At 29.8% G+C, this 44,354-nt stretch carries 31 protein-coding genes, 10 tRNA genes and 1 other annotated feature; of the genes, 1 reads left to right on the top strand and 40 read right to left on the bottom strand.

Annotated features, from left to right (window positions below):
- Positions 1-104: 104 nt before the first annotated feature.
- The 17 genes from tnpA to KGF52_RS08770 all read right to left on the bottom strand — a co-directional run bounded on the left by tnpA (position 105) and on the right by KGF52_RS08770 (position 19,945).
- The gene (tnpA, locus tag KGF52_RS08850) at positions 105-497 is read right to left on the bottom strand and encodes an IS200/IS605 family transposase (RefSeq protein WP_227839853.1); all 393 of its coding nucleotides are present in this window, start codon (positions 495-497) and stop codon (positions 105-107) included.
- Between the two features lie 362 nt (positions 498-859).
- The gene (gene proS / locus KGF52_RS08845; protein ID WP_227839851.1) at positions 860-2,305 is read right to left on the bottom strand and encodes a proline--tRNA ligase; all 1,446 of its coding nucleotides are present in this window, start codon (positions 2,303-2,305) and stop codon (positions 860-862) included.
- Positions 2,306-2,428: 123 nt separating this feature from the next.
- Positions 2,429-4,144 (bottom strand): proline--tRNA ligase, encoded by a 1,716-nt coding sequence (locus KGF52_RS08840; RefSeq protein WP_227839850.1) that lies wholly within the window; start codon positions 4,142-4,144, stop codon positions 2,429-2,431.
- Positions 4,145-4,207: 63 nt separating this feature from the next.
- Positions 4,208-4,416 (bottom strand) — a binding site (T-box leader).
- A gap of 94 nt (positions 4,417-4,510) precedes the next feature.
- Positions 4,511-4,996 carry a 2-C-methyl-D-erythritol 2,4-cyclodiphosphate synthase gene (ispF, locus tag KGF52_RS08835; RefSeq protein WP_227839849.1) on the bottom strand — a complete coding sequence of 162 codons (486 nt, stop codon included), beginning with the start codon at positions 4,994-4,996 and terminating at the stop codon, positions 4,511-4,513.
- The gene (ispD, locus tag KGF52_RS08830) at positions 4,993-5,706 is read right to left on the bottom strand and encodes a 2-C-methyl-D-erythritol 4-phosphate cytidylyltransferase (RefSeq protein WP_227839848.1); all 714 of its coding nucleotides are present in this window, start codon (positions 5,704-5,706) and stop codon (positions 4,993-4,995) included. The genes ispF and ispD overlap by 4 nt, the downstream gene beginning before the upstream one ends.
- A 277-nt stretch (positions 5,707-5,983) precedes the next feature.
- Positions 5,984-6,916, bottom strand: coding sequence for a lipoate--protein ligase family protein (locus tag KGF52_RS08825; protein ID WP_227839847.1), 933 nt, complete (start codon positions 6,914-6,916; stop codon positions 5,984-5,986).
- Between the two features lie 178 nt (positions 6,917-7,094).
- Entirely contained in the window at positions 7,095-7,745 is a 651-nt protein-coding gene (locus tag KGF52_RS08820; protein ID WP_227830176.1) for a class II aldolase/adducin family protein, read from the bottom strand.
- A gap of 175 nt (positions 7,746-7,920) precedes the next feature.
- A complete protein-coding gene (locus KGF52_RS08815; RefSeq protein ID WP_227839846.1) occupies positions 7,921-8,394 on the bottom strand; it encodes a hypothetical protein in 474 nt (157 codons plus the stop codon).
- Between the two features lie 29 nt (positions 8,395-8,423).
- Positions 8,424-9,779 carry a PTS galactitol transporter subunit IIC gene (locus KGF52_RS08810; protein WP_227839845.1) on the bottom strand — a complete coding sequence of 452 codons (1,356 nt, stop codon included), beginning with the start codon at positions 9,777-9,779 and terminating at the stop codon, positions 8,424-8,426.
- 77 nt (positions 9,780-9,856) lie between these two features.
- Positions 9,857-10,159: a PTS sugar transporter subunit IIB gene (locus KGF52_RS08805; RefSeq protein WP_255646305.1), complete on the bottom strand. Its 303-nt coding sequence runs from the start codon at positions 10,157-10,159 to the stop codon at positions 9,857-9,859.
- An 81-nt stretch (positions 10,160-10,240) separates the two neighbouring features.
- On the bottom strand, positions 10,241-10,705 hold the full coding sequence (locus tag KGF52_RS08800; RefSeq protein ID WP_227830179.1) for a PTS sugar transporter subunit IIA: 465 nt from the start codon (positions 10,703-10,705) through the stop codon (positions 10,241-10,243).
- A complete protein-coding gene (locus KGF52_RS08795; protein ID WP_227839843.1) occupies positions 10,683-13,631 on the bottom strand; it encodes a sigma 54-interacting transcriptional regulator in 2,949 nt (982 codons plus the stop codon). The genes KGF52_RS08800 and KGF52_RS08795 overlap by 23 nt, the downstream gene beginning before the upstream one ends.
- Before the next feature lie 390 nt (positions 13,632-14,021).
- The gene (lpdA, locus tag KGF52_RS08790; protein ID WP_227839842.1) at positions 14,022-15,752 is read right to left on the bottom strand and encodes a dihydrolipoyl dehydrogenase; all 1,731 of its coding nucleotides are present in this window, start codon (positions 15,750-15,752) and stop codon (positions 14,022-14,024) included.
- Positions 15,753-15,921: 169 nt separating this feature from the next.
- Positions 15,922-16,968 (bottom strand): 2-oxo acid dehydrogenase subunit E2, encoded by a 1,047-nt coding sequence (locus tag KGF52_RS08785; RefSeq protein WP_227839841.1) that lies wholly within the window; start codon positions 16,966-16,968, stop codon positions 15,922-15,924.
- 12 nt (positions 16,969-16,980) lie between these two features.
- Positions 16,981-17,967 (bottom strand): alpha-ketoacid dehydrogenase subunit beta, encoded by a 987-nt coding sequence (locus KGF52_RS08780; protein WP_227830183.1) that lies wholly within the window; start codon positions 17,965-17,967, stop codon positions 16,981-16,983.
- Between the two features lie 24 nt (positions 17,968-17,991).
- A complete protein-coding gene (locus KGF52_RS08775; protein WP_227830184.1) occupies positions 17,992-18,954 on the bottom strand; it encodes a thiamine pyrophosphate-dependent dehydrogenase E1 component subunit alpha in 963 nt (320 codons plus the stop codon).
- A gap of 37 nt (positions 18,955-18,991) precedes the next feature.
- Complete coding sequence (locus KGF52_RS08770) at positions 18,992-19,945, bottom strand: sugar-binding transcriptional regulator (RefSeq protein WP_227830185.1); 954 nt, start codon at positions 19,943-19,945, stop codon at positions 18,992-18,994.
- A 414-nt stretch (positions 19,946-20,359) separates the two neighbouring features.
- Between KGF52_RS08770 and KGF52_RS08765 the strand changes: the two genes are divergently transcribed.
- Positions 20,360-21,190, top strand: a complete 831-nt coding sequence (locus tag KGF52_RS08765; protein WP_227839840.1) for a MerR family transcriptional regulator — start codon at positions 20,360-20,362, stop codon at positions 21,188-21,190.
- Here the strand turns inward: KGF52_RS08765 and KGF52_RS08760 are convergent.
- From KGF52_RS08760 to KGF52_RS08650, 23 genes are all read right to left on the bottom strand, one after another.
- Positions 21,173-22,384: an MFS transporter gene (locus tag KGF52_RS08760; protein WP_227839839.1), complete on the bottom strand. Its 1,212-nt coding sequence runs from the start codon at positions 22,382-22,384 to the stop codon at positions 21,173-21,175. The two genes, KGF52_RS08765 and KGF52_RS08760, sit on opposite strands and share 18 nt — an antisense overlap.
- Positions 22,385-22,396: 12 nt before the next feature.
- Positions 22,397-25,825: an excinuclease ABC subunit UvrA gene (gene uvrA / locus KGF52_RS08755; RefSeq protein ID WP_227839838.1), complete on the bottom strand. Its 3,429-nt coding sequence runs from the start codon at positions 25,823-25,825 to the stop codon at positions 22,397-22,399.
- A 227-nt stretch (positions 25,826-26,052) separates the two neighbouring features.
- Positions 26,053-28,230, bottom strand: a complete 2,178-nt coding sequence (locus KGF52_RS08750; RefSeq protein WP_227830189.1) for a hypothetical protein — start codon at positions 28,228-28,230, stop codon at positions 26,053-26,055.
- 128 nt (positions 28,231-28,358) lie between these two features.
- A complete protein-coding gene (locus KGF52_RS08745; RefSeq protein ID WP_227830190.1) occupies positions 28,359-29,453 on the bottom strand; it encodes a PIN/TRAM domain-containing protein in 1,095 nt (364 codons plus the stop codon).
- A gap of 88 nt (positions 29,454-29,541) precedes the next feature.
- On the bottom strand, positions 29,542-30,612 hold the full coding sequence (disA, locus tag KGF52_RS08740) for a DNA integrity scanning diadenylate cyclase DisA (RefSeq protein ID WP_227437106.1): 1,071 nt from the start codon (positions 30,610-30,612) through the stop codon (positions 29,542-29,544).
- Positions 30,613-30,614: 2 nt separating this feature from the next.
- Entirely contained in the window at positions 30,615-31,988 is a 1,374-nt protein-coding gene (gene radA / locus KGF52_RS08735; protein WP_227830191.1) for a DNA repair protein RadA, read from the bottom strand.
- Positions 31,989-32,167: 179 nt separating this feature from the next.
- Positions 32,168-34,615: an ATP-dependent Clp protease ATP-binding subunit gene (locus KGF52_RS08730; protein ID WP_227839837.1), complete on the bottom strand. Its 2,448-nt coding sequence runs from the start codon at positions 34,613-34,615 to the stop codon at positions 32,168-32,170.
- On the bottom strand, positions 34,602-35,627 hold the full coding sequence (locus KGF52_RS08725) for a protein arginine kinase (RefSeq protein WP_227839836.1): 1,026 nt from the start codon (positions 35,625-35,627) through the stop codon (positions 34,602-34,604). Before KGF52_RS08725 ends, KGF52_RS08730 begins: the two co-directional genes overlap by 14 nt.
- A 15-nt stretch (positions 35,628-35,642) precedes the next feature.
- The gene (locus KGF52_RS08720) at positions 35,643-36,137 is read right to left on the bottom strand and encodes a UvrB/UvrC motif-containing protein (RefSeq protein WP_227437113.1); all 495 of its coding nucleotides are present in this window, start codon (positions 36,135-36,137) and stop codon (positions 35,643-35,645) included.
- 6 nt (positions 36,138-36,143) lie between these two features.
- A complete protein-coding gene (locus KGF52_RS08715) occupies positions 36,144-36,608 on the bottom strand; it encodes a CtsR family transcriptional regulator (protein ID WP_227437114.1) in 465 nt (154 codons plus the stop codon).
- 504 nt (positions 36,609-37,112) lie between these two features.
- The gene (locus KGF52_RS08710; RefSeq protein WP_227830196.1) at positions 37,113-39,041 is read right to left on the bottom strand and encodes an elongation factor G; all 1,929 of its coding nucleotides are present in this window, start codon (positions 39,039-39,041) and stop codon (positions 37,113-37,115) included.
- Between the two features lie 239 nt (positions 39,042-39,280).
- Positions 39,281-42,712: a pyruvate carboxylase gene (locus KGF52_RS08705; protein ID WP_227839835.1), complete on the bottom strand. Its 3,432-nt coding sequence runs from the start codon at positions 42,710-42,712 to the stop codon at positions 39,281-39,283.
- A 303-nt stretch (positions 42,713-43,015) separates the two neighbouring features.
- Complete coding sequence (locus KGF52_RS08700; RefSeq protein ID WP_227830198.1) at positions 43,016-43,429, bottom strand: hypothetical protein; 414 nt, start codon at positions 43,427-43,429, stop codon at positions 43,016-43,018.
- A gap of 74 nt (positions 43,430-43,503) precedes the next feature.
- Positions 43,504-43,579: transfer RNA gene (locus tag KGF52_RS08695), tRNA-Val, on the bottom strand.
- A gap of 12 nt (positions 43,580-43,591) precedes the next feature.
- Positions 43,592-43,668, bottom strand: a tRNA-Arg gene (locus tag KGF52_RS08690).
- A gap of 7 nt (positions 43,669-43,675) precedes the next feature.
- A tRNA-Cys gene (locus KGF52_RS08685) sits at positions 43,676-43,749 on the bottom strand.
- Positions 43,750-43,756: 7 nt separating this feature from the next.
- Positions 43,757-43,832 (bottom strand) — tRNA-Lys (locus KGF52_RS08680).
- Between the two features lie 8 nt (positions 43,833-43,840).
- Positions 43,841-43,917: transfer RNA gene (locus tag KGF52_RS08675), tRNA-His, on the bottom strand.
- Between the two features lie 20 nt (positions 43,918-43,937).
- Positions 43,938-44,014, bottom strand: a tRNA-Ile gene (locus KGF52_RS08670).
- Positions 44,015-44,025: 11 nt separating this feature from the next.
- Positions 44,026-44,102: transfer RNA gene (locus KGF52_RS08665), tRNA-Met, on the bottom strand.
- Between the two features lie 6 nt (positions 44,103-44,108).
- Positions 44,109-44,184: transfer RNA gene (locus KGF52_RS08660), tRNA-Phe, on the bottom strand.
- A gap of 3 nt (positions 44,185-44,187) precedes the next feature.
- Positions 44,188-44,276 (bottom strand) — tRNA-Ser (locus KGF52_RS08655).
- A gap of 2 nt (positions 44,277-44,278) precedes the next feature.
- Positions 44,279-44,354, bottom strand: a tRNA-Lys gene (locus tag KGF52_RS08650).

The raw sequence follows: 44,354 nt of genomic DNA, 5'->3' as shown, positions 1-44,354 counted from the left end.
TAAGCTAACTATATGATTTCAACAATTAGCACTCTCTATTTGTTTTTCCCTTACTAATTCAAATTGTGTTCTAGTTAGGTTTAATTTTACTCTATGAGTTTTTATCATTTTTTCTTACTCCTAACTTGTTGATTCTCTACGTATTGTTTAACTACTTCTAAACTTACAGAGCCAACAGTTCCTACGAAATAACTATTAGTCCACATACTAGGCATACTAGACTTTAAATGTTGGAAATTTTCTCTTAATACTCTTGAACTAAAACCTTTTACTACTTTATGGATTCCAAATTGTGGGTCACATGATATTAATAAATGCACATGGTCTTTGTTTATTTCCATTTCTATTATTTCTGCTCCAAGTTCATCTGCTTTATATGGTATTATCTCCTTTAACATCTTTTCTACTTCGCCAACTAAAACAGGTTTACGATACTTAGGACAAAATATTATATGATATTTACAATCATATGTTATATTTCCGTTAGATTTATACATAAAAACTAACACCTCCTACACATAATCTATCATTCGTAGTGTTAGGTTGCAAGTATTATTCTGACTTTTATTTATATTAAGACCTTGCCTTTCATCCCCACATCTAAAGAAGGGGGCTTTTCGGCAATTTTATTGTAATTTCTAAATCCTTCTTCTACATGTTCCTTGCTATTAGAATCTTCTTTAACATTATTTAAATTTAAAATTTTACTTTTTCAAATCTTTAATCTACTCAGTTATATTATTATCACCCATTGAAAGTATTATTAATCTTAGTAGAATATTAAACAATAAAAAACTGGGATAAAGTATTTAATACTTTACATCCCAGCTAAATTATTTTTACATTTAAATATTTGATTCTAGTAAGCTTTTGCCATTACTACCATATGGTCTGCTTCTTTTCCACAATATATACACTTGTGACCTAAGTTTTCTTGTTCAAAAGGTAGACATCTTATAGTCGCCCCTGTCTCTTCCTTAATCTTAGCCTCACATTCAGCATCTCCACACCACATAGTTTTTATGAATCCTGGTTTTTCTTCCAAGGCCTTTCTAAATTCATCCATATTTTCAACTACAGATGTATTATCTTCTCTATGTTTTCTTGCTTTTTCAAACATATCATTGTGTATAACATCAAATAAATCATATACAGCATCAGCTAATCCTTCTAGAGGCATAGAACTCTTTTCTAGAGTATCTCTTCTAAATATCATAGCTTGATTATTTTCTATATCTTTTGGTCCAATTTCAATTCTTACTGGTACACCTTTCATTTCCCACTCATTAAATTTCCATCCAGTTGTATAGTTATCTCTATCATCAACTTCTACAGTTACTCCTTTAGCTTTTAAATCTGCATATATTTTATCAACAGTTTCCATTACATTGCCTTTTTTAGCAGCTATAGGAACTATAACAACTTGTATTGGGGCTACTCTTGGTGGTAATACTAAACCTCTATTATCACTATGAGTCATTATAAGCCCACCTATAAGTCTTGTAGATGCTCCCCAAGATGTATGATATGGATTAGCTAAGTTACCTTCTCTATCTGCAAAAGTAATATCAAACGCTTTTGTAAAGTGTTGTCCTAAGAAGTGACTTGTACCTGATTGTAATGCTTTCCCATCATGCATCATAGCTTCTATAGTATATGTTCTTTCACCACCTGCAAATTTTTCACTTTCACTTTTTTGACCAGATACAACTGGCATTGCAAGCAATTCTTCACATAAAGCTTTATATATTTCTAGTTGTTGTATTGTTTCTTGTTGTGCTTCTTCTGCTGTTTCATGTAATGTATGACCTTCTTGCCATAAGAATTCAGATGTTCTTAAGAAAGGTCTAGTTGATTTTTCCCATCTAACAACTGAACACCATTGATTATAAAGATATGGTAACTCTCTATATGATTTTAGCCATTTAGCATACATTGTACATATTATAGTTTCTGAAGTAGGTCTTACACATAATCTTTCTTCTAGTTTTTTATTTCCTCCATGTGTTACCCATGCAACTTCTGGAGCAAACCCCTCAACATGCTCTGCTTCTTTGTTTAATAAACTTTCTGGTATCAATAATGGAAAATAACAGTTTTTGTGTCCAGTTTCTTTGAATTTTTTATCCATAAATTCTTGCATTTTTTCCCATAAAGCATATCCATATGGTTTTACGACCATAAATCCTTTTACTGGTGCATAATCAACTAAATCAGTCTTAGTTATAACATCCGTATACCATTGTGGAAAATCATCTTCCATCTTTGTTATTTCTTCAACAAATTGTTTTTCATTTTTTGCCATCTTAATTACCTCCTCATTTATTATGTTTTTATACAAAAACACCCTTTTATCTTTTTTATATAGATAAAAGGGCATTTATAAAGTACAACTCTGATTATCTATACAGTAGCTTTCTTTAAATTATTATCCTAACTTAACATTGTTTTTGATAAATTCTGCTTTTACTTTTTCACTTATTTCTTCTATTTTAATTAACTCTTTATCTTCTTCGTATCTAAGTTTAAATTCTACTTTACCTTCATCAATATTTTTACCTACTGTAATTCTCATAGGTATTCCTATTAATTCTGAATCGTTGAATTTAACACCAATTCTTTCATCTCTATCGTCTAATAAGACTTCAACACCCATATCTTGTAAATCATTATATATCTTTTCAGCTAATGACATTTGTTCCTCATTTTTCATATTTGCTGGAACTATCACAACATGATATGGAGCTACTGATAAAGGCCAAATTATACCTTTTTCATCATTATGTTGCTCAATTATAGCTGCTGCTGTTCTTTCTACACCTATACCATAGCATCCCATTATTATAGGTTTTGATTTACCATCTCTATCAATAAAGTTTGCATTCATAGATTCTGAGTATTTAGTTCCTAACTTAAATATGTGTCCTACTTCAACACCTCTAGCTATTTCAAGAGGTTTACCACACACTATACATTTGTCACCTTCTTGAACATTTCTAAAGTCTCCAACTATACCTTCAAAATCTCTTCCATAGTTAGCATTTCTTATGTGATACTCAGTTTTATTAGCTCCAACAACTATATTTCTTTGCTCAACAATTTCTTTATCTATAAAGACATAATCAGCATTTACTCCTATTGGCCCAGCAAACCCAACCTCTGCATTAGTTACTTCTCTTACAACATCGTCTGTAGCAAGTGCAAATTCTATAACAGAACCTATTGCATTAGATACCTTAACTTCATTAACTTCTCTATCTCCTCTTACAACAACTACAACTGTTTTCCCATCTGCTTCATATACTAAAGTCTTAGCAAATTTATCTGGAGAAGCATTTAAAAACTCTTCTAATTCTTTTATTGTAGATGCTCCTGGTGTATGAACTTCTTCTAATTCCTTCATTTCTTCTTTTTCTGATACTGCATTACAAGACTCTGCTCTTTCTACATTGGCTGCATAGTCACATCCACTACAGAATACAACTTCATCTTCTCCAACTTCTGATTTAACCATAAACTCAGCTGATGTAGAACCTCCTATAGCTCCTGAGTCTGCCTGTACTGGGCTATTGTCTAATCCACATCTATCAAATATACTTACATATGCATCAAACATATCTTGATATGATTTATCTAACCCTGCTTCATCTACATCAAAGCTGTATGCATCCTTCATTGTAAAAGTCTTAGTTCTCATAACACCAAATCTTGGTCTTCTCTCATCTCTATACTTTACTTGTATTTGATACAAGTTCAGTGGTAATTGTTTATATGAAGTAATCTCTTGTCTTATTATGTCAGTAAAAGCTTCTTCATGCGTTGGCCCAAGGCAGTACTCTCTTTCTGTTCTATCTTTTAACCTAAACATTTCTGCACCCATAGCAGTCCATCTTCCAGATTCTTTCCACAATTCTGATGGAAGTAAAGCCGCACATAATATTTCTTGACAATCTTTTTTATTTAATTCTTCTCTAATTATTTGCTCAATTTTTTTGAATACCCTTAACCCCATTGGCAATTGATTATAAACTCCTGAAGTCATTTTTTTTATCATTCCTGACCTCACCATTAATTGATGGCTTGTGATTTCAGCATCTGCTGGAATCTCCTTCAATGTTGGCATAAACATTTTAGACATTTTCATTAATAAATTCCTCCTGAATATTGTTTTCCTGAAAATATAAAAAAACCCTCATCTCTATACAAGTATAGAGACGAAAGGTTTGATTTCCGCGGTACCACTCTAGTTAGCTATATAAATAGCTCTCTTTAGGGAATGTAACGGTTCCTACCGTAAAGATTTTTATACCTTTAAGCTAAAAGACAGGTTCAAAGACTTCCTCTTGAAAACTCTCACCTCTGTTTTCTCTCTGTGAAGATTTCGTCATTTTACTATTTCTTTATCATAGCTAATTTTATATTTATATTAATTTTACTTAAATTCACATATTATAGATATTCTATATAGGCCTATTATTTGATATCCATTAAACTTATTACTAATAATATATTAATTATTCTGACTTGTCAATAATAATAAACAAATACTTTGTGAAGCTATTCCTTGTTTTGCTCCTGTAAAACCAAGACCTTCTTCTGTAGTTGCTTTTATATTTATGTTTTCAATATCTGTATTTAAAACTTTTGCTATGTTTTTTCTCATACGCTCAATGTGAGGAGCCATCTTAGGACTTTGAGCAATTATAGTACTATCTATATTACCAATTTTATATCCTTTACTTGTTATTAGATTATATACATGTTCTAATAATTTCATACTATCTATTCCCTTATATTTTTCATCTGTATCTGGGAAATGCTTACCTATATCGCCTAAAGCTAATGCCCCTAAAATAGAATCCATTATTGCATGTATCAATACATCAGCATCAGAATGACCTAGTAAACCTTTATCATGTGGTATCTCTACTCCACCAATTATAAGTTTTCTTTCTTCTGTCAATTTGTGTACATCATATCCCAATCCTATTCTCATATAATTCTCCTTCTACTATTCACTTCATCTCTTTTTTCCATATTTAATATTTGTTCTGCTATATTTAAATCTTCTGGACTAGTTATTTTTATATTTTCATAAGAACCCATTACCATCGTAACACTTTGCCCTATATTTTCTACTAGCATTGAGTCATCTGTTCCATAATAGTTAGTTTTATACGCTTGTTCATAAGCATTTATTATAAGATTATATTCAAAAGTTTGAGGGGTTTGTGCTGCCCACAATAGACTTCTTTCTGGAGTTTCTTGTACTGTACCATCAGATACTATTTTTATAGTATCACTTACTGGTACACCTACAACTACGGCCTTTTTTTCTTTAGCCATTTTTATAGATTCATTTATTATTCTATGGTCTACAAAAGGTCTCGCTCCATCATGAATAAGTACTATATCACAATTTTTATCTAATTTTTTTAATCCATTATATATTGAGTCTTGTCTTTCTTTTCCACCATATGCTATTTTTATATTTTTAAAGTTATATTTATTTATTATATTTTCCTTAAAAAAATCTTCCTCTTCTTTTTTTATACATACCACAATTTCATCTATATTTATATTTTCGTAAAAAACTTGAATTGTATGCGCTATGATTTCTTTTTCTCTTAATTTTATGAACTGCTTATTTACGTCTAAGTTCATTCTCCTTCCGCTTCCTGCCGCAACAATTATAACACTATACATGGTATCACCTCGTATTTTATTTTTACCTATCATTTATTAAAACTTTTAATGTTTTTATATTTTAACCATCTGATTAATTATATATTAAATTTTCAGTTGTATAAATAGGTAATATCCATTTTCTAGCCTAAAATATGTGTGTTTGTTGCAAATTATATTGATTTTTCAATAGCTTCATCTTTTTATTTTACAACTTTGTAACAGTTTGTATATCTATAAAAAATATTTAAACCTCTAGATTGATATAAAACAAGTTTATCAATCTAGAGGTTTTGTATTAAAATATTAAATCAATTAAATCCATGTAATCTGGATAATTTTCTAAAATTTTGTTTTTTATTTCTTGTTTGTTAAAATCTACTTCTATCAATTTATCCATATTGACTATACCATCTTCACAAGAAATAAAACATTTTGATATTTTCCATTTATTAACATGTACATTGATTTTCCTTTTATTATCAATTGGTAAAACTATTTGAAACTTAGGCGTTTTATTATATATCCATTCTGTTTTTTTATATTTATCTTCTACCAGATTGTATACACTTTTGATATCATCATCGTCTAATTCAATTTCTTTTATATTTTTTATATTATTTTTTATATAATTAACACAATAATCTAAAAAATAATATATATCTTTTTTAAGTAGAAAATTAATATTTGTAACTTTGCTTGAAACAGACTTAGTTGCCTTTGATTCTGTTGATTTATCTGAATTTAAATACTTAGTTAATTTATTTAAATCTGAATCATAAAGAAGAGTTCCATGATAAAGAGAATTTTGCCTTTTTATAGATTGTGCAGAACCAGAAATTTTTTTGCCATTCAAGAATAAATCTTTTCTTTCTGTTATGGATACATCTAATCCAAATGATAAAAGCATACTTTGCATAAATTTAGTATGTTCTAAAAAATCTATTTCATGAAGATTTCTATTTTTTTGTATAAATGACATATTGATGTTTCCTAAGTCATGATACACAGTACCTCCACCAGATATTCTTCTTAAAATGGGAATTTCGCCATTTTCAATAACATCATGATGTATCTCCTGATATGGATTTTGATTTTTTCCTATAAAAATAGATTCTTCATTTCTCCATATGATTATGATATCATCATTATATTTCTCATTTAAAAATAGATACTCTTCTAGAGCTAAATTAAAGTAAGGATTGGTGTTTTTGTTTAATAAGTAATACATAAAAATATAGACTCCTTTTATATTTTATCTTCCTATTTATTTTAAATTTAAATAAGTTTACATAGTATTTAACTTTAAATTATTCTTTCTAAATCATTAAACTTATTATAACATAATACAACACCTTACTATTACTGAACATCTGTGTTTTTATATTACTATGAGAGTTTTATTAGGTTTACTTGTCTTGACCATACACATTAAGAAATACATTTCTAGCTCTTTGAATTTCTTCATCTGGCAATAATACTGGTGTACCAATTGACTTTGCCAAATAATATACTTTTGCTGCGTCTTCTAACATTACTGCTGCTGTAAATGCATGGTTTACAGATGGTCCAACTGCAATTACTCCATGATTTGCTAAAAGACAAGCTCTCTTATCACCTATTGCATCAATAACACATTTTCCCATCTGATTAGATGTTGGTGGTGAAAATTTTGCAACTGGAACTGAACCTCCTACTTCATTTGCAAGAGTTGTACTTGCACACTCTATAGACTCATTTAAAATTGCAAAGCAACTTGAATATGTAGAGTGTGTATGTATTATACTATTTATATCATTTCTATGTTTATATATATATAAGTGGTCTGGTGAATCCACTGATGCTTTCCATTTACCATCTACAGTATTTCCATCTATATCTATTACAACAATATCACTTGGTGTAAGATTTCTATAATCCATTCCACTTGGTGTGATTGCTATATATCCAGTTTCTTCATCTCTTCCACTGACATTTCCTCCTGTCAATGTAACTAAATTATAGTTTAGAAGGTCTAAAGACGCTTGTAATACCTCTTTTCTCAAATTTTCTAATAACATTAGCTAAATCCTCCCATTTATTAGAAACATAGTTTTATATGTTCCTGTTATATATCTTACACAATAAGATATTACTCTTGATATTTTAATTGAAAATTCTAAAAACTCTTTATAAAATTTAAACTTATATACTTATACTAAACACAAGTCGATTTTAATTTGAAATTTTCATTTTTTATAGTTCATTACTCTTTAAGCTTTTATTTCTAAATTTTAATGATTCTGGGTGCAAACATTCTTCTAATTCAATAAAATAATTATATAATTCTATATTGCCATTAAACATGTTTGTTTTTATCCAATATCTCCCCTTAAGAAAACTACCATCATTAATTTTTAGATACATTTTTTTGTCATGAAATTCTCTTATTCTTATTTTTTTTATATCTTTAATTTCATACTTATGTGTAATATTAAATGAACTAAAACATATGTATTTATTGTCCATAGTAATCATTTTAGGATTACTTGAAGATACAAACGTATTAAATACTCCATAAGTACAAATAACTATCATCAGGCTATATATATTAATACTAGGATTTATATAATTATTAAATAGTGCATAAATCAATATTAAAATCATAAAAATTCCTGGTATTGTTACACTAACTATATATCTTTTAGAATCATATATATATTTTTTCATAATTTACACACTCCTTAATAAAATTGCATTTAAGCTTCATCTTGTGTAGACAATGCTTTATTTTCCTTTATTATTCTACTTCTATTATAGATAGCCATCCCTAAAGCTATAACTGCCAAAATTATTCCTCCAATTACTTTGTAATTCATAATTTTTACAAATACCCAGCTTAATGGATTTGCACCATCACAAATACTTGAAATCATAGTTGCTCCTTCAGGCATTTTAAAGCTTGCATTTAAAGCCATTTGGGTAAATAGAGGTGCTAAATTAGTTGCAATTAGTAGTCCAGAAGTAATAATAACTATTCCTATTATTAGAGTTCTAAATACATTCCCTTTTGTAATTGGGACGATTAAAACAAGTGCAAATGGTATTACAGCTAAATCTGCAAAAGGTAAAACTTTATTACCTGGTAAGATAGCTGCTATAACTATAGTTAGAGGTACTAGTACTAATGCAACTGATAATGTAACAGGATGTCCTATTCCTACTGCTGAATCTAAACCGATGTATATTTTACCTCTATTTTTAAATCTCTTTTCAATAAATTCTTGTGCTGCCTCTGAAACTGGCAACAAACCTTCCATTAACAAAGCTGCCATCTTTGGAATTAGTATTAAAACAGCTCCCATAGTTATTCCTAACTGCAATATACCTTTTATGTCATACTTCGCTGCAATACCAATTATTATCCCTATTAAAGACCCCATTATTAAAGGTTCTCCAAATAGACCAAATTTTTTCTGTAATGTGTCAGCATTTATTTCAATTTTATTTATCCCTGGAATCAAATCTAGTACTTTATTTACAACTATAGCAATTGGAACAAATGCTTGTGTAAATCCATGAGGAAGAGATATACCTGGCATTCCTAAGTATTCTTCTATACCTGGAGCTGTTAAATCTGCCATTACTAAAACAATTACCATATTGGCTACTGCTGCAAATACACCCCACATAACACTTTGTGTAGCCCCTGCCACCAAAGCTCCTGTAAATGCAAAATGCCAGTAATCCCATATATCTACATCAACAGTTTGAGTTGTATTAGTAATTAACATAACTATATTTACTACAAGACCTATTGGAATAATTAAAGCACCCACTGTTGATGCAAAAGCTATAGCTGATGCTGCTGGCCATCCAACATCTATTATTGATAAGCTTAGCCCTAAATTTTTGACCATTTGTTGTGTAGCTGGACCTAAGTTATCTGTTAACAAAGCTATAATAGTATTAAGACCTATAAATCCAACCCCTACTGTTAAACCAGCTCTTAAAGATTTCCCAAGCTTTGTACCTAATATCAAGCCAAAAATACATATTATTATTGGCATCATTACTTGTGCACCCAAACCAACAATGAAATTTAATATCGCCATCTAAACTTCCTCCTCTATTTAATTTTCAGTCTCTAAAACCGAAAAATTTTAGAGACTATTTCATTTAAAAGTTCAAATTATAACTCTAATTTTTCAAGCACTTCTTTGATTAATTTATCCATTCCTACTCCAGTTAAAAAAGGTAGCCCATTTATTACAGGTGTTTTTATACTACTAGATATTTGTGTAGTACAGATTATTAAATTATAATCTGGTGCTTTTGAAGCCACTTCTACTACTTTACATTGCGTAATACTAACCCTATCTAATTTACCAGCTTCTTCTAATGCCTTCTTTAATTTGTTTATAGCAATTGTTGAAGTACATACTCCTGTTCCACATGCAACTAATATTTTTTTAGCCACATTATTCACCCCCATTAAAATTATTTTATTTTTAAAGATATCTGTAATTAGAAATCTTTGATAACTTTTTATATTTTTAATACTATTTGTGTATGTTTAATTATTCAGTTTAGAATTTAATAAATCACTTACACTTTCTTCACTTAAATCAATAATATTATTTAAAATATTTTCATCTTGAAATATTGTCATAAGTCTTTCTAATAGTTGTAATTGCTCTTGTGGCTCTTTAACTGCCAACATAAATATAACCTTTACATCAATTTCAGTATCATCTGTACCCATCATTATGAATTTTACAGGTTCATTTAATATACCAATAGCTATCCCTGGTTCATTTACATGGACTATATCTGTATGTGGTATTGCTACTCCATAAATTCCTGTTGGCAGTCCTGTTGCATATTTTTTCTCTCTTGCTATGACTGCTTCTATATAACTTTTTTTTACATATTGTTCCTCAAATAAACGTTGTCCCAAAAACTTCAAAGCATCTTCATTACTTGATACTTCAATATCTTTAAAAATTAAATTGCTACTAATTATTTGCATTGACTCCATCTAATATCATCTCCCTAATAAAATCTCTATCTTTAATGTTTTTTATTTTTTTAAATTCATCTGTTTCTATAAATGTAAGTAGAGTATTCAATGGATTAAAACATTTCTGGTCTACAGCTAGTAGAAGTATTATTTTTACTTTGTTTTTACTCCATACAATAGGATTTTTTAAGATTGCTATGCTTATTGCTGGTCTGATTACATCAATTCCATCTGTATGAGGTATTGCTATTCCATCTGACAACTCAGTTGGAAATAAGTTATCTCTTTCCACTACTTTTTTATAGAAATTTTTTGTTACATAGCCTTTTTCTCTAAGTTTTTTGCTCATATATTTGAGAACTTCTTCTTTTGATTTTATTTCTAAATCTACAAATATATCTTCTTCTTGAATTAAATCAGATAATTCATATTTTTTATTTATTTTGGCAATTTGATTTGTATCAATTAAGTTATTTATTTGATTTAATTTTGTTTTATCATTAATGTCTACTAGGCTAAAAAATGGGATGTTTGGTATCTGAGGGTCAATTGTTCCAACTATTGCGATTACATTTTTCTCATTACTTATTTGTTTTATCTCTAAATCAAGACTTGGATATTCAATCATACCAATAGTCTCTATATCAACCTTTTCATTTATCCCTTTAATACTTTCCTCTAAACTTTGCTTTATCTTACAAGCTCCTCCCAATCCAGTAATACATAATGTTACAATTATAGGCTTTCTATTGTCTACTTTTGAATTGTTCTCTTTACTAACTTTATCTTTTACTAATGGCTCTATATTTTTAACTTCATCAACTATCTCATCTATTGTTAAATCTGGTAGAACTGCTCTTCGTATGACTTCTATACAGAGTAATGTATCAAATCTAGATATTGTTCTTATATCAATCCCTGTTTTTCCAGAGATAATATCTCCAAAGTATGAAAGTGAACCCATATCAACTAATATAATTACTCCTCTTCCTTCATCAATATCTTTTATTACAGTAGTAGCTTCTTCAATCATTTCTTCCGGCTTTTTCTCAAATGGCATATCCAAATACCTTGCGTGATTAATACCTAATAACTTATTGGTAACCTCACACACAGATGATGCAACTCTTCCATGAGCCATGAGAAGTACACCTATCTTTTTTTGTTCAGAAATTTCTCCTCTACTACTCATTTTAAAATATATTGCTATTATACCTATTTCTTCTTTTGGCAAATTTATATTGTATCTTTCCTTTAAATGTTGTGCTACCTTTTCTGCTACAGAATACTCTAATGGATAATTTCCTATTATCTCTTTCAAATGCGCATTTGATATTACCTTTCCTTCTTTTAATCTTTCAAAAGCTGCTTTTAAATGAACAGCTAAACATAAATGTAGATTTGGTTCTAATGAATTAAGATACTGTGATGCTATTTTGATTACTTCATAAGTTAACTCTACAATGTATTTTCCAACAATTGGACTTATATCAGGTAAATTCTCAGTGATAGAAACTTTTTTAACTTGTTTTATGTACTTCTGAATACAGCTTTCTAATTCTCCTCCGACAATCCTATTGATAACATCAAAATCTAAACCTTGTTCTAATAAATCAATGTGTCTTCTTTCAGTAAGTTTGTAGATTTCATCTGGGAAAGTATATATATCTTCATTTTTCTTTTCTATCTCAATTTGAAAGTCTGAATCTATAATTAAATCTCCATCTACATAATTTTCTATCTTTCCTCTACAATTTCTTATCCTTATAAGACCTTGTTTCACATACCCAGGTACATCTGATATATTTATATTTACTTCTTTTTGTTTATTTGTAAGTTGATTTAATAGTCCTCTAGCACAAGCTACTTGAATATCACTTCTAAGCTGACCTACATTTCCTATACAATCATAAAGCATAAGGGCTTTTAAGACATCTGATTTTATGTGTATGTTTGCTCCCATTCTTTGGGCTTCTATCAAGAAAAAATTGTTTATAATGTCAAATCTTTCGTTTAATGGTCTTGCAACTAATTCTGGTATTTCAATTGTCACAGGTATACGTCTTTTAAAGGTATTAAGTAAATGAGAATCTATTGGTTCAGAAGTTGCAGAAATAATCATTACATTTATTTTATTTGTAAGCTTTGTTTCTCCTAATTTTCTAACCATTCCCTTATCAATCAATTGAAAGAGTATTTCTTGACCCTCATAGGGCAATCTATGTATTTCATCTATAAACAAGATTCCCCCATCTGCTTTTGTTACCAGACCTTCTTTAGTTTCATCAGCTCCTGTAAAAGCACCCTTAACATGACCAAATAATTGAGATAACAAAAGTTGTGGATTTTCTGAGTAGTCAGCTGCATTAAAGACTATAAATGGTGCATTTTTAGGAAATCTAGATGATTCTACTGCAAAGTTATACATGCACTCTGCTAACTCACTTTTTCCAACACCAGTTGGACCCATAATAATAGTATGCAATCCATGAGGTGGATAAAGTATAGCTGCCTTAGCTAATTTGATGATTGTACTTAAACTTCCACTACTTCCTATTAATTTATCAAAGGCTACATCTATTTTTTCTTCTTTATCATTTAGTTCCTCTTTTTTATCATCATGCTCTTTATCATGTTTTAAATCACCAGAATCTTGGATTTCTTTTAAATACTGTATAACTGTAAATCTCGATACAGTAAATCCAATACTATTTAATCTTCTTGTTATATCATTTTTATTTATATTTTTTTCTTCTTTTACAATATCTTTTATAGCTTTAATCAAAACAACTTTTCTTCTTTGTCTAGAATCTTCTATTTTTAATTCATTTCTTAAAAAGGTAACATCTTCTCTTCGAATATTTAACATACTTGAAATTGCTTCATCTGTTAAAGGATTTTTTTTATCTTCATTTTCAATTAAGTTTTTTATTCTTTGCCTCATTTGTAATTGTCCCTCCTTACTATTTATATAAGCAACTTACATGCCACATAGTGTTTTTTTTGTGCCATTTTTTACTTCATAAACTTATAACGTTTAAATCAAGCTATTCTTTTATTTAAATATTAAGAAAATTTTTTTTATTTTTTACAAATAATACTATCTTAAAAAACAAAAAAGTCTTTTCTCCTAAATCTTTCTGTAATAAATATAAAATGACACTATTATTCTATATTACTATCTTTTTTGTACAACAAAAACTACAAATAACTCTATGTTATATTTTTCCAAAAAAATACCCCTTTTTGTATAAATACATACATTTATACAAAAAGGGTATGGCTAATTGAGTGTTTCAAGATTTTATATATTATATAAACTTAGGTTAATAGCTTATTTTTTTGGTAAATGTAAACACTCACCATTTACATCTGCTAAAGCTTCCATTAGAGCTTCTGAAGTGCATGGATGACCAAAAATCAAATCACTAGCTTCATCGGCAGGTATTTCTAATGCCTTAAATGATGCTGCATGATTTATAAGTTCTGCTACACCACATCCAAACATATGCACACCTAAAATTTCTCCATATTTAGCATCTGATATTACTTTTACATATCCTTGCTCTTGCCCAGAAGCTAAAGCTCTTCCATTTCCAGCAAAGTTAAATTTACCGATTTTTATATTATATTTTTGTTTAGCATCTTCTTCTGTAAGTCCAACTGATGCAACCTCTGGAACTGTATAAACACAACTAGGTAATGCACTTAAATCTACTTCTTCATCCATACCTAAAGCATTTGAAGCTGCTACCTCTCCCATTTTAAAAGCTGCATGAGCTAGCATTATACCTCCAGTAACATCACCTACTGCATATATACTTGGTATACTTGTTTCCATTTTGCTATTTACAGCTATTGAACCTCTATCTATTTTAACATCTAAGTCTTCTATACCAGATAGATTAGCTTGTCTTCCTATAGCATATAGACCTAAATCTGCCTTTATTGGTTCTTCTCCTTCAATACATACTACTATTTTATTTCCTTCTTCCTTAAATTCAGAAACTTTCTTTTCAGTTAATATAGTTATTCCCTTTTTCTTAAGTGAATCTCTTAAAGACTGACTCAATTCTTTGTCCATTCTTGGAATTATTCTATCTTCCATTTCTATTATAGTTACTTTAGAGCCTCTTGAGTTGAATATCTCTGCAAATTCACAACCTATTACTCCACCACCAATTATTACTAACTCTTCTGGTACTATGTCTAAATCTAAAGCTTCCGTACTAGTTATTATTAATTTTGATTCTATCCCTTTTATTGGTAAGATTCTCACCTTAGAACCAGTGGCAATTATTGTATTTTCTGTATCTAAAACTTTTCCATCTGATAATATTACTTTATGTGCTTCTTTGACAGTAGCTTTAAGATTAAAAACATCTACTCCTCTGCTTTTTAACAATCCACCAACACCAGCTGTAAGCTTTTTAACCACTCTATTTTTATATTTTATAGCCTTTTTTATATCTTGTTCCTTATCAACAGATACTTTCACACCTCTCTTTGATAATTGTTCAATTTCTTCTAATATTTCTACTGTTTTTACATAAGTTTTTGTAGGAATACAACCTCTATTTAGGCAAGTTCCTCCTAATGTGTCCTCTTCTACTAATGCAACTTTTCCTCCTAATATAGCTGCTTTTAGTGCTGATAAATACCCTCCAGGACCTCCACCTACTACTACCACATCATAATCATGATTACCCTCTTTTTTGATTGTCTTTTCTTCTTCTATTTCTATTTTTTCTGTTTCAACAATTAAATCCTCTTTTGATATATTTCCAGATAAATATTTAGCCTTTATTTCTTCTTGCTTTTCTCCCTTTTCTGCTATTACACCTATTACTGTAAATACTGGTAATACTTCTCCTTCTTCTTTGTGTATAATTGTAGCAAGTATACCTTCTCCTTCTGATTCTATTTCCATGTTGACTTTATCTGTTGTTATCTCTAGTATAGGTTCTCCAATTTTTACTTCTTCGCCTTCTTGTTTTAGCCAAGATACTATAGTACCTTCTTCCATAGCTACTCCAGCTTTTGGCATTATGACTTCTACTGACATAGGCTATCCTCCTATTTATTTTTTATATATTTTAGTTAATCCTCTTATATTCATACAGATATTTTTTACAAATAATATTGCACATAATAATTTTAAATCTATTAAAATTACACACATCCTTTTATGTATTTTATTCAATTTATTTACATAAAGAGTAAGATATCAAAACCTATACAAGCATTGATAATGGATTTTCTAATAATTCTTTTAAATCCTTTAAGAATTTAGCTGCTACTGTACCATCTATTATTCTGTGGTCTGATGTTAATGATAAATTCATTATAGGTTTTATTTTAGCCTCCCCATTTACTGGAACAAACTTATCTTGAGTTGCTCCCACACCAAGTATCGCACTTGAAGGCATATTTATTATAGGGGTAAATGTCGTTATGCCATACATTCCAACATTGCTTATAGTAAATGTGTTACCTTCTTGGTCTGCTGGTAAAAGCTTTCCTGTTTTTACTTTTTCAGCAAGTTCTTTGCTTTCTTTGGCTATTTCTTTTAACGATTTTTCATTTACATTTTTTACTACTGGGACATATAAACCTTCATCCAGCCCAACAGCAATAGCTATATTTATATCTTTATATCTAAATATTCCATTATCCGTCCATGCTGAATTTAATGCTTGATGCTTTGGAAGTACTCTAGATACAGCCATTACTATTAAATCTGTCATTGTTAATTTTACTCCAGTAGACTCTTTTACTGTATCTATTAATTTTGCTCTAAGTGCTTTAAGTTCTGTAGCATCTACCTCTATATTGAATGTAAATACAGGAGCACTGAAGTAGCTTTCTGACATTCGTTTTGCTACAGTTGCTCTCATTGGATTTGGCTTTTCAAACTCTCCTTCTACAGTATTAAATGTACTTAAATTTTCATGCTTTGATTTTGTTTTTTTTGTATCATTAGATTTAGATACATCAGTTGATACGAGAGTCTCTTTTGTATGTATCTTTTCTATATCTGACTTTTTTATTTTTCTATTGTATCCAGTACCTACAACATTTTCTAAATCTACATTTAAATCCTCCGCTATTCTTTTTGCTAAAGGAGTTGCTTTTACTTTATTATTTTCTATATAATTTAACACATCTACTAGATGTATTCTTCCATTTTCTCCACTTCCAATCAGCCTATCTAACTCTATGTTGTCTTTTCTTGCTTGATTTCTGGCTGCTGGTGTGGCTTTTACTTTATTTGCCACCATTTCTATCCCCCCTTATCTAACAATTAAAGATCTTATTGCATCTTCTATTTCATCAATTCTTGGGACTACTGCTTTTTCTAGTTCTGGATTATATGGTATTGGCACATCTTTTCCACATATTCTTTTTACTGGTGCATCTAAATAATCAAATGATTCACTTTCTGTTATTAATGCTGATATTTCTCCACCTAGACCACCAGTCTTAGCTGCTTCATGACAAATTAAAACTCTACCAGTTTTGCATACACTTTTTACGATTGTCTCTTTATCTAGTGGATATAAAGTTCTTAAATCTATAATTTCTACATCTATATTTTCTTTTGATAGAGTTTCTGCAGCTTCTTCAACACTTTGCAACATCCTTCCGTAAGTGATTACTGTAACATCAGAACCTTCTTTTTTAACATCTGCCTTTCCAATATCAATTACATAATCTCCCTCTGGGACAATCCCTTTTTTTCTATATAACAATTTGTTTTCAACAAATATTACTGGATTATTGTCTCTTATAGCTGCTTTTAATAATCCCTTAGCATCTGCTGGTGTTGAAGGTGCAACCACTTTTACTCCTGGTACATGACAAAACCATGCTTCCAAACTTTGTGAATGTTGTTCTGCTGAACCAGTTCCAGAACCTCCAGGACATCTAACAACCATTGGAACTTGGGCTTTCCCACCAAACATATATCTCATTTTTGCTGCTTGATTTACAATCGCATCCATAGATATTGTAACAAAATCCATAAACATTACTTCCATAATAGGTCTTAACCCAGTTGCCGCTGCACCTGCTGCTGCACCTGCTATAGCTGCCTCTGATATAGGTGTATCTCTTACTCTTTCTGGACCAAATTCATCTATCATTCCCACTGATACGCCAAATGCTCCTCCGTATATTCCTATATCTTCTCCCATAAATACTACATTTTCATCTCTTCTCATTTCTTCTGACATTGCTTCTTTTATTGCTTGTGCATATGTTAATTCTCTTGTACTCATTTTTATTTTCCTCCTTTACTATTTTTAGTCTGCATATACATCCTCTAATAAAGATTCTATTTTTGGATTTGGGCTATTTTGAGCAAATTCTACTGCATCTTCTATTGATTGTTTTGCAAAATCTTCAATTGTATCTAATTCATTTTCATTTGCCATATTATTTTCTATAAGATAATTTCTTAAAAATTTTATAGGGTCTTTTGACTTCCATGATTCTATCTCTTCTTTTGTTCTATATACATTTGCATCTGATTTCGAATGACCTAACCATCTATAAGTTCTACTTTCAATTAGTACAGGCCCTTCTCCTCTTCTACATTTTTCAGCAGCTTTTTGTACTGTTTCATATACTTCTATTGGATTATATCCATCTATAGATATACCTTCTATACCATAAGATGCTGCTCTTGTAGCAACACTATCTATATTCATATGACGTTTTATACTTGTTGACATACCATATAGGTTGTTTTCACAATAAAATATTATTGGTAATTTCCATATTGATGACAAGTTTATTCCTTCATGAAATGTACCTTCATTTGATGCACCATCACCAAAACTACATAAAACTATTTTTCCTGTCTTTTTATATTGTTGTGTAAGTGCAGCTCCAGGAGCTATAGTAAGACCTCCACCTACGACTCCATTTGCTCCTAAGTTGCCTGACTCAATATCTGCTATGTGCATTGAGCCTCCTTTTCCTTTACAAAACCCAGTCTCTTTCCCCATAAGTTCAGCCATCATTTTATTTAAATCTATTCCCATTCCTATAAATTGGCTATGACCTCTATGAGTTAATGAAACCAAATCTCCTTTTTCTAATGCCATTACTGCGGCTACACTTGAAGCTTCTTGACCTACTGATAAATGAGTTGTTCCATGTACCATACCTCTTGCAAAAAACCAACTAACTTTCTCTTCAAACTTTCTAGCTTGATTCATTCTCTTATACATTTCAAGCAATGTTTCTTTTGATACTGTCATATAAATTCCCTCCTATTAATTTTTATCTATCTTTTTATTAGTCACAATCTTCTAATAATTCAAGTGCTAAACTGTGATTAATTGCTAAGCTATTTATAAATTTGGCTTTTAATGATGCTTTTATTGCTTCTATTTTTTCATCTCCTGAAGCAACACCTATTGTTCTTTTTATCTTTTTCAAATCATTTAGTTTTACTCCTAATACTCTTTGATTAAATTCAAGTATTGAAGTTTTTCCTTCCTTATCAAAAGCTTGCAAACAAATTGCACCTATTGAGTTATACTTTTTTAAATCGTCTATATCTTCTTCATGCATGTATCCTGAAGCCATTATCGTTGAGTTTAAACTCATAGGGTTTCCTATACCTACAATTGCAATAGTTGTTTTATCTATTAAATCTAGTACCTCTTTAATTTTTTCATCTTTACAAAGTTTTTCTTTTGTAGATAAATCAGACATCACAGCAGGAGCATGTAATAACTTAAAATCTCCTCCAAAAGCTCTTGCTAAGCTTACAGCTATTTGATTTGCATGTATGTCTATTTCATTATCTCCGATTCCACCTAGTAAAGGTATAAATGTAACATTTTTGCAGTTATTTTTTTCTACATATCTAGGAATTTCTTTTAGAGTTGTTCCTATGGAAACCCCAATTATATCATTTTCTTTTACTACTCTAGTAAGATATTCAGACACAGCTCTTGCCAGTTCTTGTTTTTGTGTTAATGAATCTTGTTTATCATCTACTACTATTACTTCTTTCAATTTATATTTTCTTTCTAAACTTCTCTCTATTTTTTGATAGTCATTTTTTAAAACATCAACTATTTGTATTTTTACTATTCCTTGCTCAAAAGCTTCTTTTAGTATTCTTGATATTGTTGGTCTTGATATTCCCAATTGATTTGCTATTTCTTGTTGATTCAAATTATCTTCATAATAAAGTGAACAACATTTCATCATTAATCTTAAATCTCCAATTTTTTTCATTTCCCTTCCTCCAAAATCAAGATTTTTTAATTATTTTTACATTTGTTCAATGATTTTACTTAATTTCAATAACATTATAGAAGTGGTATATATAAAAAGTCAACTGTTTTTTTTGTATAACAAAAAATATACTGTTTTAAAATAAAATAGAGATTCTCCTATATAAAAAGGTAAATCCTGATATACAAGATTCACCTTTGTGTAAGAATATTTTATTAGTAGTAAGAATGTACATGGATATGTCCTATTTTGTAAGTTATATTGACTTTATTTGAAGAATTAGTTTTTAATATAAATCTATATCATAACTCATTTTTTATAAACATTAATAAAATTATTTTTTATTTCTTATTTATATTAAATCTTGAAGTATCAAAATTAATCTTATATACTAAATTTATGGAGGTGAAACAAATGAAAATAGGTGATTTTTCAAAATTAACAAAAGTTTCAGTACGAATGTTGAGGTATTATGATAAGAAAGGAATTTTAAAACCCGAATACATTGACTCCTCTACAGGTCACCGATTATATTCAACTAATCAAGTCCCTTTGCTTCAAAAAATTATAATGTTAAGGGACTTAAATTTTAGTATCGTAGAAATAAAAGATATAGTTGACCATTGGAATCAGCAGTATCTTTTAGATAAAATGTCAAAGAAATTAAATGCAACCTATGAATACATAGAAGAAGAAAAACTTCGTGCCAACAAACTAAAAGAAGCAATTGAGCATATTCAAAAAAATGAAATTGAAAAACATTACAATATATCTTTAAAAAGAGTAGAAGCAATTCCTATCATTTCATTAAGAAGAAAGATGAACAGCCCTTTCGAAGAAGAACTCCTTTGGAAAGAGCTAACTGAATTTGTCATACAGAATAATATTACTATTGACCAAACTAGATACAACAATATAGCTATTTATCATGATATTGAACACGCAGATGATAGAGTTGACATTGAAGTTGCTTTCATTGTAAAGAAACTTGGAACTTCTTCTGGTAGTATTTGTTTTAGAATGTTGGAATCTGTTGACGTTATGGCTTCAATGATGGTTTATGGACCTTATTCTAATCTTGAGGTTGCTTATTCATCATTTGTGCAATGGTTAATTGAACATAATGAATATTCAATCGGTAATTACTCACGCCAAATTACCATTGTTGATTATAGACATACAGATAATCCACAAGAATACTTAACCGAAATTCAAATTCCTCTAGTTTTAATCGATTCTATCTGATTTGTTGGATAGAATTGTTTCCTTTTTTATTAGTATGCTTCCACCTAAAAATGCCAGAAATAATCCAGGTATGATAAAGGCACTGCTCAAATTTATAGAACTTAATGGTCCAAATATAAACATCCCACATGGTGTAGCCAAAGTTCCCAATAAGTCTACATAGGAGAAAACACGTCCCATATATTCTAATTGTGTTTCTTTCTGGATAATTGTAATGAGTGGAGTATAATAGAGAGGGCTTCCTATACCCATAACAAACATACTCACCAGAAATAGGTGCACTTGTTTACTAATTACTACTAAAATCATCATCAAGCCAAATAGAAAGGCAGAACAACCAATTAGCTTAAAATGGGAAATTTTAATCTTTTTATAACCCATTACTAGACTTGATACCAGTGCCCCTACTGAAAAAGAAATTTCGATTACACTTAATATCCACACTTTTTCTCCCAAATTATTTGAAGCTAGAAGAGGAGTTAGTTGAGAAGCAGGAACTACTAGAAATTGAAAAACTGTGTATAGTATTAATATACTTTTCAATGTTTTTGAGCGAGACAGATATTGAAATCCTTTTTTCATTTCTCTGATACTATTTTCTGCTACCTTTTGCTCTGTTTCCTGTATTGAAATGGTTGACAATAAGCTAACACCAATAAGTGCAGTCACAACATCAATAAGAAAAACTTCTCCCAATGGCAACATGGTTAGTGCCAATCCTCCTAAACCAGGGGAGATAAGTTGTATTACACTCCAAATAGTTGTTGAATAGCTATTTGCTCGCAATAATTCATCTTCTGGAATAAATAGAGGAAGGATACTTTTTGAGGCAGGTAATTGAATTCCAGTCCCCAAAGATCTGAAAGTATTAAAAATGTAAATCCATAAAATAGACTGATAACCTAAAAAGTATAAAATTGCTAAGCAGAGTGTAGCTCCTGCAATAAAAATATCAGACAAAATGATAATCTTTTTCATGGAAAAGCGGTCTGCAATTACTCCTCCCGCTAACATAATGAGTGCTTGTGGGAGAAATGTAGTTATTGTAATTCCTGCAATACTAATTCCTGAGTTTGTTTGAAGAGTGACATGCCACATCATTGCTAAAGATACAATAGACGAGCCTAACATTGAGATTGTTTGACTAAGCATGTAAGCAGTCAATTTCATTTGCCAACTTTTTTCTTTTCTCATGTATTTCTCCTCCTATAAGAATCTTCCAGTTATGCTATCATGGTTATTTTTTATATCATTAGGTGTTCCAAAAGCAATGATTTCTCCCCCTTGAGCACCACTATTAGGACCTACATCAATTATCCAATCAGATGCATTCATAATTTCAGTATTATGTTCAATAACTAACAAAGAGTGTTGTTCTTCTACTAATTTTTTAAATGTAATTAGTAAATTTTCAATATCTTGAAAATGAAGACCTGTAGTAGGTTCATCTAGGATATATAGCATTCGCTTTTTCGTTTTTGCTCCCAATTCTTTCGCTAACTTCATTCTTTGAGATTCTCCACCACTCAAACCTAAAGTACTTTGTCCTAATTTTAAATAACCTAGCCCAACCTCTTCTAATATAGATAATTTTCTAAATAATTCAGAATTGTCATTAAAAAACTCTTTTGCTTCTCGTACTTCCATGGAAAGAATATCTACAATAGATTTTTCTTTGTATAAAATTGATAAAATTTCCTTTTTATATCGTTTCCCGCCACATTCAGAACAAGTTGCCCAACTATCAGCCATATATTGTAGAGTAATTTTTGTTTTTCCTAATCCTTGACAATTAGGACATTGACCGTTTTTGCTATTAAAGCTAAAACAACTATCATCAAATAATCTCATCTTGGCCTCTGGTGTTTGAGCAAATATATAGCGAATATCATCAAAAATATTGATATAAGTAGCTGGAGTAGATCGATTTGATTTTCCTATAGGTGTTTGGTCCATCGTTATGAAACCATCAATATGCTCTGTTCCAGTTAGTTCATCATATTTTTTGTTACGATTAATTTTCTGATTTATTTGTTCTTCTAAAGCTGGTATTAAGCTATGAAAAATAAGCGAGCTTTTTCCAGAACCACTCACACCTGTAATACAACACATACAGTTCAATGGAATTTCTACATCAATATTTTTTAAATTATGGGCATTACATCCTTTTAAGCTTAACCATTTTTTAGGTACTTGTTTAGTTAGTGTTCCTTTTTTCTCTGTTATTTGAAGATACTTCCCAGTAATAGAGTTTGGATTTTCTATAATTTGTTGAACGGTTCCTTTCGCAATTATTTTTCCCCCATTTATACCTGCACCAGGCCCTACATCAATAATATAATCTGCCTGTAGCATGGTATCCTTGTCATGTTCTACGACAATAACAGTGTTACCCTTATCTCTGAGTTCTTTCATCATCTTAATCATTAAATGGTGATCTCTAGGATGTAATCCAATAGAAGGTTCATCTAAAATATAAGTTAATCCAATTAATTCACTACCTAATTGGCTAGATAAACGGACACGTTGTAATTCTCCGCCTGATAATGTTGGTGCCGTTCTGTCAGTAGTCAAATAGTGTAGCCCAACTTTTAGTAAATAATTAACTCGAATTTCTAGTTCCATTAGTATATCTTGTACAACCTTTATTTCATTTTGTTGAAGGTAGTTTGGTAATTCAGATAACCAATCCCATAATTGTTCTATTGTCAGTTTAGTTAATTCAGGAAACCTATAACCTTGAATGGTAGTAAACCTTGCTTCTGTGCTAAGTAGTTCACTATTACATGTATGACATGGTACTTCCTCCATGTATTGTTGTGAAGCATTATTATTTGCACTAGATTCTCTAAAAAGTCGCTGAATATGATTAATTGCTCCAGAAGCAGGTCTTTTGATTTTTGCTAATCTACCTTTTGATTCATAGCTAAATTCATATATTTTATTTCCAGTACCATATAAAATAGCATCAATAAATTCCTTAGGAAGTAAGTTCCAAGGTGTAGATAAGTCAATATTTTGATGTTCTGCAATTGCAAATAATTCGCCTACCATCCAGTTTCCTGTTAGCTTTTTACCTCTTAATTTTCCCCAATAATAAGTAGCTCCATCTAATATGGAAATATTAGGATTTTTTACGATTAATTGAGGGTTAACTTCATAAATAATACCTAAACCGTTACACGTATGGCATGCTCCTGTATGGGAATTAGCATTGAATGTTGAAGTATTTATTTTCGAAAAAAGAGTTTCACAATGTGGACAATAATTTTTTGTTTTATTCTTTTTCTTTAAGGGTACTTTACAGTATGGGCAATAGCTTCTCCCAATTGAAACAAATAGCATTCGTAAATAATCCCAAATACCAGTAAGAGTTCCTACTGTAGAACGTGGATTTTTACTTCCTTTTTTCTGTTCAATAGAAATTGTAGGTGTTAACCCTTGAAGCAAATCAAACTCAGGCTTTTGAATTTGTTCTTGTAACTTTGCAGCATTGCTTAGATTCTCAAAATAACGTCTTTTTCCTTCTTCATAAATTGTATCAAAAGCTAAGGATGATTTTCCACTGCCACTTACTCCCGTAATTACTGTAAACTTATTTTTGGGAATACTCACTTCTATATCCTTTAAATTATTTTGTCTCCCTCCTTTTAAATAAATTGTATCTTTGTTAGAAGAAGGTATGTATTTACTAGGTATTTTCGAAGTCTTAATAAGTTCAAATTTTTTCTCCAATTCTTTAGGATTGCTAAATTGTTTTGATTCTAAAATACCTAATAGTTTAAGTTGAGAAAAAATAGATGTAATGTATTCTTCTGGTAATTTAGAAATCAGCTTATTTATGTTATTTATCTTCATATCTTTATCAGATATTATTTCGGCGATTTCATCTAATAAATTTTTTTCTTCTATAGTTAGTTGACTATATTTTTTTGTACTCAATTCTGTCCATAAATCCCAAGGAAGTAACTCTAATCCAATGAGATTATTAAAATCATATAAAAGATTTCCTTTTACTGAGTGCCATCCTTTCCAGTTTTTGTTGTATCCAAAATCATACTGATGAGCAGTACCTTGTCGGCAATTTATCCAAGCTTCTGCTCCTGTTAAAAATCCATTTTCTTTACCAATATCATGAGTATCAAAATCAAGTTGAAAATGTTTCTTTTGAATCTCATCAATCTGAGCATCAATTTTTATCCATCTGTTTTGGATTTTATTATAATATTCAACAACCCAATGATCCTCGTAAGGAATCTCACTTTGAAAGTAGCTGGCAAACCCAGCTCTCATTCTGGCTTCGTAACCCTGATACCTAAGAAAAGAAACAAAGAGTAAAGAATAATCTCTACACATACCTACTAATCGTTGCTTTGGTTCTCTAGGTATAGTTATCGACTGAGAATTTATCTTCATAATCTTCCCTAGCATTTGTGAAACTGTACGTAGTAATTCTTCTTCTGATTGTTGCTTACTAAACGATACACCATATAGATTTCCATGTTCTCTATGAATAATTAAATTCTGAACAATCTCTAATAGTTCAGTAGGAGTAGTAGGAAGGTTCTTATACTCTTTTTCAAATTTTGTAGGATTAGTAATTATACTTTGATTTGTATAGTTTAATATTTTCATCATCATTCACCTCTCTAAATAGAGGTTACAACATGACACTGTGTCAATAGCAAGGGGTATTTTTTTCTTTATTTTTTATTAACAAATATATAATATATTGTATTTACATAAAAAAGAGTGTCTCATCTATAATCTTAAAAAATTATTTTGAGACACTCTCTTTAATTGTATTATATAAAAATCAATTTAAATTAATATTTTAACCTTTATATAGCGATATCTATAATTTATTCTTTTAATGCTGTCATATTTATACTTAATATAATCATAGGTACAATTACATATATAAAAGCTGTAGCTGATGAAACTATACCAGAATCATTTACTAAAAGAGTGACAAAACATCCTACTACGGATGCTATAAACCCTTTAAATACAATTGGATATTCATTAATTAATTGTTTGAAATATCTAATTTGAGTAAGCATAAGTACTAAAATTACTCCTATTCCAGCTAATAATATATTTACCCATGCACTGGTTTGAGCTAATTTTAAATTCATTTCTATCTTTCTACTAAATGTTTGTATTATTTCTCCTGGACCATTAAAGTAAATGTCTTTTACAAACATACCTAAATGTGAGTTGCTTCCTGAAACTATATCTATTGTTACAAAAACTCCTAAAACAAGTAGTACTGCTATGCCTAACAATATAACTTTTTTAAAATCTATCTTTACATCATATATCAATAATATAAATAGTAAAAATGCTACACATTCAGAAATAGCACTTCCTACATTTGCTCCCATAATTGGAGATGCACTAGTAATTAAAATGGCTAAAGAAAAGACTATTACAGACCATTTTGGTATCTTTTTATATGTCAATAAAATTGCAAATGTAAAAATTGCACTCCCTATTGCCACACCTTGATATTCATTTCCTACACCATAATATCTAGCTCCAATTATACAATCATAGCTCATTACATTACTTTTCATTAGATATGCACCAAGTGCAGAATCTATAACCATAATCAATATAGTTAATCCTGTAAAGAACAGAATATTTTTTAGGTCATTTTTTATTAAAACTTTACTTATTAAATATATAGTAAGTGTTATTATAATTATGCCTAAGGAAATTGCTACTGGTGTTTTAAAGTTCATTATTGGGGTTATCATAAATGACAGAGGCATTACTATTCCTATTTTTAAAAGTTCTTTTAGTATAAAGTATGTTGTTTCTTTGTGTTTTTTTGATATATGTTTTCTAAATAAAATTGCAATCATCGCAACTATCCACGACAAAAAAACTACATTTACAAAACCATTTAATATCACAGACCTTATACTTGAAATAGATACTATCTTTTGATATTCATCCATTAAATATTCTTTATTATCATCTCTATTGATAAGTTCATACTTTCTTCCAACCATATTTGGATTTTTTAAATCAAAACTATCTAGTATGTCTACTCCTACATCTAAATTAGTTACAATACCTTCTCTTCTAGTAGTTGAAGATGACAACAATCCTTTTCCATTCCCACTTAACTTTATTATTGGAGAAAGTCTTCTTTTATTTTTATAATCTAAATCACTTGGAAATGCACTGGCTATGTAAACAGTATCATTTTCTCCAACCATAGAAAATATATTTTTTAAATATTCATCTATATTTTTTTCTATCTTGTCTTTCATGTTTTTATATGTATTTTCATTCAAGTTTGGTTTATATAAATCTAATCTATATGTATCTCCAAGTTCTACAAAAACTACATCACTGTTTTTATAAGCTTCTTTAGTTTCAGCAACAAGCTTAGTATAATCAGTTGATATTCCATAAGGCATAGATAAATCTTTTTTATTGATATTATCTACATTTCCATAAGGAATTCTACCATACTCATCCATAGCTGTTAGGCATAAATTTCTATTTTTTACAAGTTGACCACCTTCAACTATATCTGCATTTCCTAATATGGACGTTTTCAGTTCATTTTCAGATAAACTTTGACCTAATGAACCCAATGTAGAGCCATATTCTCCAAAGTTTAGATTCTCATTTATTGACATATTTATAGTCAAATCATTTATACCTTTTGCTTTCTTACCTGTAACTGATTCAAAAACTATATTTCTATCTTTGCTTGAGCTTTCAAAATTAATATCTTCTTCATTAGCTACATTGGCTCTTCCACCAGCACCCATACTGGCATATGACCTTCTATCATCACTACCTTTATCGCCTCTTATGTTCATCAAGCCAATATACCCTCTATTTTCTAGCTCTTCTCTCAATGATTTTATTCTTAACATATTGTTCATACTAGTTCTATTCATATCTATAAATATTACTTTTCCATGCGTTGGTATATCATCTGCAAAGCTATACTGACTCATCGATATTAATATTATGATAAATGTTGCTAAGAAAGATATAATCTTTTTTCTCATAAATTCTCCCTGCTTTCTGATTTAAATCCTCACACTTAAGAATACATTAAACATTATCGTTATAAATAAATAAATTTGGACCATCTATTTACAATAAACAGCCCAAATTTTAGGTTTATTTGAATATATCAATTTTTAGGTTTTGCAAATATCATTCTACCAGCAGGAGTTTGAAGAACAGAAGTTACTAAAACTTTTATAGTCTCATTCATATGTTTTCTTCCTCCATCAACAACTATCATAGTTCCATCATCTAGATATGCAACACCCTGTTGAGCTTCTTTTCCTTCTTTAACCACTTGAACAACCATATCTTCACCTGGTATTGCAACTGGTTTTATAGCATTAGCCAACTCATTTATATTTAATACTTCAACACCTTGAAATTGAGCAACTTTATTTAAGTTATAATCATTAGTAACAACTTTTCCATTTAATACTTGGGCAAGCTTTAATAATTTACTATCAACTTCTGCTATATCATCAAAGTCCCTTTCACTTATTTCAACCTCTATATTTAATTCTTTCTGAATTATATTTAATATATCCAGACCTCTTCTACCTCTTACTCTTTTTAAATCATCTGAAGAATCTGCAATATGTCTTAGTTCTTCCAAAACAAAAGCAGGGATAATAAGTTTTCCTTCTACAAATCCTGTTTTGCAAATATCAGCTATCCTTCCATCAATTATTACACTTGTATCTAATACTTTTGGAGGTATCGCCTTTACTTCTTTTTTATTATCTTTGTCTTTATCCTTATCTTTAATAGGATTTGCTAATCTTCCTAATTTTCCAATATTAAATAAATCATTTTTACTTTTAAGCGCAACTTTCATTCCAAGATATCCTAGGAATAAATATAATAGTAAAGATAGTATTCCACCTACTATTGGTATTCTGTTTACTAATCCACTCAATAAATATGCAATTACGAATCCTACTATAAGACCCATAGACCCTAATAATATATCCGTTTGAGGATATTTTGATAACTCTTTATCCACAACTTTAGCAATTTCTTTTGTTCTATTTACAACCCACGGCTCTATAAGATATCCTAAAATAGCTATTACTATACCTGCTACTACAGCTGCTATATAACCATACGTTTCTTTTCCAAATGTTAATATTTCAAAATCTCTCATCAATGTTAAATAGGTCGTTATACCTATCGTAAATCCAAGTAAAATAAACAATATCCTTGTTACTTTCCTTATCAATGCTTCACCCCCTAGTTATACTTATCTATTATAGACCAAAGTGTATATTATATTCAAGAAAAAAGTAGTAAAATTCACTTAAAATTCATTATATGTGTCTATCTAATAATACTAATTGTTTCATTTTTATAAGTCCATTTTTTATATATGTTGCTCTTATTTCGCCTATTCCTTCAACTTCATCTAACTCTTCAATAGATGCATCTAATATTTCTTGGAAGTTTTCAAAATAATTTACTAAGTTTTCTATTATTGCTGTTGGTAGTCTATGTATTTTGCTAAGAATTCTATAGCCTCTTGTTTTTATAGGCATATCCATACTTTCTGAAAATCCACTATACCCTAATAGTTTTGCCATATTAAATAATTCTATTAGTTCTTCTGAATTTAAATTTTTAACTTTTTTCATAAGTTCTTTTATTTCAGTATTTTCTTTGTTATAATCTTTGAATATTAATTTCTGATCTATTCTAGTTGTACCCATTAATTCCTCTAATTGCATGCTTACTAAAGTTCCTTCATCCCCCAATTCTATTACATATTTTTCAATTATACTTGTAACTCTCATTACCATTTCCATTTTCTGCATGACTAGCGCTACATCATAAATAGTTACCAAATCATTAAACTCTAGAGCATTTAAATTAGTTATAGCTTGGTCTAATACTGTTTTATATTTTTCTAAAGTTTGTATTGCTTGATTTGCCTTAGTAAATATCTTAGATATATCTTCGACCACATACTTCTCATTTCCTCTATAAACTGTTATAACATTTCTTCTTTGTGAAATTCCTATGACTATAGCACCAGTTTGTTTTGCTACTCTTTCTGCCGTCCTATGTCTAGTTCCAGTCTCTGACGTTTCTATAAAGTAATCTGGTATAAGTTGTGCATTAGCAAATAATATTTTCTTTACATCACCACTTAAAACTATCGCTCCATCCATTTTGGCTAATTCATATAGATATGATGGTGAATACTCTGCATTTATAGCAAATCCTCCATCTACTATTTTCATTACATCTTCATTTGTCGCAATTACAATTAAACCACCAGTCTTAGCTCTTAGTACATTGTTTAGACCTAATCTAAGAGGGGTTCCAGGAGATATCATTTTTAATGCATACAGCATATTTTTATTATCCAAAAAATTCTCCATATTTATTGATTCCTCCCAAGTACTATATTTATAGCTTGTCTTAAGTTATCTACTGGCCATATTTCTATACCCTTAGTATCTTTTACAACCTCATAATTACTTCTAGGAACTACTATCTTTTTAAATCCAAGTTTTTTGCACTCAGCAATTCTTTTTTCTATAAAACTTACTGATCTAACTTCTCCTGTAAGCCCTACCTCTCCTGTAACAGCTATATCTTCATCTATAGGTATATTTCTAAAACTAGATGCTACAGAAATAGCTATTCCTAAGTCAATCGAAGGTTCATTTATCTTTATACCTCCAACTATATTTATATATACATCTTGATTTTGTATTTGCAGACCAACACGTTTTTCTAAGACTGCTAATAACATACCAACTCTATTATAATCTACTCCTGTAGATGTTCTTCTTGCTATACCAAAACTTGTCGGCGAAACTAATGCTTGTAATTCAAGTAACATTGGTCTTGTACCTTCTACAGTAGATATTATAACTGAGCCTGCTACATCTTTTGGTTTTTCAGATATCAAAATCTTAGACGGGTTATCAAGCTCTACTAATCCCAAGTCCCTCATTTCAAATACCCCAAGTTCATTTGTTGAACCAAATCTATTTTTAACAGCCCTTACTAATCTATATGTATTATATCTTTCACCTTCAAAATATAAAACAGTATCAACCATATGCTCTAATAATTTTGGCCCTGCTAGTGAACCTTCTTTGGTTACATGACCAACTATGAATGTTGAAATTCCCATTTTTTTAGAAATCTTCATGAATTTTGAAGTACCTTCTTTAATTTGACTGACAGTTCCTGGTGCTGAAGATATTTCTGGACTAAAGACAGTTTGAATTGAGTCTAGAATTATTAATTCTGGATTTACACTTTCTAAATAAGATTCAATTATACTTAAATTATTTTCGGCAAATATATATAAATTTTCTGAATTAATACCTAATCTTTTTGCTCTCATTTTTATCTGTGATTCTGATTCTTCTCCAGTTATATATAAAACAGTCTTTCCTAACTTAGCTACATTACTAGAAACTTGAATTAAAAGTGTGGATTTACCTATACCAGGGTCTCCACCAACAAGTACTAGAGAACCTTTAACTATACCTCCCCCAAGTACTCTATCTAATTCTTTTATATCTGTTGTAAACCTTTCTTCTTCTTTGCTCTCTATTGAAGTTATACTAACTGGTTTAGATGAAGATTTATCTATTATAAAGACCTCTTTTTTTGTGCTTTTTTGATCTACTTCTTCTACAAATGTATTCCATTTTGTACACTCTGGACATTTTCCAAGCCACTTAGCTGTTTCATATCCACAGGATTGACATACATATTTAGTTTTTATTTTTGCCATATTTTAATCATCCTTAATTTATTATTCTATACTATAATTTTAGCATATGTGAAAGAGAATAGGTAAAGATTAAATAAAATAATTAAGGACAATGAATTATTATAGATTCATTGCCCTTAAAATTTTCTTTAAACTATAAAACTTATATCTATAAGATTTTAAAATGCAACTCTATTGAATTATTTAGTTTCAAAAACTATTTTTTCATCTTTAACTTTTGCTATTATATTACTTCCTTTTTTTACATCACCTTTTAAAATCGCTTCAGATAACTCATCTTCTAGTTCTTTTTGTAAGGCTCTTTTAAGAGGTCTTGCTCCATATTCCAAATCAAACCCAGATTTAGAAATTAAATTTATAGCTTCATCACTCATTTCTAGTTTTATATCCATATCTTTTAGTCTTTCTTGTAATTTGTCTACCATTAAAATTACTATTTTAGATATGTGTTCTGCATTTAATGAATGGAAAACTATTATATCATCTATTCTATTTAAAAACTCTGGTCTAAATCTTTGCTTTAATTCACCCATTATGTTTTCTTTCATTTTTTCATATTGAGACTTTTCTTCTTCGTCTCCTTTAGCTATACTAAACCCTAAAGTTTTTTGTCTACCAATTGTAGATGCACCAACATTTGATGTCATTATAACAATAGTATTCTTAAAGTCAACAGTTCTTCCTTTTGAATCTGTTAATCTACCATCATCTAGAATTTGTAATAGAATATTAAACACATCTGGATGAGCTTTTTCTATCTCATCAAATAAAATAACTGAATATGGGTTTCTTCTTACTTTTTCAGTTAATTGACCTCCTTCATCATGACCTATATAACCAGGAGGTGAACCTATCATTCTTGATACAGCATGTTTTTCCATATATTCAGACATATCAATTCTTATTATTTGATTTTCATCTCCAAATTGCACTTCTGCTAATGCCTTAGATAATTCTGTTTTTCCTACTCCTGTAGGCCCTAAAAATAAAAATGAACCAATTGGTCTATTAGGATCCTTAAGACCCGCTCTTGACCTTCTTATTGCCTTGGAAATAGATTTTACTGCTTGTTCTTGGCCTATAACTCTATTGTGTAAGATTTCTTCAAGTTTTAAAAGTCTATCAGCTTCTTCCTCAAGAATTTTATTAACAGGTATTCCTGTCCATAAACCTACTACTTCAGCAATGACTTCTCCATCAACTAAATCAGAATGTTTAGATGATTTATTCCATCTTTCTCTAACATCTTCTAATTGTTTTTTAAGTATGCCTTGCTCATCTCTTATTTTTGCTGCTTTCTCGAAATCTTGGCATCTTACTGCCTCTTCTTTTTCTTTATCTATATTTTCTATTTCTAATTCTAATTTTTTTATTTCGGCTGGAGGAGTATTTTCCTTTAGCCTAACTTTTGATGCTGCTTCATCAATCAAATCTATCGCTTTATCTGGTAGATATCTATCTGATATATATCTAGTTGATAATTCTACAGCTGTTTTTATAGCATCATCAGTTATTTTGACTTTGTGATGAGCTTCATATTTATCTCTCAATCCTTCTAATATTTTTATTGAATCTTCTTTACTTGGTTCATCCACCATAACTGGTTGGAATCTTCTTTCTAGTGCAGAGTCTTTTTCAACATGCTTTCTATACTCATCTATTGTTGTTGCACCTATAACTTGTATTTCGCCTCTAGCTAACGCAGGTTTTAATATATTTGACGCATCTATAGAGCCTTCTCCTGTAGACCCAGCTCCTATTATGGTATGCATCTCGTCTATAAATAAAATTATATTTCCGTTTTTAACAACTTCATCTACAACTTCTTTAATTCTTTCTTCAAATTCTCCTCTGTACTTAGCACCAGCTAATAAAGAACCCATCTCTAAAGAATACAGCGTTTTACTTTTTAGTGTTTCTGGAACATTACCTAATGCTATGTTTGTTGCTAGACCTTCAGCTATAGCTGTTTTACCTACTCCTGGGTCTCCTATTAGCACAGGATTGTTTTTAGTTCTTCTACTTAATATTTGTATAACTCTTTGTATTTCTTTTTCTCTTCCTATAACAGGGTCTATTTTATTTTGTTTTGCATATAGTGTAAGATTTCTTCCATATTTATCGAGAATCTTAGATTCTGTTTGATTTTGGTTGCCCGTGTAACTATTTTCTGATTTATATTGATTATTATCACTTATACCCATCATATCAATTGTTAATTGGGCTAGAGTTCTGTCATTTACACCTGCATAGTTCAAAACTTTATTGGCTATTCCTTCACCTTCTTGAATAATAGCTAATAATATATGCTCAGTTCCTATATAATTTGTTTTTAATTTATTTGCAAACATTCCTGATAGTTCCAATATTTGTTTACTTCTTGGGCTTAATACTATATCCTCTGGGATTCCTTCACCCTTACCTTCCATATCAATTATTTTGCCTTCTAAATAAACCTCTGTAAATCCAACCTTACTTAGAACTTTGGCAGCTATTCCTTCTTCTTCTTTTAAAAGACCTAAAAGTACATGCTCGCTTCCAACAATATTATGTCCTAAGTTTTTAGCAGACTCAAACGCTAAATCAATTGCTTTTTTAGCTCTTTGTGTAAATCTATTGAAGTTCATAATTTATCCCTCCTCTTAATTTTTCCAAAGTTTCTCTAATGTATGTTGCTCTATTTATATCTCTATTCTCAACATCATCACTCTTATACATTATTGACTGATGTGCTGGTTGTATACCTATCATAAGTTGTTCTATAGCTTTTAAATCTAATTTTTTTATATAGTTCATTTCTATTCCCATTTTTATATTTGATAGATGGCTCATTGCCTCTGAACTACTCATTACCCTTGAATTTTCAAGTGTTCCTATTGACCTAAATATTTTATCTTCTAATTTTATACCCAATTTTTTTTGTAATATTTCTCTGGCTTTCACTTCTTTTGAAATTGCATCCTTTGTAAGTCCACTTACATTCTCTATAATATTAGACTCTGTTCTTCCAAGTGTAAGCTGATTAGATATTTGGTATATATTTCCCAATGCTTCTGTTCGCTCTCCATATATACCTCTTATTGCTATACCTATTTGTGATGAAATCTTATAAAGTTCATCCATATATCCTAATTGACTTAATGCAGGCAAGTGCATCATCACAGAAGCTCTCATTCCAGTTCCTGTGTTAGTTGGGCAAGATGTTAGATAACCCAACTTTGTACTAAATGCATATTCTAAATTTGATTCTAATAAATCATCTATCTCATTTGCTATGTTATAAGCATTTTCTAAATTTAAATCATCACATATAGTTTGTATTCTTATATGGTCTTCTTCATTTATCATTATACTTACAGTTTTATCTTTTTTTACTATAACAGCACTTTTATCATTTTCTGCTAAGTCTGGACTTATCATATGCTCTTCAACCATAAGCATCTTTTTAGATTGGTCTAAATCTTCAATCTTATAGAAATCAAACTCTTCTTTATGTTCTAAACTAGAATTCATAAATGCATCTTTTACCTTTTCTATTATTTCCATAGCACACTCTTTATCTAATCTATTTGGAAAAGGATAATTATTCAAGTTCCTAGCTAGCCTAACTCTTGATTTCATGACTATATTCTCTTTCATAATATCACTCCAATCTTAGTCAATAGAGCCTTTTAAATACTTAATCTTATCTCTAAATTGAGCAGCTAATTCATACTCTTCATTTTTTATAGCTCTATCTAAATCTTCTTTTAATTCTCTAATCTCATTTTCTACACTTATTTTATAAAATGATTTTTTAGGAGCCTTACCTATATGTTCTATATGGCCATGTATATTTTGAAGCATTGGATTTACTTGACTGCTAAATGCATTGTAACATTCACTGCATCCAAATCTTCCATTATTCTTAAATTCACTATATGTCATATTACATTTTTGGCAAACTAACTTTTCTTCAAGCTCTTTTTTAGGTTGAAATCCTAAGTTAGAAAATATATCCATCATTGAAAAAGGCATATCTAAATTAAAATTCATCTCTGTATTCTCTTTAGCACATTCACTACACAAATACATTTCAGTCTTTTCTCCATTGACTATTTTATTGTAATATACAGATGCTTTATTCTTATTACATTTTTGACATAGCATAAATTATCACTCCTCTATACTAAATACTCCTATTATTATATTCTTTAAAACATTAGACCTTACCTTCTCTTTTAATTCATATACTGGCATACATAATGACTTATCATCTATTGCATATAATATTAGTTTTAATTCTCTTTCACTAATTAAGTCTGATTCTCTCAAACTTTCTACCAACTCTTTTGCCTTCTTATAGGATATTTGGCTTCCTATTCTTTCATTCAATATTTCTCTAATATGTCCATCTTTACTTCTTCGTATTTTTTCTATCTGAACATATCCTCCGCCACCTTTTTTACTTTCTATATAATAACCTTTATCTATGGTAAACCTTGTCGTTAAAACATAATTTATTTGTGATGGTGCACAACTAAACAAGTTTGCTAGTTCATTTCTTTGAATCTGTATACTATTATCTTCTTCCATCAAATCTTTAATAAATTTTTCAATTATATCTGTCATAGTTGCCATTTATATCACCACACACCTTTTAATTTTTGACTTTCTTTGACTACTATTTTACACCTATTATTTAAATTTTTAAAGCCCTAAATTGTGTAAATTTATTTTTTTCATAATAATTTAAATGTAAGTGTCCATCTTTTGTTAAATATGAGCTTCTACTTCTTACATTTACAACAATTAAGTTTTAAAATTCTTGGTTATTAATTGATTTTTAATGTATCTATACCTTGTATTTGTAAATATACCTTCATATCATTATTATTAAACATTTCTAAAAATAATAATATAAAAAGATACTTTCTTTTATTAAAACAGTTTAAGAAAGTATCTTTTATTCTTCACATTTTTTATTACTTTAATTTGATTTTTTCTTGTTTTTTATAAAAACACATAAAAACTAGATATACACTTATTTAAAATAAGCATATACCTAGCTTTAATTACAAAATTATTTTTATATAATATTATATAATAGATGGATATTAATTATTTAATATTATATCTTCTTTATTATTTTGCAGTAACTAATCCAATTATTTTTTCTGCAAATTGTGATGGAACTTCTCCATATCTTTCTAATTCCATTTCAAAGTATCCTCTACCTTGTGTCATTGCTCTTAAATCTATTGCATATTTAAATGTCTCTGCTTGTGGAGCCTCTGCAAATATTATTTGTTTTCCTTTATTATCTGGCTCCATACCAAATATTTTACCTCTCCTCTTGTTTATATCTCCCATAACATCTCCCATATATTCTTCTGGAACAGTTATCTTAAGTTTCATAATAGGCTCTAATAATATTGGATGAGCTTCCTCCATACCTTTTTTAAACGCTGCACTTGCTGCCATCTTAAAAGCCATTTCAGAAGAATCTACATCATGATATGAACCATCATAAAGTGTAGCCTTTATATTTGTAACAGGGAAACCAGCCAATACCCCTTTTTGCATAGAATCTTTTAAACCTTTTTCTACTGCTGGTATATATTGTTTTGGTACAGAACCACCAAATATTTCTTCTGCAAATTCAAAATCAGATTCACATCTTTCAAATCTTATCTTTACATCTCCATATTGACCATGGCCACCTGATTGTTTCTTATGTTTCCCTTGTACATCAGCTGTTTCCTTTATAGTTTCTCTATAAGGAACTTTAAGGTCATTTAATTCAACATCTACCCCAAACTTATCTTTCATTTTATTTTTAATTGTTTTTATGTGAAGTTCCCCTTGTCCTCCTAAAAGAGCTTGCTTTGTCTCTGTATTTCTATACCAATGTAATGTAGGGTCTTCCTCTACAAGTTTGTTTAATACAGCAGCTACCTTTTCTTCATCACCCTTATTTTTAGGATTGACAGCATAATATATTTGTGGTTTTGGGAAATCTATCTTATCTAAAGCTTCTGCATCTTTATCTACAGATATAGTATCTCCTGTTTTTAGAGAATTAACTTTAGTTACAACTACCACATCACCAGCCTTAGCTTTTTCTATTTCAACTAACTCACTATTTCTCAATGTATATATGTTAGCTATTTTTTCTTTTATGTTTTTGTTTATATTAAAAATTTCTTTATCTTTAGAAATTGTACCTTGAGTAATTTTTATATATGACATTTTTCCTACGAATGGGTCGACCATAGTTTTAAATACTAATCCTTTAAATGGCTTACTCTCTTCTGTAAATATAGGTTCTATATAATTTGATATTGTATCTAATATTTCTTTTGTCCCTATGTTATTTATAGTTGAACCACATATTACAGGTATAATATCTCCTCTTTGTATACCTATAACAATACCTTTTTGGATTTCTTCTGTAGTTAACTCTTCTCCATTAAAATACTTATCTAATATTTGGTCATCTGTTTCTGCTATAAGTTCCATTAAAGCTTCTTTTACACTCATAGCTTGTTCTTTAAATTCACCTTCTAAATCATCTATATTTTCAAATACATTATGTAACTTGACAAAGTTTTTATCTTTGTATATAGGACTTATCATTGGAACTATCTTATTATTGTATTTTTCTCTTAACATTGCTATTGCATCTTTATATCTTGCTTTTTCATTATCTATTTTATTTATAAACATTATCTTAGGAATACTCTCAGTTAGTTCTAATGATTTCTCTGTACCAACTTGAATAGGTGCTGTTGCATCTATTACTATTATTGCTGCATCACTTGCTCTAAGAGATGATACAACGTCTCCGCTAAAGTCAAAATATCCTGGTGTATCCAATAAGTTAAACTTATAGTCATTATATTCTATAGGTATTAATCCCATACTATAAGTCATATTTACCTTGTCAGTTAATTTAGGTATCTTATTAGTGTTTGCTGTGTAAGCTATAGTTTCGATTAGATTTGTTTTACCACATCCGCTATGTCCTAATACCGCTACATTTCTCAACATATTACTATCATAAACTTTCATATAAGCACCCACCTTTTAAATTTATGTATTTTCTCTTAGCTGTTATTTCCTAAGAAATAGTCTAGAAAATGTTTATTATTTTTAGAATTTTTAGATAACATTTTCCTTACTAGCTTTATTTCTACATAGGGATATAATTTTCCTCTTTTTTTTAACAAATATTTAATTTAAATAAATAAAAACACTCTAAATATTTAATAAAAATATTTTAGAGTGTTTTATAAGTTATTTTAATTCAATTATTTCATTATCATTAATAATTGTTTATCTTCAACCATATCATCTTCTTTTACTTTAATTGATTTAATTACTCCATCAGTCTTAGCAACTATTATAGTTTCCATTTTCATTGCTTCTATAACTATTAATGGTTGATTTGCTTTTACTTCATCTTCTTCTTTAACCATTATCTTTATAACTTTTCCTGGTATACTTGCTCCGATTTGAAGTGGATCATTCATATCAGCTTTCTCAACATTAGTAACTTTTCCAGAGAAGTTTCTATCTTTTATTTCCACTTCTCTAACCATTCCATTTAATTCAAAACCTATAGTTCTAAATCCATCTTCTTTAACTTCGCCAACTTCAACTAATCTTATCGTTAATACTTTACCTTCTTCTATTTCTACTTCACATTCTTCATTTTTATTTAATCCATAGAAGAATACATCACTTTCAAGTTTAGATATATCATTATAATGTTGTAAATGTTTAATATAGTCTTCATAAACTTTTGGATATAAAGCATAACTTATAACATTTCTTATATTTGCATTTATATCATATTTTTCATTTAGATATTTTGCTATCTCATCAAAATCTTCTGCTGGTAATAGTGAACCTGGTCTTACTGTAATAGCTTCTTCACCTTTTAAAACTATTTCTTGTAAATCTTTTGGTACACCACCTTCTGGTTGACCAATCATACCTTTACAGTAGTCTACAACAGAATCTGGGAATGATAAGTTTTTACCTTCTTCTATTATATTATCTTTATCTAATTTATTTTTAGTCATAAAGATAGCTAAATCTCCTACAACTTTTGAAGATGGTGTTACTTTTATTATATCTCCTACAACTTCATTAGCTTCTTTATATTTTTCTTTAACTTCATCAAATCTATTAACTAATCCTAAACTATCAGCTTGAGGTTTTAAGTTTGTATATTGACCTCCTGGTATTTCAAAATTATATATTTCTGCACAAGAGTTAGTTAAGTCACTTTCAAATTTGTTATAAACTTTTCTTAAATCCTTATAGTATTTTCCTAACTCATCATATCCAAATAAATCTATACCTGTATCTCTTTCTGTATTTTTAAGAGCTTCTACTATTGCATTAAGCGATGGTTGACTTGTAAGCCCTGCCATAGATTCTAATGCAGCGTCAATTATATCTACACCAGCTTCTGATGCCATCAAACAAGTTGCCACACCATTTCCACTTGTATCATGAGTGTGTAAATGTATTGGTGCTTTTACATTTTTCTTTAGTTCTTTGACTAATGTGTAAGCAGAGTATGGTTTAAGAAGTCCTGACATATCTTTTATTGCTATTATATCTGCTCCTAAACTTTCTAACTCTTTTGCCATCTTAATATAATATTCTAAGTCATATTTAGTTTTAGTCTTATCTAATATATCACCTGTATAACACATAGTTGCTTCAACTATTTTTCCAGTTTCTAGAGCTGTATTAATAGATGGTTTCATATTTTCAACCCAGTTTAATGAGTCGAATATTCTAAATACATCTATTCCTTGTTTAGCAGACTCTTTTGTAAATTCTTCTATTACATTATCTGGATAGTTTTTATATCCAACTCCATTTGATGCTCTAAGCAACATTTGGAACATTATACTTGGTATTTCTTCTCTTAGTTTTTGTAATCTACGCCAAGGTGACTCTTTTAAGAATCTATATGCAACATCATAAGTAGCTCCACCCCACATTTCAAGTGAGAATAAATCTTTTTGATATTTTTCTGTTGGTTTAGCAGCTTTTAGTAAGTCATATGTTCTTAATCTTGTTGCCAATAATGATTGATGTGCATCTCTCATTGTTGTATCTGTTAATAATAGTTTTTTATCATTTTTTATTTTTTCTATATATGCAGATTTACCTAACTTATCAAAAAGTATCTTACTTCCTTCTGCCTTTGAACCATCTTTATTCATTCTTGGTTCATGTAACGCATCAAATAATGGTTTTTCTTGACAAGCGTTATCATTTACAATTACATCACCTATAAATTGAAGTAATTTTGTTCCTCTATCTTTACTTTCTGTTATTTCAAATAAATCTGGATTTTCATCTATAAATTTAGTACTACATTTACCATTTGAGAATATAGGATTATTTAAAACATTAACTAAAAATCCTACGTTAGTCTTAACACCTCTAACTCTAAGCTCTTTTATAGATCTTATAGTTTTATTTATTGCACCTTGGAATGTTCTATCCCAAGATATTGTCTTAACCAATAAACTATCATAGTGAGGACTTATGTTTGCTCCTGTAAATCCATTTCCACCATCTAGTCTTATACCAAATCCTGAACCAGTTCTATAAACTTGAATTTTACCTGTGTCTGGCATAAATCTATTTTTAGGGTCTTCTGTAGTTATTCTACATTGGATAGAATATCCTCTTATTTCAACATCATCTTGTGATTTTATATTTATTTCTTCACTATCTAAACTGTATCCTTGAGCTATTAATATTTGACTTTGAACTATATCTATTCCTGTAACCATTTCTGTTACAGTATGCTCAACTTGTACTCTTGTATTCATTTCTATAAAATAATGACCACCATTTGCATCTACTAAGAATTCTAGTGTCCCTGCATTAGAATATCCTACATATTTTGATAACTTGACTGCATCATCACATATTTCTTTTCTTACTTTTTCATCTAATGAAAATGCTGGTGCATATTCTATTATCTTTTGATGTCTTCTTTGAACAGAACAATCTCTTTCGTATAAATGAACTATATTTCCATAGTTATCCCCTAATATTTGAACTTCTATATGCTTTGGATCAGCTATATATTTTTCTATGAATATAATATCTTCACCAAAAGCTTTTCTTGATTCACTACAAGCAGTTTCATATTCAAGCTCTAAATCTTTTTCATGATGTACGATTCTCATACCTCTACCGCCACCACCATTAGATGCTTTTATCATAACAGGATAACCTATTTTGTTTGCAACTTCTTTTGCTTCTTCAGTACTTCTTATTGCTTTTTCCACTCCTGGTATAGTTTGAACATTAACTTCTTTTGCAATTTTTTTAGAGTTTATCTTATCCCCCATCATATTCATTACTTTAGATGATGGGCCTATAAAAGTAATTCCATTTTCTTCACATTTGCGAGCAAATTCTGCATTTTCTGCTAGAAAACCATATCCTGGATGTATAGCGTCAACTTTTTTTCTCTTTGCTAAGTCTATTATTCCATCCATATCTAGGTATGCATCTATTGGACCTTTGCCTTCCCCTATTAAATACGATTCATCTGCTTTTGTTCTAAATAATCCATATTTATCTTCTTTACTATATATACCAACACTTTTTATCCCCAATTCTGAACAGGCTCTAAATATTCTTATAGCTATTTCGCCTCTATTAGCTACTAGTATTTTATTAAACTTTTTAAGCATACTCTATTCTTCTCCTTTATTGTTTGTGTAATATTAAAGATTATAGACTAAAATACTTTATTTTTGAAGATGTTTAAGCAAGTTCCTTAATTAATAAGATAAATTTATAAATATATATAACTTTTAGACTGTCTAAACTCAATTTACCTCACTAAAATTAAGGGATTTTTTATGGAATTTCAGACAAACTTGTGTGAAAATTTCTACAATTGATATTATTTTATACTATTTTTTTCTCTGTTTACATAATTATTTTCATCTTTACGTAATATTTCACATACTTTTCTCAATATAGTTCATATCTTAATCTATCTGTCTTAACAAACGTTTTATTACATCAGAAAGTTTTAGATGACCTAAATCTGCATATGCTATAACTAGTATTATTTTTACTACTCCTTCTACCTCATCTAATTTATATGCTCTAGCATTTATTATTGTGTACTTTGGCATAAGTTCTTCTAAATCTAGTGCAAGTTCATCAGATAAAGTCATATACTCATCAAACTTTTCCTCATCAGATAAAGTCATATACTCATCTTGTTCACTTATAATAGTATCTAAGTAATCCAAATTTATACTTAATTGATAAGCTATTACATCCTCTCTTTTTGTACTTTTACTTAAATCCTTTTCAACTTTGAATTTACTATTTTTATCTATGATTATTTTAAGTTCTTCACTATCAACTATTTCATTTCCTATAATTATATACAAATTTTTTACCTCCTAAATATAAATCTTTTTTAATCAAAAATAAAACCTCTAGTAAAATTACTAGAGGTTTGCACTGGTGGGATTAACAGGGCTCGAACCTGTGACCCCCTGCTTGTAAGGCAGGTGCTCTCCCAGCTGAGCTATAATCCCTCGATGTTTATATGGTGCGCCCAAAGGGACTCGAACCCCTAACCTTCTGATTCGTAGTCAGACACTCTATCCAGTTGAGCTATGAGCGCATTTTATTGGAGGCGACACCCAGATTCGAACTGGGGATCAAGGAGTTGCAGTCCACTGCCTTACCACTTGGCTATGTCGCCACCTTTTTGGTGATCTATCCGCGACTCGAACGCGGGACACCCTGATTAAAAGTCAGGTGCTCTACCGACTGAGCTAATAGACCATATTAGTTGGGGTGGATAATGAGAGTCGAACTCACGACCTCCAGAGCCACAATCTGGCGCTCTAACCAACTGAGCTATACCCACCATAGATCTTTAATTTAATGTGGTGGGCCATCAGGGACTCGAACCCCAGACCTACCGGTTATGAGCCGGGCGCTCTAACCAACTGAGCTAATGGCCCACATTAAATTTTGGTAGCGGTAATAGGAGTCGAACCTATGACCTTTCGGGTATGAACCGAACGCTCTAGCCAACTAAGCTATACCGCCATATTCTGGTGCCCAGAGGCGGAATCGAACCACCGACACGGGGATTTTCAGTCCCCTGCTCTACCGACTGAGCTATCTGGGCATTTGGCGGAGAGGGTGGGATTCGAACCCACGGCCCCTTTCGAAGTCACTGGTTTTCAAGACCAGCTCCTTAAACCACTCGGACACCTCTCCATTGGTGATCTATCCGCGACTCGAACGCGGGACACCCTGATTAAAAGTCAGGTGCTCTACCGACTGAGCTAATAGACC

The sequence above is a fragment of the Clostridioides sp. ZZV15-6597 genome, assembly GCF_020657815.1.
Taxonomy (GTDB): Bacteria; Bacillota; Clostridia; order Peptostreptococcales; family Peptostreptococcaceae; genus Clostridioides.
The sequence above is the reverse complement of the archived record's forward strand: the minus strand, read 5'-3'. Positions and strand labels throughout refer to the sequence as shown.

Excerpts from the sequence above, each read along its gene's own strand:
- tnpA (WP_227839853.1), bottom strand. The coding sequence starts at position 497 with ATGTATAAATCTAACGGAAATATAACATATGATTGTAAATATCATATA.
- proS (WP_227839851.1), bottom strand. The coding sequence starts at position 2,305 with ATGGCAAAAAATGAAAAACAATTTGTTGAAGAAATAACAAAGATGGAA.
- KGF52_RS08840 (WP_227839850.1), bottom strand. The coding sequence starts at position 4,144 with ATGAAAATGTCTAAAATGTTTATGCCAACATTGAAGGAGATTCCAGCA.
- ispF (WP_227839849.1), bottom strand. The coding sequence starts at position 4,996 with ATGAGAATAGGATTGGGATATGATGTACACAAATTGACAGAAGAAAGA.
- ispD (WP_227839848.1), bottom strand. The coding sequence starts at position 5,706 with ATGTATAGTGTTATAATTGTTGCGGCAGGAAGCGGAAGGAGAATGAAC.
- KGF52_RS08825 (WP_227839847.1), bottom strand. The coding sequence starts at position 6,916 with ATGTATTACTTATTAAACAAAAACACCAATCCTTACTTTAATTTAGCT.
- KGF52_RS08820 (WP_227830176.1), bottom strand. The coding sequence starts at position 7,745 with ATGTTATTAGAAAATTTGAGAAAAGAGGTATTACAAGCGTCTTTAGAC.
- KGF52_RS08815 (WP_227839846.1), bottom strand. The coding sequence starts at position 8,394 with ATGAAAAAATATATATATGATTCTAAAAGATATATAGTTAGTGTAACA.
- KGF52_RS08810 (WP_227839845.1), bottom strand. The coding sequence starts at position 9,779 with ATGGCGATATTAAATTTCATTGTTGGTTTGGGTGCACAAGTAATGATG.
- KGF52_RS08805 (WP_255646305.1), bottom strand. The coding sequence starts at position 10,159 with ATGGGGGTGAATAATGTGGCTAAAAAAATATTAGTTGCATGTGGAACA.
- KGF52_RS08800 (WP_227830179.1), bottom strand. The coding sequence starts at position 10,705 with ATGGAGTCAATGCAAATAATTAGTAGCAATTTAATTTTTAAAGATATT.
- KGF52_RS08795 (WP_227839843.1), bottom strand. The coding sequence starts at position 13,631 with ATGAGGCAAAGAATAAAAAACTTAATTGAAAATGAAGATAAAAAAAAT.
- lpdA (WP_227839842.1), bottom strand. The coding sequence starts at position 15,752 with ATGTCAGTAGAAGTCATAATGCCAAAAGCTGGAGTAGCTATGGAAGAA.
- KGF52_RS08785 (WP_227839841.1), bottom strand. The coding sequence starts at position 16,968 with ATGGTGGCAAATAAAGTAAAAGCCACACCAGCAGCCAGAAATCAAGCA.
- KGF52_RS08780 (WP_227830183.1), bottom strand. The coding sequence starts at position 17,967 with ATGAGTACAAGAGAATTAACATATGCACAAGCAATAAAAGAAGCAATG.
- KGF52_RS08775 (WP_227830184.1), bottom strand. The coding sequence starts at position 18,954 with ATGACAGTATCAAAAGAAACATTGCTTGAAATGTATAAGAGAATGAAT.
- KGF52_RS08770 (WP_227830185.1), bottom strand. The coding sequence starts at position 19,945 with ATGAAAAAAATTGGAGATTTAAGATTAATGATGAAATGTTGTTCACTT.
- KGF52_RS08765 (WP_227839840.1), top strand. The coding sequence starts at position 20,360 with ATGAAAATAGGTGATTTTTCAAAATTAACAAAAGTTTCAGTACGAATG.
- KGF52_RS08760 (WP_227839839.1), bottom strand. The coding sequence starts at position 22,384 with ATGAGAAAAGAAAAAAGTTGGCAAATGAAATTGACTGCTTACATGCTT.
- uvrA (WP_227839838.1), bottom strand. The coding sequence starts at position 25,825 with ATGAAAATATTAAACTATACAAATCAAAGTATAATTACTAATCCTACA.
- KGF52_RS08750 (WP_227830189.1), bottom strand. The coding sequence starts at position 28,230 with ATGAGAAAAAAGATTATATCTTTCTTAGCAACATTTATCATAATATTA.
- disA (WP_227437106.1), bottom strand. The coding sequence starts at position 30,612 with ATGGAGAATTTTTTGGATAATAAAAATATGCTGTATGCATTAAAAATG.
- radA (WP_227830191.1), bottom strand. The coding sequence starts at position 31,988 with ATGGCAAAAATAAAAACTAAATATGTATGTCAATCCTGTGGATATGAA.
- KGF52_RS08730 (WP_227839837.1), bottom strand. The coding sequence starts at position 34,615 with ATGAACTTCAATAGATTTACACAAAGAGCTAAAAAAGCAATTGATTTA.
- KGF52_RS08725 (WP_227839836.1), bottom strand. The coding sequence starts at position 35,627 with ATGAAAGAGAATATAGTCATGAAATCAAGAGTTAGGCTAGCTAGGAAC.
- KGF52_RS08720 (WP_227437113.1), bottom strand. The coding sequence starts at position 36,137 with ATGCTATGTCAAAAATGTAATAAGAATAAAGCATCTGTATATTACAAT.
- KGF52_RS08715 (WP_227437114.1), bottom strand. The coding sequence starts at position 36,608 with ATGGCAACTATGACAGATATAATTGAAAAATTTATTAAAGATTTGATG.
- KGF52_RS08710 (WP_227830196.1), bottom strand. The coding sequence starts at position 39,041 with ATGAAAGTTTATGATAGTAATATGTTGAGAAATGTAGCGGTATTAGGA.
- KGF52_RS08705 (WP_227839835.1), bottom strand. The coding sequence starts at position 42,712 with ATGCTTAAAAAGTTTAATAAAATACTAGTAGCTAATAGAGGCGAAATA.